The 57,320-nt window shown below is 58.4% G+C and carries 52 protein-coding genes and 2 pseudogenes (2 of these 54 only partly in view); 22 read left to right on the top strand and 32 right to left on the bottom strand.

Annotated elements, in window-relative coordinates; genetic code table 11:
- Window positions 1-678: the 3' portion of a fumarate hydratase gene (locus tag EV700_RS10595; RefSeq protein ID WP_130413513.1), read on the top strand. 834 nt of this gene lie to the left of the window's left edge; only the last 678 of its 1,512 coding nucleotides appear in the window; its start codon lies beyond the left edge, outside the window; its stop codon occupies window positions 676-678.
- A gap of 32 nt (window positions 679-710) precedes the next feature.
- Here EV700_RS10595 and EV700_RS10590 read toward each other — a convergent pair whose 3' ends face one another.
- Together EV700_RS10590 and EV700_RS10585 are read right to left on the bottom strand one after the other, a co-directional pair.
- Window positions 711-1,052, bottom strand: a complete 342-nt coding sequence (locus tag EV700_RS10590) for a hypothetical protein (RefSeq protein WP_130413511.1) — start codon at window positions 1,050-1,052, stop codon at window positions 711-713.
- Window positions 1,053-1,237: 185 nt separating this feature from the next.
- Window positions 1,238-2,218: a malate dehydrogenase gene (locus EV700_RS10585; RefSeq protein ID WP_130413509.1), complete on the bottom strand. Its 981-nt coding sequence runs from the start codon at window positions 2,216-2,218 to the stop codon at window positions 1,238-1,240.
- Between the two features lie 192 nt (window positions 2,219-2,410).
- Between EV700_RS10585 and EV700_RS10580 the strand changes: the two genes are divergently transcribed.
- Entirely contained in the window at window positions 2,411-3,007 is a 597-nt protein-coding gene (locus EV700_RS10580) for a 6-pyruvoyl trahydropterin synthase family protein (protein WP_130413507.1), read from the top strand.
- Between the two features lie 6 nt (window positions 3,008-3,013).
- Here the strand turns inward: EV700_RS10580 and EV700_RS10575 are convergent, their stop codons facing one another.
- From EV700_RS10575 to EV700_RS10550, 6 genes are all read right to left on the bottom strand, one after another.
- Window positions 3,014-4,471 carry a protein adenylyltransferase SelO gene (locus tag EV700_RS10575; RefSeq protein WP_130413505.1) on the bottom strand — a complete coding sequence of 486 codons (1,458 nt, stop codon included), beginning with the start codon at window positions 4,469-4,471 and terminating at the stop codon, window positions 3,014-3,016.
- Window positions 4,472-4,590: 119 nt separating this feature from the next.
- Window positions 4,591-5,769 (bottom strand): fatty acid desaturase, encoded by a 1,179-nt coding sequence (locus EV700_RS10570; RefSeq protein ID WP_130413503.1) that lies wholly within the window; start codon window positions 5,767-5,769, stop codon window positions 4,591-4,593.
- 37 nt (window positions 5,770-5,806) lie between these two features.
- Entirely contained in the window at window positions 5,807-7,090 is a 1,284-nt protein-coding gene (locus EV700_RS10565) for a serine hydrolase domain-containing protein (RefSeq protein WP_130413501.1), read from the bottom strand.
- A gap of 18 nt (window positions 7,091-7,108) precedes the next feature.
- A complete protein-coding gene (locus EV700_RS10560; protein WP_165391425.1) occupies window positions 7,109-7,555 on the bottom strand; it encodes a DUF4282 domain-containing protein in 447 nt (148 codons plus the stop codon).
- An 82-nt stretch (window positions 7,556-7,637) separates the two neighbouring features.
- Window positions 7,638-8,156, bottom strand: coding sequence for a peroxiredoxin (locus tag EV700_RS10555; RefSeq protein WP_165391424.1), 519 nt, complete (start codon window positions 8,154-8,156; stop codon window positions 7,638-7,640).
- A 4-nt stretch (window positions 8,157-8,160) separates the two neighbouring features.
- Complete coding sequence (locus EV700_RS10550) at window positions 8,161-9,201, bottom strand: DUF2804 domain-containing protein (protein WP_165391423.1); 1,041 nt, start codon at window positions 9,199-9,201, stop codon at window positions 8,161-8,163.
- 166 nt (window positions 9,202-9,367) lie between these two features.
- Between EV700_RS10550 and EV700_RS10545 the strand changes: the two genes are divergently transcribed.
- Window positions 9,368-9,964 carry a TetR/AcrR family transcriptional regulator gene (locus EV700_RS10545; protein WP_130413493.1) on the top strand — a complete coding sequence of 199 codons (597 nt, stop codon included), beginning with the start codon at window positions 9,368-9,370 and terminating at the stop codon, window positions 9,962-9,964.
- Window positions 9,965-9,999: 35 nt separating this feature from the next.
- On the opposite strand, the gene EV700_RS10540 is transcribed toward EV700_RS10545, so the two are convergent.
- The 12 genes and pseudogenes from EV700_RS10540 to trxB all read right to left on the bottom strand — a co-directional run bounded on the left by EV700_RS10540 (window position 10,000) and on the right by trxB (window position 22,281).
- Window positions 10,000-10,296 carry a PA4642 family protein gene (locus EV700_RS10540; protein WP_130413491.1) on the bottom strand — a complete coding sequence of 99 codons (297 nt, stop codon included), beginning with the start codon at window positions 10,294-10,296 and terminating at the stop codon, window positions 10,000-10,002.
- Between the two features lie 81 nt (window positions 10,297-10,377).
- Window positions 10,378-10,659 (bottom strand): cell division topological specificity factor MinE, encoded by a 282-nt coding sequence (gene minE, locus EV700_RS10535; RefSeq protein ID WP_130413489.1) that lies wholly within the window; start codon window positions 10,657-10,659, stop codon window positions 10,378-10,380.
- Window positions 10,660-10,662: 3 nt separating this feature from the next.
- Window positions 10,663-11,496, bottom strand: a complete 834-nt coding sequence (gene minD / locus EV700_RS10530) for a septum site-determining protein MinD (RefSeq protein ID WP_130413487.1) — start codon at window positions 11,494-11,496, stop codon at window positions 10,663-10,665.
- 30 nt (window positions 11,497-11,526) lie between these two features.
- Window positions 11,527-12,219, bottom strand: coding sequence for a septum site-determining protein MinC (gene minC / locus EV700_RS10525; RefSeq protein WP_130413485.1), 693 nt, complete (start codon window positions 12,217-12,219; stop codon window positions 11,527-11,529).
- Window positions 12,220-12,325: 106 nt separating this feature from the next.
- Window positions 12,326-13,333: a hypothetical protein gene (locus tag EV700_RS10520; protein WP_130413483.1), complete on the bottom strand. Its 1,008-nt coding sequence runs from the start codon at window positions 13,331-13,333 to the stop codon at window positions 12,326-12,328.
- Window positions 13,334-13,404: 71 nt separating this feature from the next.
- On the bottom strand, window positions 13,405-16,224 hold the full coding sequence (locus EV700_RS10515) for a DUF349 domain-containing protein (RefSeq protein WP_130413481.1): 2,820 nt from the start codon (window positions 16,222-16,224) through the stop codon (window positions 13,405-13,407).
- Between the two features lie 30 nt (window positions 16,225-16,254).
- On the bottom strand, window positions 16,255-17,145 hold the full coding sequence (locus EV700_RS10510) for an acyltransferase (RefSeq protein ID WP_130413479.1): 891 nt from the start codon (window positions 17,143-17,145) through the stop codon (window positions 16,255-16,257).
- 190 nt (window positions 17,146-17,335) lie between these two features.
- A pseudogene (locus EV700_RS10505) lies at window positions 17,336-18,430 on the bottom strand (CaiB/BaiF CoA transferase family protein); the annotation flags it as partial.
- Window positions 18,431-18,553: 123 nt separating this feature from the next.
- Window positions 18,554-19,792 carry an MgtC/SapB family protein gene (locus tag EV700_RS10500; RefSeq protein ID WP_130413475.1) on the bottom strand — a complete coding sequence of 413 codons (1,239 nt, stop codon included), beginning with the start codon at window positions 19,790-19,792 and terminating at the stop codon, window positions 18,554-18,556.
- Window positions 19,793-19,804: 12 nt separating this feature from the next.
- On the bottom strand, window positions 19,805-20,521 hold the full coding sequence (locus EV700_RS10495; RefSeq protein WP_130413473.1) for an arginyltransferase: 717 nt from the start codon (window positions 20,519-20,521) through the stop codon (window positions 19,805-19,807).
- Between the two features lie 43 nt (window positions 20,522-20,564).
- Window positions 20,565-21,272 (bottom strand): leucyl/phenylalanyl-tRNA--protein transferase, encoded by a 708-nt coding sequence (gene aat, locus EV700_RS10490; protein ID WP_130413471.1) that lies wholly within the window; start codon window positions 21,270-21,272, stop codon window positions 20,565-20,567.
- 58 nt (window positions 21,273-21,330) lie between these two features.
- On the bottom strand, window positions 21,331-22,281 hold the full coding sequence (trxB, locus tag EV700_RS10485; protein ID WP_130413469.1) for a thioredoxin-disulfide reductase: 951 nt from the start codon (window positions 22,279-22,281) through the stop codon (window positions 21,331-21,333).
- 102 nt (window positions 22,282-22,383) lie between these two features.
- Here trxB and EV700_RS10480 point away from each other — a divergent pair, with 102 nt between their 5' ends.
- From EV700_RS10480 to serS, 4 genes are all read left to right on the top strand, one after another.
- Window positions 22,384-23,439: an alanine dehydrogenase gene (locus tag EV700_RS10480; RefSeq protein WP_165391422.1), complete on the top strand. Its 1,056-nt coding sequence runs from the start codon at window positions 22,384-22,386 to the stop codon at window positions 23,437-23,439.
- Window positions 23,440-23,557: 118 nt separating this feature from the next.
- Window positions 23,558-26,704, top strand: coding sequence for a DNA translocase FtsK (locus EV700_RS10475; RefSeq protein WP_130413465.1), 3,147 nt, complete (start codon window positions 23,558-23,560; stop codon window positions 26,702-26,704).
- A gap of 100 nt (window positions 26,705-26,804) precedes the next feature.
- Window positions 26,805-27,440: an outer membrane lipoprotein periplasmic chaperone LolA gene (lolA, locus tag EV700_RS10470; protein WP_130413463.1), complete on the top strand. Its 636-nt coding sequence runs from the start codon at window positions 26,805-26,807 to the stop codon at window positions 27,438-27,440.
- 11 nt (window positions 27,441-27,451) lie between these two features.
- Entirely contained in the window at window positions 27,452-28,720 is a 1,269-nt protein-coding gene (gene serS, locus EV700_RS10465; protein WP_130413461.1) for a serine--tRNA ligase, read from the top strand.
- 11 nt (window positions 28,721-28,731) lie between these two features.
- On the opposite strand, the gene EV700_RS10460 is transcribed toward serS, so the two are convergent.
- From EV700_RS10460 to rsxA, 9 genes and pseudogenes are all read right to left on the bottom strand, one after another.
- Window positions 28,732-29,571, bottom strand: coding sequence for a DNA-binding protein (locus EV700_RS10460; protein ID WP_130413459.1), 840 nt, complete (start codon window positions 29,569-29,571; stop codon window positions 28,732-28,734).
- A 71-nt stretch (window positions 29,572-29,642) separates the two neighbouring features.
- Complete coding sequence (locus EV700_RS10455) at window positions 29,643-29,873, bottom strand: cysteine-rich CWC family protein (RefSeq protein ID WP_130413457.1); 231 nt, start codon at window positions 29,871-29,873, stop codon at window positions 29,643-29,645.
- Complete coding sequence (gene nth, locus EV700_RS10450; protein WP_130413455.1) at window positions 29,870-30,505, bottom strand: endonuclease III; 636 nt, start codon at window positions 30,503-30,505, stop codon at window positions 29,870-29,872. The genes EV700_RS10455 and nth overlap by 4 nt, the downstream gene beginning before the upstream one ends.
- On the bottom strand, window positions 30,502-31,212 hold the full coding sequence (locus tag EV700_RS10445) for an electron transport complex subunit E (protein WP_130413453.1): 711 nt from the start codon (window positions 31,210-31,212) through the stop codon (window positions 30,502-30,504). The genes nth and EV700_RS10445 overlap by 4 nt, the downstream gene beginning before the upstream one ends.
- Entirely contained in the window at window positions 31,209-31,853 is a 645-nt protein-coding gene (rsxG, locus tag EV700_RS10440) for an electron transport complex subunit RsxG (protein ID WP_130413451.1), read from the bottom strand. Before rsxG ends, EV700_RS10445 begins: the two co-directional genes overlap by 4 nt.
- On the bottom strand, window positions 31,850-32,875 hold the full coding sequence (locus tag EV700_RS10435; protein ID WP_130413449.1) for an RnfABCDGE type electron transport complex subunit D: 1,026 nt from the start codon (window positions 32,873-32,875) through the stop codon (window positions 31,850-31,852). Before EV700_RS10435 ends, rsxG begins: the two co-directional genes overlap by 4 nt.
- A gap of 10 nt (window positions 32,876-32,885) precedes the next feature.
- Window positions 32,886-34,571 carry an electron transport complex subunit RsxC gene (gene rsxC, locus EV700_RS10430; protein WP_130413447.1) on the bottom strand — a complete coding sequence of 562 codons (1,686 nt, stop codon included), beginning with the start codon at window positions 34,569-34,571 and terminating at the stop codon, window positions 32,886-32,888.
- 108 nt (window positions 34,572-34,679) lie between these two features.
- Window positions 34,680-35,183: pseudogene (gene rsxB / locus EV700_RS10425) on the bottom strand (electron transport complex subunit RsxB); the annotation flags it as partial.
- A gap of 36 nt (window positions 35,184-35,219) precedes the next feature.
- The gene (rsxA, locus tag EV700_RS10420; RefSeq protein WP_130413443.1) at window positions 35,220-35,804 is read right to left on the bottom strand and encodes an electron transport complex subunit RsxA; all 585 of its coding nucleotides are present in this window, start codon (window positions 35,802-35,804) and stop codon (window positions 35,220-35,222) included.
- Window positions 35,805-35,996: 192 nt separating this feature from the next.
- Between rsxA and EV700_RS10415 the strand changes: the two genes are divergently transcribed.
- Both EV700_RS10415 and EV700_RS10410 read left to right on the top strand, forming a co-directional pair.
- Window positions 35,997-36,902: an alpha/beta fold hydrolase gene (locus EV700_RS10415; protein ID WP_130413441.1), complete on the top strand. Its 906-nt coding sequence runs from the start codon at window positions 35,997-35,999 to the stop codon at window positions 36,900-36,902.
- A 68-nt stretch (window positions 36,903-36,970) separates the two neighbouring features.
- A complete protein-coding gene (locus EV700_RS10410) occupies window positions 36,971-37,741 on the top strand; it encodes an alpha/beta hydrolase (protein WP_130413439.1) in 771 nt (256 codons plus the stop codon).
- A gap of 53 nt (window positions 37,742-37,794) precedes the next feature.
- On the opposite strand, the gene EV700_RS10405 is transcribed toward EV700_RS10410, so the two are convergent.
- The gene (locus tag EV700_RS10405; RefSeq protein WP_130413437.1) at window positions 37,795-38,877 is read right to left on the bottom strand and encodes a 3-deoxy-7-phosphoheptulonate synthase; all 1,083 of its coding nucleotides are present in this window, start codon (window positions 38,875-38,877) and stop codon (window positions 37,795-37,797) included.
- Window positions 38,878-39,074: 197 nt separating this feature from the next.
- On the opposite strand from EV700_RS10405, the gene EV700_RS10400 reads away from it, so the two are divergent.
- Window positions 39,075-39,716 carry a YiaD family glycine zipper/OmpA-like lipoprotein gene (locus EV700_RS10400; RefSeq protein ID WP_130413435.1) on the top strand — a complete coding sequence of 214 codons (642 nt, stop codon included), beginning with the start codon at window positions 39,075-39,077 and terminating at the stop codon, window positions 39,714-39,716.
- Between the two features lie 39 nt (window positions 39,717-39,755).
- On the opposite strand, the gene EV700_RS10395 is transcribed toward EV700_RS10400, so the two are convergent.
- Window positions 39,756-40,613 (bottom strand): arginase, encoded by an 858-nt coding sequence (locus EV700_RS10395; RefSeq protein ID WP_130413433.1) that lies wholly within the window; start codon window positions 40,611-40,613, stop codon window positions 39,756-39,758.
- Between the two features lie 138 nt (window positions 40,614-40,751).
- Between EV700_RS10395 and EV700_RS10390 the strand changes: the two genes are divergently transcribed.
- Window positions 40,752-41,498 carry a DUF2846 domain-containing protein gene (locus tag EV700_RS10390; RefSeq protein WP_130413431.1) on the top strand — a complete coding sequence of 249 codons (747 nt, stop codon included), beginning with the start codon at window positions 40,752-40,754 and terminating at the stop codon, window positions 41,496-41,498.
- A 288-nt stretch (window positions 41,499-41,786) separates the two neighbouring features.
- Here the strand turns inward: EV700_RS10390 and EV700_RS10385 are convergent, their stop codons facing one another.
- Complete coding sequence (locus tag EV700_RS10385; RefSeq protein WP_130413429.1) at window positions 41,787-44,507, bottom strand: response regulator; 2,721 nt, start codon at window positions 44,505-44,507, stop codon at window positions 41,787-41,789.
- 102 nt (window positions 44,508-44,609) lie between these two features.
- Between EV700_RS10385 and cysM the strand changes: the two genes are divergently transcribed.
- The 11 genes from cysM to EV700_RS10330 form a co-directional block, all read left to right on the top strand.
- On the top strand, window positions 44,610-45,503 hold the full coding sequence (cysM, locus tag EV700_RS10380) for a cysteine synthase CysM (RefSeq protein WP_130413427.1): 894 nt from the start codon (window positions 44,610-44,612) through the stop codon (window positions 45,501-45,503).
- 66 nt (window positions 45,504-45,569) lie between these two features.
- Window positions 45,570-46,373: a 3'-5' exonuclease gene (locus tag EV700_RS10375; protein WP_130413425.1), complete on the top strand. Its 804-nt coding sequence runs from the start codon at window positions 45,570-45,572 to the stop codon at window positions 46,371-46,373.
- Window positions 46,373-47,707: a 23S rRNA (uracil(1939)-C(5))-methyltransferase RlmD gene (rlmD, locus tag EV700_RS10370; protein ID WP_130413423.1), complete on the top strand. Its 1,335-nt coding sequence runs from the start codon at window positions 46,373-46,375 to the stop codon at window positions 47,705-47,707. The genes EV700_RS10375 and rlmD overlap by 1 nt, the downstream gene beginning before the upstream one ends.
- 3 nt (window positions 47,708-47,710) lie before the next feature.
- Window positions 47,711-49,975 (top strand): GTP diphosphokinase, encoded by a 2,265-nt coding sequence (gene relA / locus EV700_RS10365; protein WP_130413421.1) that lies wholly within the window; start codon window positions 47,711-47,713, stop codon window positions 49,973-49,975.
- A gap of 3 nt (window positions 49,976-49,978) precedes the next feature.
- A complete protein-coding gene (mazG, locus tag EV700_RS10360; protein WP_130413419.1) occupies window positions 49,979-50,782 on the top strand; it encodes a nucleoside triphosphate pyrophosphohydrolase in 804 nt (267 codons plus the stop codon).
- 59 nt (window positions 50,783-50,841) lie between these two features.
- Window positions 50,842-51,837, top strand: coding sequence for a GTP 3',8-cyclase MoaA (moaA, locus tag EV700_RS10355; protein WP_130413417.1), 996 nt, complete (start codon window positions 50,842-50,844; stop codon window positions 51,835-51,837).
- 48 nt (window positions 51,838-51,885) lie between these two features.
- Window positions 51,886-52,428: a molybdenum cofactor biosynthesis protein B gene (gene moaB, locus EV700_RS10350; protein WP_130413415.1), complete on the top strand. Its 543-nt coding sequence runs from the start codon at window positions 51,886-51,888 to the stop codon at window positions 52,426-52,428.
- Window positions 52,429-52,431: 3 nt separating this feature from the next.
- A complete protein-coding gene (locus tag EV700_RS10345) occupies window positions 52,432-53,691 on the top strand; it encodes a molybdopterin molybdotransferase MoeA (protein WP_130413413.1) in 1,260 nt (419 codons plus the stop codon).
- Between the two features lie 262 nt (window positions 53,692-53,953).
- On the top strand, window positions 53,954-55,024 hold the full coding sequence (locus tag EV700_RS10340; RefSeq protein ID WP_130413411.1) for a porin: 1,071 nt from the start codon (window positions 53,954-53,956) through the stop codon (window positions 55,022-55,024).
- A gap of 306 nt (window positions 55,025-55,330) precedes the next feature.
- Entirely contained in the window at window positions 55,331-56,356 is a 1,026-nt protein-coding gene (locus tag EV700_RS10335) for a porin (RefSeq protein ID WP_130413409.1), read from the top strand.
- 189 nt (window positions 56,357-56,545) lie between these two features.
- A protein-coding gene (locus EV700_RS10330; RefSeq protein WP_130413407.1) for a CTP synthase crosses the window boundary here: on the top strand, window positions 56,546-57,320 show its 5' portion. 854 nt of this gene lie beyond the right edge of the window; the window shows 775 of its 1,629 coding nt (coding positions 1-775); it begins with the start codon at window positions 56,546-56,548; its stop codon lies off the right edge, out of view.

Below are 57,320 nucleotides of genomic sequence, written 5' to 3'. Positions count from 1 at the left end.
ACCCGTCATGTGCATTTCGAACTGGACGGCTCCGGTCCCGCCGAACTGGCCGTGCCAAAGCTGGAAGACTGGCCGCGCGTCACCTGGGATGCTTCCAAGGCCCGCCGTGTCAACCTCGACACCATCACCCATGACGAAATCAAGTCGTGGAAGACCGGCGAGACGTTGCTGCTGAACGGCACCATCCTGACCGGCCGCGATGCCGCCCACAAGCGCATGGTGGACATGATCGCCAAGGGTGAAGAGCTACCGGTCGACCTGAAGGGCAAGTTCATTTACTACGTCGGTCCGGTTGATCCGGTGCGTGATGAAGTGGTGGGCCCGGCCGGTCCGACAACCGCCACGCGCATGGACAAGTTTACCGAGACGGTGCTGGCCAAGACCGGCCTGTTCGGCATGATCGGCAAGTCGGAGCGCGGCCCGGTCGCCATCGAAGCCATTCGCAAGCACGAAGCTGCTTATCTGATGGCGGTGGGCGGGGCGGCTTATCTGGTATCGAAGGCCATTCGCAAGGCCAAGGTGGTGGCGTTCGCTGACCTGGGCATGGAGGCCATTTACGAGTTTGTCGTGGAAGACATGCCGGTGACCGTGGCTGTCGATGTGCTGGGTGAGTCGGTACACGATACCGCGCCGAAGATCTGGCAGGCCAAGATCGGAAAGATTCCCGTTAAGGGATGAGATCATGCGGGGAGCTTCGGCTCCCCGTTTGCTTAGTGCCGTGGCAGCAGCAGGACTCCGGCCATAATCAGCAACAGTAACCCACCTATCATCTGCACCCACCGGTTCTGATGCCAGGCCAACGGCCGAGGCTCCTCACGGATCATGCCCTGCGCCGCCAGTACTTTCAGTTGCTGGTTCAGATACTGGCTGACCGTGGCATCCATCTTCGCCAGGTCTTCCTCACTGAGCTTGCCTTCCTTGTCCAGGTTCAATGCCTCCTTGAGCGCTCCGCGTAATTCTTCCGTCGGCAACTCCAACCCGTGACGAGGCGGCTTGCCGGCCTCGCCAGGATGCAAGGAATCAATAATGTCTTCCGGGGTCAATACGGCCATTTCCCATACCCGCCTTATTGCTCTTATTGTGATAAAAAAATGGCAGTTGGCGCATGTAATGTCAACAATAAATGTGTGTGTATTTTTAAGGCAATACCGAAAGAAACATTTGATGTTGGATAGGCTGGCTAGTCGCATAAAAAACCCGCCGAAGCGGGTTTTTTTATGCGAAGCCTGAAACCGGATTACGGCAGCAGGTGCTTCACGGCATCACGCTCTTCCTGCAGTTCCTTCTCGGTGGCCTGCATGCGGGCACGAGAGAACTCGGACACTTCGAGGCCTTGGACGATTTCCCAGTCGCCATTCTTGCAAACGCAAGGGAAGGAGTAGATCAGGCCCTTGTCGATGCCATAGGAACCGTCAGAGTAGACGCCCATGGAAACCCAGTCGCCTTCGGCGGTGCCCAGCGCCCAGGAGCGCATGTGGTCAACGGCGGCGTTGGCGGCGGAAGCAGCGGAGGAAGCGCCACGAGCCTTGATGATGGCCGCACCGCGCTGTTGCACGTTCGGGATGTACTCGTTCACGTACCAGTCGTTGTCGATCAGGCTTTCAGCAGCCTTGCCATCAACAGTGGTCTTGGAGACATCGGGGTATTGGGTAGAAGAGTGGTTGCCCCAGATCGTCATGTTCTTGACGTCGTTGATGGTCTTGCCGGTCTTCTGGGCCAGCTGGGCCATGGCGCGGTTGTGATCGAGGCGGGTCATGGCGGTGAACTGGCGCGGGCTGATGTCCGGCGCGTTGCGCTGGGCGATCAGCGAGTTGGTGTTGGCGGGGTTGCCGACAACCAGCACTTTGATACCGCGGCTGGCGACGGCGTTGATGGCCTTGCCCTGCACGGAGAAGATGGCGGCGTTGGCTTCCAGCAGATCCTTGCGCTCCATGCCGGGGCCGCGCGGACGGGCGCCAACCAGCAGGGCGTAGTCGGCGTCCTTGAAGGCAACCATGGGGTCATCGGTCATGACGATGCCGGCCAGCAGCGGGAACGCGCAGTCGTCCAGCTCCATCGCCACGCCTTCCAGAGCCTTCAGGGCCGGGGTGATTTCCAGCAGTTGCAGAATGACGGGTTGGTCTTTGCCGAGCATGTCGCCGGAAGCGATGCGGAACAGCAGGGAGTAGCTGATCTGGCCAGCTGCGCCGGTAACGGCGACGCGTACGGGTTGTTTCATTCTGGAACTCCTGAGGAAAAGGGCGGGATCACCGGCCCGGGAAGCGGCAAGGCCGTTTGCGGCGGTGCCAAAAGTCGCAGCATTGTACCTAAGCACAGGGCTGCGCTCAATTGAAAGACGTCGCCCCGACGATTGGAATACGGAAAATGCCGTCAGGATTTTGCTAGAATGCGCGGAATCGCCGGAGGCCGCATGTTAATCCGCAAACTGTTCCGTTTTGAAAACGCCCATATCGTCCGTAATTGCAGCAGCGACCGTTGCAGCCGCTCGCTGCACGGCCACAGCTACCAGGTTGAGTTTCTGCTGGAGGCGCACGCGCTGGATAACGGACAGATGGTCTATGATTTCGGTTTGATGAAGGGCGCGGTTCGTACGCTGACCGACAGTTTCGACCATGCTGTCGCGTTCTGGGACAAGGATAACGCCGACTACATCACCGCCTGCAAAACCTTCAGCGCCCGCTGGATCTCGCTGCCGGTTTCCCCCTCCGCTGAACAATTTTCCCGCCTGATGTTTGTCCTGGCGGATGCCGTGCTGAAGCAGACCGAGATGAAAAACGGCGAAGCGGATGTGCGCCTGTATTCCGTGATCGTGCATGAGACACAGACCGGTTACGCCCAGTGCTTCCGCGAAGACATCGACAACCCGCGCATGGGCCTGATCCGGCTGGAAGATATTATCTTCTCCGATCAGGTGCGGGCAGAGTGGCCGGACCCAGAGATGTACGAAAAGCTCAAGCGCGGTGAGCGTTTCATCAATCCTGAGGTCGTGCCGCAAGTTCGCCTGTGATCTGCATCAGGACGAACAGCTGATTTCCATTTTCCGCCCCCAGTCCGGGGGCAGCGCAGCATAGGACTCAAACGCCGGCCACTCCTCGAACGGCGATTGCAACACCGTCATCAAGCGGTCCACTTCACTGAAATCCCCGGCCTCCGCCTTCTGAATGGCTGTCTGCGCCAGATAATTGCGCAGGATATATTTGGGATTGGCCTGGCGCATGGCCTCTTGCCGATCAGTATCATCGCGTCCTTCCTGGCGCAGGCGGGCGACATAGCGCTCAAACCAGGCGTCAAAGGCTTCCCGATCCGGGAAGTCATCCCGCAGGACGCTTCGGATATCCTCGCGCCGGGCCTCACAGAGGCTGCGGAACGTGCGGGTGTAATCCATGCCTTGCTTCATCATCAGGTCCAGCAATCCCATGGCGAGTTCGGTGTCCTCCAGCCGACGCTCAACCAGACCCAACTTGCGGCCCATGCCTTCGTAGTAATGCTCCAGCAGGATCGGCTCATAGCTTTGCAAGGCGGCAACAATGGCGTCCCGTTCGATCAACGGCGACAAGGCATAGGCGAGGGCGTTGAGGTTCCACAGCCCGATGCTGGGCTGCTGGTTCCAGGCATAGCGGCCGGTATGGTCGGAATGATTGCAGACGTAACCGGGCTCGTAGGCGTCCATGAAGCCGAAGGGACCATAATCAAAGGTCGCGCCGGTAATGGAGAAGTTATCGGTATTCATGACGCCGTGCGCAAACCCGGCCAGCTGCCATTCGGCCATCAAACGAGCGGTTCGCGCCACCACGGACTGCAGGAAGGCTTCAACCGGCCTGGCGGCTTCGCGGCATTCCGGGTAATGCCGGTCAATCACGTAATCGACAAATCGGGGCAGCAAATCGGGCCGGTTGTTGAACAGCCATTCAAAATGACCGAAACGGATGTGGCTGTCCGCGACGCGGAGCAGGGTGGCTCCCGGCTCCCGCGTTTCACGTTGCACGGGTTCACGGGAACCGACAATGCACAGCGCGCGCGTGGTGGGAATGCCCAACCCATGCATGGCCTCGCTGCACAGGTATTCGCGGATGCTGGAGCGCAGCACCGCCCGACCGTCGCCAAACCGGGAATAGGGGGTGCGTCCGGCTCCCTTCAGGTGCAAGTCCCAACGTTCGCCCCGGGCATTCAGAACTTCGCCCAGCAGCAAGCCGCGCCCGTCGCCCAATTGCGGGTTGTACTGCCCGAACTGATGGCCGCTATAGGTCATTGCCAACGGCTCGCTGCCCGGGAGCAGGGCATGTCCGCCAAAGTACCTGGCCAGTTCCTCGGCGCGATGTTGCTGCAAATCCAGATCGAGCAGTTCGGCAACCGCCGGATTGGCATGGACCAGATAGGGATCACGCAATGGGGTAGGCGTTAACCGGGTGTAAAGCTCGGGAGAGAGACGGGCAAAGCTGTTGTCAAAGGCGAGCTGTTCGAGCGAAGGCATGGTGGAGATGGCGAAAGTGGTAAACAGGAATCATTATGAATTGATTCTGCGGAAAAGCCACTGCACGCGTCAGATAAAAAAAGGGCCGCAGAAGCGACCCTTTTCTGGTGCAGACACACTCAAACAGCGCTGGGGAAGCTCTTGCGCATCATCATTTCCAGACGACGGCTTTGTTCCTTCAGGCGGTCTTCCATTTCCTTGAAGCGGTTGGTGAAGCTGGCTTCTTCCCACTTCTGGGTCAGTTCCTGCTTCTTGTCCGCCAGCGCCTGCTTCTTCTCGGCGTACCATTCTTCCTTCAGCTTGCCCCAGTCGTTGAGGGTGGCCATGAAAGTGTCGTATTCCTGCTGCATGCGTTGTTTCAGCGCTTCGACATCCACGGTCGGCAGGCGCATCGCTGACTTTTCCAGCTGCAGCTGGGCGCGCTTGAACTGCATCTGCACCTGCGCCTTGCGGATGGTGAAGTCGGGCACACGCTTCAGGTTCTTGGTCAGGCCCACCCACGAGCAGGCGGCGATCAGCCACTTGGTGGGGTCGTACTGCCACCACTTCACGCCGTTCCGGTAGTCATACTGGAAGATGTGGTGGTAGTTGTGATAGCCCTCGCCGTAGGTGAAGAAGGCCAGCACGAAGTTATCGCGGGCGGTATTTTCATCCGTATAGGGCTGGCTGCCCCACATGTGCGCCAGCGAATTGATGAAGAAGGTGGTGTGGTGGCTAAGCACCAGGCGCAGCAGCCCCATCAGCAGCACGACGCCCCAGAAGTCACCGACCAGCCAGCCGAACAGCATCGGCACACCGAAGTTCATCAGCAGCACCAGCTTGATGTAGTGGTTGTGCTGGAACATCACGATCGGGTCTTTCAGCAGATCCTGGGCGTTGCTGAAGTCGGCATAGCCGGTCGGGTAATCCCGGATCATCCAGCCCATGTGCGAGAACCAGAAGCCGCGCTTGGCGGAGTAGGGATCCTTGTCGATCTCATCGACATGACGGTGGTGGACGCGGTGACCCGAGCCCCACATCAGGATGCTGTTCTGGATGGCGGCGGTGCCGAACAACATCAGCGGGATCTTGACCAGCCAATGTGCTTCAAAGGCGCGATGCGACCACAGGCGGTGATAGCCCATGGTGATGCCCAAGCCGTTGGCATACAGATAGCCGACCATCAGCGCCCAGGCCGCCATGCTGAAATCGGCATACATCGCGTACAGCGGAATGGCGATCAGAGCTGCGATCGGCGTCGAAAAGAGGATGATGAAGGCCGGCCAGTTGATAGGGGGCTTGACTTCGGCTTGGCTCATGAAGCACTCCAAAACATGTGTATATTAATTATAGCGTTTATTGCAACACGAAGCGATGACGTTCCGATGAAGGCAAGCGCTTGCAGTTCAGGCTGATGCCCGCTACCAGCTTGATCATGGCCGGCATGCCGGGGCCGATCAGGCTTTTGCCGGAGGTCAGGATGCTGGCCGACAATGCCCGGTCCGGATCCGCCCAGCAGAAAATCGAAATATACCCCAGATGACCGAAGGCATTCTTGCAATTGAGACCGTAGAGGCCGATCGGGCTGTCGCCCAGCATCGGGCCCATGGCGTAGCGCATTGGCAGCAGCAGCATCTTGTCGATTTCCGGCCGTGAAACTTCGATGGTGGCGCGACGGATGGTCATCGGATCAAAAATCTGCTTGCCCTGGTACACGCCGCCGTCGAGCAGCATCTGGAAGAAACGGCCGGCTTCTTCAGCCGTGGAGTAGATGTTGCCGGCCGGGCAGATGGTATCCATGAAGCGTTCGTCGTTGGTGTATTGCTCGACTTCTTCCATGGAGGCGCCAAGGATCTGTTTCAGATACCAGGCCGGGGCCAGCGTCGGCTTGATGCCGGTGCTGTAATTCAGCGCGACCTTGTCGCGCCATTCGGGCGCCAGGCCGTAATTGAAGGTTTCCATGCCCATTGGGTCGCAGACGTTTTCCTGCAGGAACTGCCGTGGCGATTTGCCGGTCACGCGCTCGATGATCTCGCCCAGAATGTAGCCGCCGGTCAGCGCATGGTAGGCGGCGCGATGGCCGCTGGGTGCGATCGGCTTGGCGTTGAAGAGCAGGTCGGCGGCATCCTTGGGGCGGAACAGGAACTCGGGATCGGTGCCGGGCGGCAGGCTGGGCACGCCGCCGCGATGGGCCAGCAGATGATAGATGGTGGCGTCCTGCTTGCCGTTCTTGCCATATTCGGGAATGTAGTGGCTGATCGGGTCCAGCAGATCGATTTCACCGCGTTCATCCAGCAGATGCACCAGCATGGCGGTTACAACCTTGGAGGCTGAAAACAGGCAGATGCGGGTGTCAGGCGTGGCCGGAACCTTGGGGGTATCGGGGGTGTCTTCCGGGCCATTGCCACGGGCGTGGCCAATAGCGCGGTTGAGGATGATCTGGCCATGCCGCCGCAGGCAGATGGTAATGGCGGGGGAGAAACCCGTCCTGTAGGCCCTTTCGACATCGCGCCAGATGCGCTCAACCTGTTTGCGGGTCATGCCGACCGATTCGGGATCGACCTCCTGACCGGGATCGTAGGAGGTCACCTCGGCCAGATTGGCGGGCACCGGACAGCGGTTGAGCGACAGCAATTTCATACAGCGGGATCCTCGGGCTTAGCGCCGTGACCCCGGTCCAGAAGGGGGAGGCCGGTCACGATCGCGCACGGAAGCGGGTTTGAGAAAACGGGTCAGGGGACGGGTGAAGACGGTGACTTCGCTGAGGGTGGACAACTTGTCCACGGATTCACGCATCACGGCCACCTCATCAAGTTGGTCAGTTATCCTGAAGACTACTATTAACAGTTCCAGTACGACTCGACAACAGGAAACCCAAGCCAAAAAGACAAAGGGGGCCAGAAAAACGGCAGCCAGTCCGGTCGCGGTGCCAAAACCGAAAGCCAGCCACACCAGCCAGGCAATAGCGGGAGGAGAGACCACCAAGACGAGCAGATAAACCAACGGAATAATCTGCAAACTGATGTAGTGGTCAAAGCCAACATCAAACAACAGTGTTCGCAGGTAGATGCGCACGGAGGCAATCAGGGCGCCGATGCGATTCATGATGAATCCGGTATGCAAAAGAAAAGCAGCATACCCGCCCATGAGGGTTGCCCGGCAAAAAGTTGCCGGACAAGATTCGCACTTACTTGACGGCTTTGCCGAGACGGGCAACGTCGGCCAGTACCTGGGAAGCGTGCTGGCTGGTATCGACCGATTTATAGCGGGTAACGATTTCTCCTTTCGGATCAATCAGGAAGGTTTCACGTCGGGTATAGCTGACGGGGCCAAAGCCGCCCAAGACGTCCAACTTTGTTGATAGCTGGCGCTGACTGTCCGAAAGGAGGGCAAACGGCAGCTTCAGGTCGTCCGCAAAGCGCTTGTGGGACTCCACGGAATCCAGGCTGACCCCAAGCACCACGATGCCCTGCTTGCTGAAGCTGGCGAACTGGTCGCGAAAGCGCTTGGCCTCCTCGGTGCAACCCGGCGTTGCATCCTTGGGATAAAAGTAGAGCACCACCCAGCGTCCCTTGAACTCGTCCAGGGTACGGACTTTTCCACTCTGGTCCGGCAAGGAAAAGGCGGGTGCTTTCATGCCAACCCAGTCAGCCAGGGCGGGCAGGGCAACGATAGCGGCAAGCAAGGCGGCAGCGAAACGTTTCATGGCGTCACCATTTGATGTACTGGTCTTCAACAAAACCTGTAAGCCCATTCAAGCTGATTTCTTCGTTATCCACCAGCATACAACCACTGAACTCACCGAAGACCTGACGGAAATGACTGGTAACCAGCCCGGCTCGCACTACCTCCCGATGCATGCCCATGGGCTGGAAGCGAAGCCGCAACGTATTGTTATCCGCGGTAACTTCCCAGGTTTCCAAGGGGTTCTCGGGATCAAAGTCAAAACGCGTGAAATGCAGGGGGATCAATTTACCGTTGAGCCAGAAGCAGTTTTCACTGAAGCCGGTTTCGTTGACTCCCGCGGAAACATTCAGGCCGATTCGCTGGCCTTTACGCGGGCCCTCCTGTATCACGCCGGAAAAGCAGGCCCAGTTCCACCAGGTTTCGCGCCGCATGTAGCCGCAGGAAAAATCATGATGGCCATAGGCTCCGATCTCGGCCAAATCATGCCGTTTGCCGTTCAGTTCCAGGAAACCATAAAGAGGTTGACCGGCAACCTTGCAGGCATAGGTAAAGCCGCTGTAGCCAGTACGGGTGCATAACGACATCGGCTCAAAGTCTTGCTCGTCGAGCCGGGCTTCCAACGTCAGCTCCTTGCAATGGATCACCAGTGTCTTTTCCCGGGGCTGATTGCGGTAATTCAGCCGGATGTCGACCAGTCCGGGGAGGTGAAAGCGGGATTCGCCCTCACGTGGATTGGAGGCGAGTGTCAGCCCCAGCCCGACCGGGCTGCGCCACGAACGGGACCACAGCTGGCGGGTGTTGACGTCATAGACATAAACAAAGGCCACAGCCATGTAGCGCAAATGAGCCAGCGCACATCCAAAAATCAGGGTGCCGCTCATGCCGCCCAGATATTGAAAGTCCTTGTTCCCGACCCATGAGGCCAGCTTGCTGCGAACCTCGCCGAACGCATTCCGGTAAATGAAGTCATCACGATTGATATGACGAAGGGAATCTCGAAAATGGCCAAAGCGGGGTTTGCCATTCACGATCAGGGGGCTTTCGGCGTCAAGGGGCTGGTACATGGTCGGGACTGCTGCAGGTGGCAAGATCAGAAAGAGTATAGTCGCAAAAAAAGCGAAAATTGCCTTTATGCGCCATCCGGCCGACACCCGGCGCGACTTGACATTTCTCACTAAAAACGGCGCAATACATGAATGAATATTCATTCATGAACTGGAAATTGACGTCATGAACACAGGCGCATCGCCTTTACCTGCCAAGCAGCAACAGAAACAAGATGCCATTCTCCTGGCCGCATTGACGCTCTTTGCGCAAAAGGGCTTTCACGGCGCCGCCGTACCGGATGTCGCCAAACTGGCGGATGTCGGCACCGGAACGATCTACCGGTATTTCGCCAGCAAGGAAGAGCTGGTCAATGCTGTGTTCCGTCGCGCCAAATCCATTTTGCGTGACACCCTGATGGAAGGCGGTTTTGATTTTGCCTTACCGGCGCGCACGCTGTTCCATCAGTTCTGGGAGCGACTGACGCGTTTTGCGGATATATATCCCCAGGAGTTCCATTTTTTGGAGATGCAGGATCATTTGCCCTATCTTGATGACGAGAGCCGTCAAATTGAATTACAGGTGTTGCTGCCAATTTGGCACTTTTGTGTGGAGGCGAGGGCGAAAGGTACGGCGCGGGCCATCGAACCGGGCGTGCTGATGGCCCTGATCTGGGGGGCGTTCGTGGGGGTGCGAAAGGCGGCCTATAACGGCTATCTGAGCTTGAGCCGGGAGTCATTGGAACAGGCTGAAGAAGCCTGCTGGGCGATGTTCGCCCGATAGTGACGCAGGCCGGAGGGATTTCCCCGGCCTGTTGATTACGCGGCCTTTTGAGTCGCGTCTTCCAGAATATGCACGAAGTCCAGGGAAATGGGATGCTGCCTGACGAGATCAAGCAGGGTCTTTCCGTCCTCGTTAACGGCGTTGATGTCCCGGCCTTCCTCAAGGAAGAAACAGATAAAACGCTCGAAATCATAGGCGCGCATGTGCTTGTAAGCGGTATTCAGGACATGAAAATCGGCATTGACGCCAGCGGGCGGCTGACGATTAAGGTAGCCGCGAACGCGATCGTCGCTCCAATCTTCACCGAAACGGGCGGGTTGTGACAGGGCCATGAGTGGGCTTCCGGATTAAACGAGGCGGGAATTCTGCGATAAAAAACGAAGGCCCGTCAATGATGACGGGCCTTGAAGCATTCAGAGCTTGGGCTGAATGCCGTTTTCGTCGGGGAGGGTGATGTCCATTTCCAGGACTTCCATGCCATCCTTTTTCTGCTGCTTGATATCCACGGCGCTGTCAGGCACCTGAATATACTTGCGCACAACGGCAAGGATTTCCTCGCGCAGCTTCGGCAGGTACGACGCGCCTGAACTGTCACGGTCTCCACGCTGGGTGGCGACCACGACCATCAGGCGCTCCTTGGCTTTGGAGGCCGTATTTTTTTTGTCGGTGCCAAAAAGGCTATCAAACCAAGCCATGACTTAACTCCCCAGCAACCAGGCGAGCAATCCCTTCTTCTCTACGTTCATGAAACGATGCGGGCGGTCCTCGCCCAGGAAACGGGCGACCAAGTCGTCGTAAGCCTTGCCGGCGTCGCTTTCCTGATCGTTAATGACTGGCGAACCGTCGTTGGAGGAGGTCAGCACGGCCGGAGATTCCGGAATGGCGCCCAACAGTTCAATGGACAGGATTTCCTTGACATCATCCACAGACATCATCTCACCCTGCTCGACACGCTTGGGATTGTAGCGGGTCAGCACCAGATGTTCCTTCAGACGGCCTTGGCCTGACTCGACCTTCTGCGTTTTGCTGGCCAGCAGGCCCAGCACGCGGTCAGAGTCACGCACCGATGATACTTCGGGGTTGGTGACAATCAGGGCCTCATCAGCAAAATACATGGCCAGATGCGCACCCTTTTCGATACCGGCGGGAGAGTCGCAGATAATGAAGTCGAAGTCATTCTTCAGTTCATTCAGGACACGTTCAACGCCGTCCTGGGTGAGAGCGTCCTTGTCACGAGTCTGGGAAGCGGCCAGGACATACAGGTTTTCAAGATTCTTGTCCTTGATCAGCGCTTGCTGGATGCGGGCTTCATTGTGGATCACGTTCACGAAGTCGAACACCACCCGGCGCTCGCAACCCATGATCAGGTCGAGGTTACGAAGACCCACGTCAAAATCAATGACGACGGTCTTGTAACCACGGCGCGCCAGCCCGGTAGCGAACGAGGCGCTGGTAGTGGTTTTGCCGACGCCGCCCTTACCCGAGGTAACGACGATGACTTTGGCTTTGGCTTTGGCTTTATCTTTGGCCACGGTTCCATTTCCCCCAACATAAAGGTGGTGTTAATAATCGAGCGATTCTATCTCTAAATGACTGTCTTCCGACAGCCAGCACTGCACACCCTTGCCGTGCAATTGTGTCGGAATTTGTTCCGACACCATGTAGACGCCGGCAATGGCCAGCAATTCCGCTTCCATTTTCTTGCAGAAGATGCGGGCACCCGGATTTCCCGCTGCGCCTGCGATGGCGCGCCCACGCAAGGTGTTGTAAACATGGATGCAACCGTCGGCAATCAGTTCGGCTCCCGGGCTGACCGGCGCCATGACGATAAGGTCACTGCGTTCAGCGTAAATCTGCTGGCCGGAGCGGACAGGGTCCGTAATGATGCGCGCAGGCAGGGATACAGGGGCGGGCGTATTGGGTTTCGCCGCCGGAGTGGCAGGCTTGACGTTGCGCGGCTGCGTATGGTCCGGAGGCAGGATCGGCAGTTCCAGCGCCGAGGCCTGGGCAGTCAGGATGCCGTCCGAAACGCCCAGCACCTGCAAACCGGTCTTGCGCAGTATTTTAACCAGCCACGACAGATCAAGATCAATCTGCGATTCGATGATGACGGGAAGACCCTGTTTGAGATTGGGGTTTTCAACGGTCAGCTGGGTCAGGTCTTCAATAATGGCCTGGGTGTCAGCGGATTGTACTCTAAGCCGGGAAAGGGTCAGTATGCGACCCATCAAGCGCAAGGCCCGTTGTTCTTCCATAGGTATAGTCGTCTTGGTATATGCGCCCCTGTAGCCGGGGCATTCGAATCGAAAGGCGCAAGATACTGCGAGTTGCCTGCCAAAACAAGCATTCCGGAACACCCTTTTACGATTTTGCTGACGCTTCGTCACGCTTCCATTGCTGGACGCTTACCTGCGCCTTGACCAGGTCAATGGCTTCGAGGGCGATTTGCTCGATAGCCTGCGTCACCTCGGGATCGGGGCGGGTGAAATTATCGTAAAGCGACCCCGCCATGACTTCCAGGGCAGGGTTATCAGGCTGTCCCAGATCGCTGATGATGCGGGAGGCAATGCCGTTGACCAGACTTCCGGCCATTTCCTGAATTTCGAGTTCGAGACGGCCGCCAATCAGCGGCAAGCGGCGTCGAAGCGCCTGCCATTCGGGGTTTTCCCGTATGGCTTCAGCGGTGACGTCTTCAAGATATACGGCCAGCGCCTGTTCGTGTTTGGCATAGCTGTGCGCGGCAACATGACTGAGCTGACGCGAAACCCACTGCACCAGCACCTCGCGATGAGGGTCAAGAATGCGCTCGCGCACCTGGCCGGAAACCGGGCCTCCCGAGCGGATTTCCCGTTGCACGCCATCCAGTACATTGACCACGATGCGGTCGGAAATCTCTTCCAGGATGACACTGTAGTATTTTTGGACGGTCTCGATCAGTCCGGTGCCGATGACCAGCAGGCCCATGCGATTGAGACGATAGAAAATGGAAACCAGCCGCAGCAATCGCAAGCCCTGAAGGCCGGGAATAATGCCCAGAACATCATACCAATGGATGAAAGGGTAGAAAAACCAGCGATGATAACTACGCCGGATAACAGCAATTCCCCAACGAAGCAGCAGTTCGGTGATCAGGAAACCGGTCAGCAGCGTGTCGTATAGCAAGGCAAGGTGATGCCAGTTGGCCCGGTAATCCGGGATGATATCGGGGCGATACCAATGAACCATCATCCCTGCGCCGGAGTTGAGCAACAGCGTATCGAGCAACAGCCAGAGTAAATTGATGGCAATCAGCAGGAGAACAAAGAAATCAAGCGCTAACCAGGGAGCTTCGGCGCGGTGTTGTCTGAGCGCTTGCCAGCGGATAGGCATGCGTATAATCCGGGAATGATGAGAGTGAGCTGGAATGGGGTTCCGGTACTAGGTACCGGAACCCCATACCGTTAAAACAGGCTAAGGAAGGCTTCGCTGGCGAGGATGCGGTCGAAACGCTCCATGGCGTAGACTTTTTCGGTTGCCGGGAGGCAGGGACAGACAATGGCGGCTCGCAAGGTCTTGCGCACCAGCTTCTGCTTTTCTTCAGCCGTCTTCGGATAGCGCTGCAGTTTGAACAAGGCCATCTGGCGGGAAACACGCAAGTCCTGTTCTTCCGCCGGGCTGGGCAAGTCCAGCAGGATTTCCAGCAACAGGCAATGCTGGTTGAACAGCGTCAACTGCTGGCCTGGCTCCAGGTCCTGGGTGCGGGGCAGGTGGGCCCAGCGCTTTTCCAGCTCTTCGGCAAATGACGTCGGCAGACTCTCTGCATCCCAACCTTGTTGTTGTTCGGCAGGTTCACCGGCAAACACCGCCTCTTCAGCTGCTTGGCAAAACTCCATCAGCTTGCCAAGCAACTGGATATCGGTGCGGAAACCGGCTTTCTGAGCGGATTTCTGCTGTACATCAAGATGCTGGCGGATGCTGCTCAGACGCGCGCGCAACTGCTGCTGCTGCTCACGGGGCACATTCAGGCTCAAGGACTCAAAGGCATCCACCAGGGCGGCGGCAACTTCGCTGCCGTCGTCAGAACCCATTACCTCTTCAATCTGATCAAGCAAACGGGATGCCTGATCAACCATGTCCTGCTCTTCGACCTTGTGTTGGGTCTTGGCCTCTTCGCGACGGGCAAAGAGCGAGTCACAATGCTGACGAAACTCCTCCCACAGCTTCTGATCGCGGGCATGACCGCAAGATCCGGTTTCCTTCCAGGCCTGTTGCAATTGCTTGGCGGTTTCGCAAGCGGTGCGGATATCCTCCTGATCCAGCAAAGCCGACGCCTGCTGCACCAGTGCTAGCTTACGGGCTTCCTGCTGCTGGTATTCAGCCTGCAGTTTATCTTCCAATGCATTGATAATGCTGGAGAAGCGGGCCTGAAGCGGCTTATGCGCCTTGGCGCTGACCGGGTGGTGACGCTGCCATTCTTCACGGGCTGTGCGCAGAATGGCGACATGACGCTGCCAGTTCACTTCCGGCGGCATGTTGTCCAAATACTGCTGCAATTCATCACAGAGCGCTGTTCTGGCAACCGCATTGGCATCCTCGCGAGCCTTCTGTTCATCAAGATGCTGTTTGACCGGTTCCCAAGCCTTCTGGCCAATATCCTGGAACTGCTTCCACAAGGCGCGCTCGGCTTCGGTATTCATCTTGCCCAGCGCATTCCATTCGGCCTGCAACTGCTTGATTGCCTCCTGATGCGCGGAAAGGTCGCCGGAAGGCGCATCAACCAGCGCCGTCATCTTCTGCACCAGTTCTTCCTTCTTGGGCATAATGGCGAATTTGGCCCAGTCCTTCAGCTTGTATACCTCGTCGCCCAGTTCCTGGAGGAGAGCACTTTTAATCTTTTCATTCTTGGCCAGTTGCCGGGCTTCCTTGAGGACCTTTTCGGCCTCCTGCACATGCCCGTCCTGAACCTGGGCGGCCAAGCGCTCAAGCAACGCCTGCAATTCCGGAGAGGGATCGCGGGGCGCCTTCTGGGCCTTTTCGGCACGGGCCGGCGCTTTCTTGCGCGGGGCGTGCAATTGCGCCTGTTCGACCAGGGCAGCGGCAGTCTTCAGCAAGCGCGGCACGCGCGATTGCCGGTTCAGGGACAACGGCTTCAGCAGGTCGGCCAAACGACTCAGGTTGCCTTGGTCATCCGGTTGCGAGGCCAACGCAGCAACCAGAACGGCTATCTCGCCCTGCACGGCATCGGCCTGATCCAGCAGCTTATCCAGCTGGCGGGCATCTTTGGTCAGCGCTTCGTAACGATGGCGAAGACCACTTTCAGGAGCCGCCACCGGCAGGGTTCCAGCCCAGCGCCCTTCAAGTTGGGCAAAGACGCCGTGGAATTCAGCGTGGGATATCCAGGTCTCGGATTCGGCAAGGACATCCAGCCGGGCCTGCAACGCATCGACGATGTCATGCTGCTCCTGACGGGCATTGACTTCGGCCTCCGAAGCACGGGTTGCCTCCGCCAGGGCAAAACGGGCGGATTGCAATGCCGTCTCAAATCGGGTTTGCAGTTCCGGGGTAATTCCGGAATCGGCCTTGGACGCGGCTTCCTTCCATTGCTTTTCAAGGCTGATCAGTTTGGCGGCATAAAGCGGAGAAACCGCCATACGGCTCTGTGCTTCGGCATCGTGACAGAGTTTTTCCAGATGCCGGGTTTGCTGTTCGCGAGCCTTGCTTTCGGCATGCACGGAATCAAGACGGTGGCGAATCTGCTTGTACAGACCCTTGTCCTTGTGGCGGATGGCGTCAGCGGCGAAACCCAGCAGGGTTTCATCAGTAATCTGGGCGGCAGCCAGCTGGCGGATGCGTGAACTGGGGTGCTCGCTGACAATCGAGGCGAGCACATTCTGATCGTCAATATGCGACAGGGCTTTTTCGCGGATTTCAGGCGTGGCGCCGAACAGGGCGAAGGCCTGTAAGCGGTCAATATCCTGAAGCTTGAAAAAATCCGGATTGCCGTTATCGACGACCAGCAGTTCGCCCAAGCGCTGTTCAATCGTTTTACGGGCGGCCGCGCCGCTCATTCGATGCTTCTGGATCAGCTGACCGACATTGGCCGTCGACTGAAGCGCATTCTGACGCTGCTGGGCTTCCTTGGTCTTGGCCAACTCTTTGAGATCAGGGCGGGGCGCACTTTTGGGAGGAGGCGGGGTGCGGCCGGACGGCTTGACGGGTGTTGGTTGCGGTTTAGCGTCGGACAGCCCCAGCCAGCGCTTGAAAATATCTGCAATACCCATAGTAACGCCTTGATTATTCGTTAGTTATTGTCAGGTCCGCTGATTAAGGTCGCTCATCAGCAAGTCTTTTTCCTGCCAGATGCGGGATATCCATCCCTGAAACTCTTCGCGGAATATCGGATCGTTTTCGTAATCGCCTTGTGTATAGGCAACCGGAATCGACCTGATCTTGGTGGATACAATAACCCGCCTGACACGTCCTGACCAGAAGTCGACGAAACTTGGACGGCCTTCGGGGTAAAGAATGGTCACATCGAGCAGATTTTTCATTTCCGGACCCAGAGCGGCGAAAGCGAAAGCGACGCCGGCTGACTTGGGTTTGAGCAAATGAATATAGGGCGAGTCCTGCCGACGGTGTTTTTCAGGGGTGTACCGTGTTCCTTCAAGGAAATTGAGAATGGCGAAAGGGTGGCGGCTGATCCGGGTGCAGGAGTTGCGCGTGGTTTCAATATCCTTACCGCGCAGATGCGGCTTTCTGGCCAGAAAGTCCTTGGAATAGCGCTTCATGAAGGGGAAATCCATCGCCACCAGCGCCATGCCCAACAGGGGAATCCACAGTAATTCCTGCTTGGTGAAAAAACGGATGAAGGGAATGCGCTTGCTGAATACCGAAAACAGGACAATCACGTCAATCCAGCTTTGGTGGTTACTGACCAGAAAATAGTTGCTGCGATAATCAAGTTCTTCCGGAATATCCACGTGCCATTCGATGGGAGGCAGCAGTTGCATCAGCTTCTTGTTCAGGACAGCCCAGTTTTCCGCCACCAGGATGAAAAATCGGGTCAGCGGCTTGTTCCAATGGGGAAGAAACACCTTCAGCGGCATGCCGACGGTGATCAGTCCGGCATGTATGGCTGTATTGATAATCAGCAGTGTTAGCGTTACTAGCCCCAGAATCGGCGCAGGCAGGAATCCCAGCATGACGTCCCCGTTTGGCACTCCGGCAGTGCGTGCAAAGAACAGTATGGTATGGGGTTGCGGATGGGGCCGCAACCCTCGCACTGCCAGAGGTCATAACCGTCTGGCGTCAGGCGATTACACCGCGCTTTTTCAGATCAGCCACCTGATCGGTCGAATAGCCCTGACCTTGCAAAACGATATCGCTTTCGGCGCCCAAATGTCCGCCGGACAGGATGTACTGAACGGGAGTGGCGCTGAAAACGACCGGGCAGCCGATCTGCCGCTGCGTTTCGCCATTGGCCATGGGGACATCCACTACCATATTGCGCGCCTTGATCTGCGGATGTTCGCAGGCTTCGGCAAAGGTCAGTACGGGCTCAACACAGACATCCATGGCCGAGAACAGGGTATTCCATTCCGCCAGCGTCTTTTGCAGGATGATATCGCGAATGGCGGTCTTGACCTGATGCACCGTGGCCGGATCCTTGCTGATACCGAGCGGAATCAGTTCCGGCTGGCCGATCGCCATGCAGAAACCCGAGAAGAATTGGGGCTCCAATCCGGCAATGCTGAGGAAACGGCTGTCCGAGGTGCGGTAGCAGTCATAGAACGAGCCGCCATTCAGGCCATCCGTTTCCGGCTTGGGCTGGTCATTGCCGACCAGGGCGGGCGGGGCTGTCAGGGCCTGCAGGCTGAACGCAGCGTCCGTCAATGAAACATCCACAAACTGACCCTCGCCGGTTTTCATGCGATGAATGACTGCCGCCAGAATACCGTTGACCGCATAAAGCCCGCCAGTGATATCGGCGGCCTGAATCGGCAAGGGCAGAGGGCCTGCATCCTGACGACCGGTGTAATCCATGATGCCCGCAATGGCCAGATAGTTCAGATCGTGACCCGCGCGGTTCTTGTAGATGCCGTTCTGGCCATAGCCGGTAATGGCGCAGTAAATCAGTTTCGGATTGATGACTTTCAATTCCTCGTAGCCGATCCCTAGCCGCGACATGACGCCGGGACGGAATTGCTCCACCACAATGTCGTATTCCTTCACCAGATTGCGCACGATCTCGATGCCTTCCGCTGTCTTCAGGTCAATCGCGATACCGCTTTTATTCCGGTTCAGGCTGGCATGGCAGGATGACAGGCCGTTACTGTCGAACGGAGGCATGATCCGGACCATGTCCGGCCGGGTCGGGGCTTCCACACGCAACACCATTGCGCCCATATCCGCCAGCACGCGGGTGCCGAAAGGACCGGGCAGCAGGCCCGTAAAATCCAGAACTTTCAATCCAGCCAGTGCAGTCATCGTCATGCCTCGTCAGTTTGTTGTACAAGCGTCCAAAATGTTTGGCATACGATAAAAGAGTTAGCGCGAAAAAGCTATCGCTTGCTCGGTATTTTTAGCGGAGAGGGAAATGCAGCTTTTGAATCAGGCAGGCCAGGCCAGGATCAGGGCCAGGCCGCCGACAGAAGCCATTCCGAAGGCGACGCCGATACGCTTGAAGAGGCTGCGATCGCCAAGGATGGCCGTGGCGGCAGCTTTGAAGGCCAGGTTGGAAATGGCGGCCGTCAGCACCAGTCGCCAGCCGGTTTCAGGCTCCAGCAGGGTCTGACTTACCAGACGGCCGGTGGAGAGGGTGATGGCATCTACATCCGTCAATCCGGAGATCGTGGCGATCAGGTACAAACCGCTTTCGCCCAGATAATCACGGGTAGCGGCCACCGCCAGCAGAATCCCGGCATACAGCGCCCCGAAGAAAATAGCGCTGCCAAGTTCAGTCGGATTTTCCTGCTCAGGCATTTCGGTCGCTTCGCCGCTGCGTTGAAAATACATCAGGGCGGAAATGACCGACATCAGCAGGAACATCACCAGTAAGGGCGGGGTGAGGGCGACAGCCTGTTTGGGGGCGATGACGGTGAACACGAGCGTGATTCGCAAAAAAGCCACGGTAGACGCCAGCATGATGGCAAGCGCCGCCAGCGAACTGGCTTCGGGAGCCCCTTTGGTGCGACGGGCATAGGACACGGTGGTTGCCGTACTGGAAATAAGACCGCCAATCAGTCCGGCCAAGAGCGTGCCGGCCGTTTCCCGGAAAAGCTTGTAAGCGGCGTAACCAAACAGGCTGATTCCGACAATGATGACCACCATTCGCCAGATATCAAAAGGATTGAGCACGCTGTACGGGCCAAAGTTCTCATCGGGCAACAGCGGCAGGATCACCAGGGCAATGGCGGTGAAACGCATGATGGCGTGGATATCATGATCGCCCATCTTGCGCACGGACTCATGAAGGTAGTCTTTCAACTGCAACAAAACAGCGACCAGACCGCCCAATACCACGGCGATCCCCATGCTACCGATGCAAAGATAGGCACCCAGGCAATACATGACCAGACCGGCAACCTCCGTCGTCAGGCCGGGGTCGTAGGACTTGCGCTGCTTGATGATGCTGGCGCTGATCACCAGCGCCGTCATGGAAGCGATGCCCGCGCCCAGGATCCAGCCGCCGAAATGTTCGGCCAACAATCCGCTCAGGGTTCCGGAAACCGTAATCAGGGGAAAAGTGCGGATCCCGGCAACTTCCGCCGCGGCCCGCTCACGCTGAAGGCCGACCAGCAGGCCAAGGCCGATGGCTACCGCTAGGATCTGAAAGGTATGAATATCCATGCGCTCACTTCGTCAGGCGTCGGGAGGCAGCTCCTGCCAGCGCTGATACATGAAAGCCTCCAACGGCTGGAAGCGGGTCTTGTAAGCCATCTTGGGGCTTTCCTGCACCCAGTAGCCCAAGTACACATAGGGCAAGCCCAGCCGGATTGCTTCACCGATTTGCCAGAGAACCGCCAGCGTACCGAGACTCCGCTTTTCTTCCTCGGGGTCGTAGAAAGTGTACACCGCTGAAAGCCCGTTGCGCAGGAAATCACAGACCGCGACCGCCAGCAGTTTCCCGTCATGCCGGAACTCCACCAGCCGCGTATTGCACCAATCGGAAAAAAGGAAAGAAACATACTGGGCAATGGACGGAGGGAACATATCACCGTCCGCATGCCTTATATGAATATATTTTGCATATAAATCATAATGTTCCTGAACGAAGTTCGCGTTAACTGAAGTGATTTCAACATCAGCATTACGCATTCTCGTCTTGCGTTGCTGGCGGTTGGGCTCAAAAGCATCAACCGGAATGCGTACAGGGATACAGGCCTGACAATCCTGGCATTGCGGTCGATAGATATAGTTGCCGCTGCGGCGGAACCCGTACAGCGAGAGCTGACCATAAAGCGTGCTATTCATGGGCGCCTGAGGATCGGCAAACAACGTGATTGCCTTGCGGTCGTCCAGATAACTGCACGCATGCGGCGGCGTGCTGAAAAATTTGATGCCCGATGAAGCCGTCATCGCGGTATTCCTGATTCTTGTTTTGAGGAAGAATAGCCTGCTTTCAGAAAGGAGTGCAGTGATTTATCGCCTGCACCGGCCGCCAGTCGGGTGATTCACGATAACGCTCGGTCGCCAGCACCGTCATGAACTGCTCACGGGGGATGGTGAATGCCCCAAGACTCATCAGATGCTCGTTAGGTAACTGGCAGTCCACCAGTGGAAAGCCCCAACCGGCGCACAGGTGCATCAAAAAAGCAAAAGCCGTCTTGGAGGCATCGGTTTCCCGACTGAACATCGACTCGCCGAAAAACAGGCGCCCAAGGTTCATGCCGTAAAGTCCGCCCACCAGCTCTCCCGAGGCGTTCCAGACTTCGACGGAGTGCGCCAGGCCCTGAAGATGGAGTTCCGTGTAGCTACGAATCATCTCTTCGTTGATCCAGGTCGAATTGGCATAGCTTCGGGGAGCGGCGCACAGGCGCATGACCTGGGTGAAGCATTTGTCGACCGTGATGGTAAATACGCCGGATTTCAGTCGCTTTCTCAGGGAGCGGCTGGGCGTAAAGCGGGAGGGATCAATAACGCAGCGGGGATCAGGCGACCACCACAGGATCGGCCACCCGGGGTTGTACCACGGGAAAATGCCGTGCGTGTATGCCAGGCGGAGTGTCTGAGGAAGCAGGTCGCCGCCGATCGCCAGCAAACCGTCCTCATCCGCCTGATCAACAGCCGGAAAGGCGCGGGGACGTGGCGTTAGCGGGACCGGCGGCATGATGGCGTTCCGCTAATTGATTCACAACATCTTGTTATGAATCAATTAGTAAAGTGACTTACTTAAGGTTATCCAGATACTTCTCTGCATCCAGGGCAGCCATGCAACCGCTGCCGGCAGAAGTAATCGCCTGGCGATACACATGGTCCGCCACATCGCCGGCGGCAAAAACACCCTCGACGCTGGTTGCGGTGGCATTGCCCTCGGACCCGCTCCGGACCTTGAGATAGCCGTTATTCATCTCAAGCTGGCCGGCAAAAATGTCGGTATTGGGCTTGTGGCCAATCGCGATGAACACACCGGCGACATCCAGGTTACGGGTGGAACCGTCAACCACGCTCTTCAGGCGGACACCGGTAACGCCGCTGTCGTCCCCCAGCACCTCATCCAATGTATGGTTCCAGACAATCGAGATTTTACCTTCCTTTTCACGGGCAAAAAGATGATCCTGAAGGATTTTCTCTGACTTTACCTTGTCGCGGCGGTGAACCAGTGTCACGTGGTCGGCGATATTGGAAAGATAAAGCGCTTCTTCAACCGCCGTATTGCCACCGCCGACCACCAACACTTTCTGGCCGCGATAGAAGAAACCGTCACAGGTTGCGCAGGCGCTGACGCCGCGGCCGCTGAAGGCTTGTTCGGAATCCAGACCCAGATACTGCGCCGAGGCGCCGGTTGCAATAATGACGGCGTCAGCGGTGTAGTGACCGCTATCGCCCTGAAGCACAAAGGGGCGTTGCTTGAAGTCTACGGTATGGATGTGATCGAAAATCACCTCGGTGCCGAAGCGCTCCGCATGTTGCTGCATGCGCACCATCAGATCCGGGCCGGTCAGCCCATGAACGTCGCCGGGCCAGTTATCGACTTCAGTGGTGGTGGTCAGCTGGCCGCCGGCCTGCATGCCGGTAATCACCACCGGCTTCAGGTTGGCGCGGGCGGCATAGACTGCGGCGGTGTAACCGGCGGGGCCGGAACCAAGGATCAGCAGGCGAAGGTGGCGGGATTCCATACAACAAGCTCCAGGGACAAATACAGGGTCAAGGATTGGGATTATACTGACATCAATCTCCTGATGATGGGGATGCGACAAACAAAAACCAAGGGGCCATTCATGAAGATAGGGATTCCGCGCGAACGCAAGCCGCTGGAGGGACGTGTCGCCCTGACACCCGCCGCAGTCCGGGAGCTGATTGCCGACGGGAATGAAGTTCGGGTTGAAACCGGCGCAGGGGTCAAAGCAGGATTTGCCGATGCGGATTTCCGGCAGTCAGGCGCCATCATTGCGGATAGCTTGGCGGAGATCTATGCCTGTGATCTGGTGGTCAAGGTGAAGGAGCCGCAGCCGGAAGAATTTCCGTTGCTGCGTCCGGGCCTGATGCTGTTCTGCTACCTGCATCTGGCGGCTTGTCCCGATGTCCTGGCCCAATTACTGGAGAAGCGTGTCACCGCTTTCGCCTTCGAAACGGTGACGGTGGGCGGCCGCTTGCCGTTGCTGGCCCCGATGAGCGCCATTGCCGGACGGATTGCCGTCCAGATAGGCATGCACTACCTGCAACAGCCCGAGGGCGGGGCCGGACTCTTGTTGGGCGGAGTGATGAATACTCCACCGGGCAAGGTTGTGGTGCTGGGGGCGGGCGTCGCCGGCAGCCATGCGGCGATCATGGCGTCAGCTCTGGGCGCGGATGTCTGGGTGCTCGATCAGTCCGAGGCCGCGCTGGAAGCCCTGCACAGTCAGCATCGCAGCATTAATTGCCTGCGTTATGACGAACGCGCGCTCACCATGCTGGCCCCGGATACCGACTTGTTGATCGGCGCGGTCCTGTTGCCCGGAGCCGAGGCTCCGCGGCTGGTTTCACGCGCCTTGCTGGCCAAGCTGCCGAGGGGCAGGGTTGTCGTGGATATTGCCATTGATCAGGGGGGATGCATCGAGGGAATACGGCCGACAGACTGGCGCGCTCCGTTGTACTGGGAAGACGGCCTGGGCTTCGCCGCCGTCACGAACATGCCCGGCGCGGTACCCCGCACATCTGCTCAGGCCCTCAGCCGGGCGATTTTGCCGCACGTGCGCTTTCTGGGTACCGGCGACTGGAAAAAAGACCAGGTTTTCCATACCGCGCTGGCGACCGAAAACGGCGTCATCCGCCACCCGGCGCTGCTGCCGGCCTGACCCGCAAAGCCTGACGCCGTCAGGCTTTGCAACGATTTGCGAATGCCTCTGGCTTTATCGGCGCGGGTAGCATACTCTTGCCGTTTTTGTCGGCCTCGATGCAGATACGGACTCCGTTGTGACAGCCTTTTTTACCCGAACACCCGAAAACAAGAAGCCTTCCCTGAACCGCCCGCCGGTTCCCGTTCCCGAGCGTCCGGTGCATCACAAAGGTGTCCGCGAAGTCCAGTCGGCGCTTTGGCTGGGGATCGGCCTGTACCTTTTCGTCGCGCTGCTGACATATTCCCCCCTGGATCCCGGCTGGTCGCGCGTCAGCAGCGATACGCTTGAAGTGACCAATGCCGCCGGTATTGCCGGCGCCTGGCTTGCTGACATCTTCCATAGCTTTCTCGGTTCCGCTTCGCTGCTGATCCCGGTTTTTTGCCTTTTCGAGATCATGACCATATGGCGGCCGAAGGCCGTGCCGGTCAACATGGTGATCCGCGCCATGTCCAATGCGCTCAGCCTGATCGCCTGCAGTGCGCTTTTTGCGCTGCATTCCTATGTGGCCGATGAAAACATCATCAATGCCGCCGGCGGCATCATCGGGCTGGAAGTGGCGCAGGGGCTTTACGGCAACTTTGGCCTGTTCGGCCCCACCGTCCTGCTTGTGGTTGTGCTGACCTTCAACCTCAGCCTCGTCTCGGGATTCCCCTGGAAACTGGCCCTTGAAGCGACGGGTTATCCATTGTATGCCTTTCTGCTTAATATCCAGCAAGGCTTCCGCCGCAAGGTGGCGGAATACCGGGAACACAAAATCCGTAGTGCGGAATTGCAGCGCGCCATTTCCCAGTCCGAGCAGCAATTCCAGATCAATATCACCAACCCCAAGGTGCAGGCGCAATTGGGAGATGAGGGCCGGGTTGACCCGGTCGTGCCGGTTGCCGTTGCGGCGGCCGCTGTGGTCGCGGCGGATGCAGCCCAGGCGGCTGAGCATCTGGATCAGGCGGTTGTTGAGTCCGCCCACCCCGAAGAAGTGCCGCAACTGATGGCCGAGTTGAACGAGGTGATCGCCGGATTTGACCACGCTTCTGAACCGGTCGTTTCGAGCCCCGACCTTGCGGACGATGATTTCCCGGTAATCTCCGATGCCTTGCCCGTATTGACCGCGGACCGTGATCCAGCCGAAGCGCTCATGGCGGATCTTGACGCGATGGTGCGTGATCTGCCCGATGAAACTCTCGCCGCACCGTTGCTTCCGGATGACTTGCCGGTTCTGGAGACAACCGCCAGCGAGGCCGAGGTGGTGCATCAGGTTACCGAGCAATGGCTGGGAGAGGGCGCTGAGCGTGATGCCGACCTGTCCGCCAAACTTGATGAGGCCGTTGTACACGGTGCGGTCGAAACCGCGCTCCATCCGGCAATTCCCGCCGATCCCGTTGCCGTGATTGCACCTGAGACGCAGGAACCAGCGCCGCTGGACGATCTGCCGGTCGATATAACGCCCGAGCTGGCATCGGCTCCGGAATCCACGGATATTCTGGATACGCTGGTGGATGACGATGGCGATCTGGACTTCATCAGCGCGGCCGAACAGGAAGCGATTGATGAACTCGTCACCACCATGACCGAGCATCCTGACGAGGTCAGCGGCTTCCTGGTCGATGAAGACTCGATTATCGAGCCGCGCCAGCCCGCACCCGCGGAACTGCCCGCGACCCCTCCGGCCGTAGCCACGCTGGCTGTCCGCGACGATGCTCCGTCCCGTCGTCGCTGGTATGAAATCCCGTCCCTGGATCTGCTGGAAAAGCCGGATGTGAACCGCAAACCCGGTTTTACGCCGGAACAACTTGAACGGCTTTCCAAACTGCTGGAAATCAAGCTCAAGGAATTCAACATTGACGCCCGCGTTGTCGATGCGCATCCCGGCCCGGTGATTACCCGCTTTGAAATTGATCCGGCTCCCGGCACCAAGGTCGCCAAGATCACCAATATCGCCAAGGACCTGGCGCGCTCCATGGCCATGATTTCGGTGCGCGTGGTGGAAGTCATCCCCGGCAAGTCAACGGTCGGCATTGAAATCCCCAACGCCCATCGCGAAGTGGTTCGTTTACTGGAAATCCTGTCAGCGCCGCATTACCAGGAAAAGGAATCGCCGGTCAGCCTGGCGCTGGGCAAGGATATCAGCGGTAAACCCGTCGTGGCTGATCTGGCCCGCATGCCGCACCTGCTGGTGGCGGGTACAACCGGCTCCGGCAAGTCGGTCGGCGTCAACGCCATGCTGATCAGTATCCTGTACAAGGCGACGCCCGAAGAAGTCCGCCTGATCCTGATCGACCCGAAAATGCTGGAACTGTCGATCTACGACAAGATTCCGCACCTGCTGACGCCGGTCGTGACCGACATGAAGGATGCCGGCAATGCGCTGCGCTGGTCGGTGGGCGAAATGGAGCGCCGCTACAAGCTGATGGCGGCTGTCGGTGTGCGTAATCTGGCCGGCTTCAACAAGAAGCTGGATGAAGCCGAAGCCCGTGGCGAGAACATTCTGGACCCGATCTGGAAGAAGGAAGATTCCGGCTTGCAGGATGTCCCGCCCAAGCTGAAGAAAATGCCGTTCATTGTCATCGTGATCGACGAATTTGCCGACATGATGATGACTACCGGCAAGAAAGCGGAGGAACTGATCGCCCGTATCGCCCAGAAGGCGCGGGCGGCGGGGATCCACCTGATTCTGGCCACGCAGCGTCCGTCCGTTGATGTCATCACCGGCTTGATCAAAGCCAACGTACCGTCACGCATCGCCTTCCAGGTATCCAGCAAGATCGACTCCCGCACCATTCTCGACCAGCCCGGCGCTGATCAGTTGCTGGGCCACGGCGACATGCTGTTCCAGCCGGTTGGCACCAATATTCCCGAGCGCGTGCACGGCGCTTTTGTCAGCGATGATGAAGTCCACCGTGTTTGTGACGCCTGGCGGATCTTGGGCGAACCGGATTACATTGACGAAATCCTCGAAGGCGACTTCAACGAAGACGGCACACCCAGCAAGGGCGTTTCCGGCGGCATGGGGGATGAAGATGCCGATGCCGAGCAGGATCCCCTGTACGATGAAGCCGTGGCTTTCGTGCTGGAAACCCGTCGCGCTTCGATCTCGTTTGTTCAACGTAAATTCAAGATCGGCTATAACCGCGCCGCGCGTCTCATTGAGGCGATGGAAATGGCCGGACTGGTCAGCTCGATGCAGAGCAATGGCCAACGCGAAGTGATTTCCCCGCAACACGATTGAGCCGGAACTTACAGAAGCCACACCAAGCCCCTGTTGAGAGGGGCTGGAAGCAGGGCAGCCGACAGGCAAAACTGCCCGCATTCCCCCTGAGACAGGAAGCATGATGAGATATACCGCCCTTTGTCTGGGTCTGCTACTGAGCGCTGGCCCGGTACTGGCCGCCGAAACGCCGGCCAAGCAGCTGAACTCTTTGCTGAATAAAATGGACAGCATGCAGGCTGCGTTCATCCAGAATACTCTCGATCCACAAGGCAAACCCCTGCAAACCCTGAGCGGACAGATGCTGGTACGTCGTCCCGGCTATTTCCGCTGGGATACGGAAAAACCCTTTACCCAGCAGATCATTGCCAATGGAGAAGTCGTCTGGGTATATGACCCCGAATTGCAGCAGGCCACCCGGCAACTGCTCGACAAGCAGGTCGGCAATACTCCGGCGCTGCTGCTTTCCGGTGACTCCGCGAAAATGTCCGAGTCCTTTACGATTAGTGAAGACAAGGAAAAAGTTGCCGGGAAAAGCCGAAAAACCTTTGTGTTGAAGCCCAAGGACAAGGACGCCCTGTTCGAAACCCTGCGCGTCAGCTTCAGCGGCAGCCAGCTGACCGGCATGCAACTGCGCGACTCCCTGGGCCAGAAGACCGATATCACTTTCAGCCAGATCAAGGTTAATGGCAAAATCGCCGATTCCGTATTCCAGTTCACCCCGCCAAAGGGTGTGGACGTCATCAACGAGTTATAAAAGAGACAGCAATGCTTGACCCCCGCCTGTTACGCAGCCAGCCCGAAGAAGTCGCCGCACGCCTCGCGCTTCGCAATGTCACGCTTGATATTCCGAAAGTACAGGCTTTTGAAGAGCGTCGCCGCAGCCTGCAATCCGAGACCGAACACCTGCAGGCCGAACGCAATGCCGGGGCGAAACAGATTGGCATGGCCAAGAAATCCGGCGAAGACACCGCGCCGCTGATGGCGCGCATGCAGGAAGTGAATGCCCGTCTGGAAACGGTCAAAGTGGAGCTGGAGGCGCTGCAAGCCGAACTGAATGCTTTCCTGTTGACCATCCCCAACACGCCGCATGCTTCCGTTCCCGCCGGTGAAGACGAGCACGGCAACGTTGAAGTGCGCCGCTGGGGCACACCCCGCGCGCTGGATTTCGAGCCGAAGGATCACGCCGATCTGGGCGAGGCACTGGGCTATCTCGATTTCGCCACCGCCACCAAGATTACCGGTTCGCGTTTCTCGCTGCTGAAAGGCCCGTTGGCGCGCCTGCAACGCGCGTTGACGCAGTTCATGCTGGACATCCATACCCAGCAGCATGGTTATGAAGAGGTCTATGTGCCGTACATGGTCAACGCCGACAGCCTGCAGGGCACCGGCCAGTTGCCCAAGTTCGAGGAAGACCTGTTCAAGCTGCGCGGCGAGAAGGAGTATTACCTGATCCCTACCGCGGAAGTGCCGGTGACGAATATCCTGCGCGACGAGATTGTCAGCGGCGACCAGTTGCCGCTGAAGTTCGTGGCGCATACGCCGTGCTTCCGTAGCGAGGCCGGGTCCTACGGCCGTGATACCCGCGGCCTGATCCGCCAGCATCAGTTCGAAAAGGTCGAGCTGGTGCAGTTCGTGCACCCGGAGCAGTCTGATGCGGTGCTGGAGGAGTTGACGGGCCACGCCGAGAAGGTCCTGCAAATGCTGGGGCTGCCGTACCGCGTCATGCTGCTTTGCGGCGGCGATATGGGTTTTTCCTCGGCCAAGACCTACGATCTGGAAGTGTGGCTGCCCGCGCAGGGCAAGTACCGCGAGATTTCGTCCTGCTCCAATTTCGAAGCCTTCCAGGCCCGCCGCATGCAGGCGCGTTTCCGCAACAAGGACGGCAAGCCGGAATTGCTGCATACCCTGAACGGCTCCGGCCTGGCCGTGGGCCGCACGCTGGTGGCGATCATGGAAAACTACCAGCAGGCCGATGGCTCGATCTCCGTGCCGGAAGCCCTGCAGCCCTATCTGGGCGGTCTGAAGTCCCTCTAAGTCCGATAGCCTCAGGTGCGCCGCAGGCGCGCCTTGAGGGTTTCGCGGCGGTTTTGCGGCGCATGGGCTTGCTGGCGCAGAACTGCATTCTCCTGTTGCAGACCGTCCAGCCGTTGCAACAGCAGCCGTATCTCGGTCTGTGCTTCCAGCAGTTTCATTTCCGTTTGCAGCAGTTGCGCCTCCTGGGACTGCAATAGCTGTTCGGTATTTTGCAGCCGGTTGGTCATCAGCGTGGACTCACGCTCGTGGCGCTGGTTCAGGGCTTCCCGCTCGGTTTGCCATTGCTGCTCGGCGCTCTGGTACTGGGCCGCCAGCAAGGCCAATTCCTTTTCCACCTGCGTGCGCAAAACCTCTTGCTCGTTGCGGGCCGCCACCGCCTGCTGCAACTGGCTTTCCGCCTCCTGACGGCGCGCCTGCTCGGCGGCCAGTCCGGACAACAACTCTTTTTCAGCCGTCTGCAAATGCTCCGTGCGAGCCTGCAAGTCTTCCAGGCGGTGACGCTGCTGCTCCAAAGCCTGAACCGCCAGTTGGCGCTCATCTTCCGCCTTGCGGGCCTGTTCCAGACTTTCCACGCGCAGCGTCTTGAAGGCTTCTTCACCGTGCTTGAGGGACATTTCCCAAAGCTGCCGGGTCATGTCGATCACAGGCTCCGGCACATCAGGCTGGGGAATACGATTGCTGAGCCGCTCGGCCAGATCCTGCCACCAGTCTTTCAGCGCATCATTGATGGTGCCGGCGCTGCCGCGACGGGTGACTTCCCGGACATTGGCCACGGTCGGGCGGACGCCCTGGGCCATCAGCTGGTCGGCGGCTTTCCAGACAGCCTGCTGGATAGAAGGAATGGGATTCATGACGGAACGGTTTTGTAATGGATATTACAGCGCAATATAACCCGTTATGACCCGCTAAAGAAACGGCCGGTTCACGCTTCCTTGGCGGGAAATCCGGCATTTATTCCAGCTGCGCAGCGTGGGCAAAGGCAGGCCTTATTGATCAGTTCGGGAGGAACCCGGGCGAGGGCTTCCGGGCTGATGGGGGCGGTTGTGCACCAGCAGGCATCGTGCAGTCGACCGGTGGAGGCGGGCGCACAGTCGTTGGCGCCGCCGCACAGCGGGCAGCGGGTATTGGGCAGGGCAGTCAGGGTTTCCGTCATGACTCCTTGTCCTTGGAAGGGCACAAATCAGCCAGGATACAGTTGCCGCATTCCGGTTTGCGCGCCTTGCAGACATAGCGCCCGTGCAGGATCAGCCAGTGATGGGCGTCCATCATGAACTCGGCGGGGATGGTCTTCAGTAATTGTTGTTCGGTGGCCTCAACGGTTTTGGCCTTGGCCAGTCCCAGCCGGTTGCTGACGCGGAAAATGTGCGTGTCTACCGCCATTGTCGGCTCGCCAAAGGCCGTGTTCAGCACCACGTTCGCGGTTTTGCGGCCGACGCCGGGTAGCGCTTCCAGATGTTCGCGCAGGCGCGGCACTTCGCCGTGATGGAGTTGCACCAGCATCTCGCAGGTTTTGATCACATTCACGGCCTTGCTGTTGTAGAGGCCGATTGTCTTGATGTACTCCTTCAGGCCGTCGAGTCCCAGCGCCAGGATCGCGGCCGGGGTATTGGCCACTGGGTAAAGTTTGGCGGTGGCCTTGTTGACGCCGACATCGGTTGCCTGTGCGGACAGGATGACGGCGATCAGCAATTCAAACGGGGTGGAATAAACCAGCTCTGTAGTGGGGTGCGGATTCTGCGCCCGCAGCCGGGTGAAGATTTCCCGTACTCGTTCCGCCTTCTTCATGCGATATGTCCCGTGGTGCGCACGCGCTTGCCGCCGGCGGGTGTGACCGCCACCTCGACTTGGGCGCGGGCCTTCAACCTTTCATCAATGACATTCTTGCCCGCAATCACCAGCCCCAGGCAAAGGAAGGCGCCCGGCGGCAGGATGAAGAACAGGAATTTGTGATAACCCGGCAGGGTCACTGTCCAGTTGCGTGCCGTCTCGCCCAGCAGCAAGTGCATGTTGGCGAACAGCGTGCCGTTACCCAGCAGTTCGCGCATGCTGCCCAGCAGCACCAGCACCAGCGTGAAACCGGCACCGATCATCAGGCCGTCAAAGGCGGAAGGCAGCGGCGGATGCTTGCTGGCGAAGGCTTCGGCCCGGCCCAGCAGCGCGCAGTTGGTCACGATCAAGGGAATGAAAATACCGAGGATCTGGTACAACTGGTAAGTGTAGGCGTGCATCACCAGTTCGATGCAGGAAACAATGGCGGCGATGATCATCACCAGAATCGGGATGCGCAGCGTGTCAGGCACCTGACGGCGGATGACCGAGACCGCCGCATTCGAGGCGGCGAGCGCCAGCGTCGTCGCCAGCCCCAGTCCCAAACCGTTGACCACGGAATTGGAGCAGGCCAGCAACGGGCACAGCCCCAGCAACTGCACGGTGGAGGTATTGTTCTTCCACAGGCCGTCAATGGCGATCTTGCGGTAGGAAATCTCGCTCATGGTTGCTCCTTCGCGCCAGGCGCGGGGGTGAACAGCAAGTCCCGGTGTCCCTGATAGTAGACCAGGGCGCGATGCACCGCCTTCACGACCGCGCGCGGGGTGATGGTGGCGCCGGTGAACTGGTCGAAGCGGCCGCCGTCCTTGCGCACGGCCCAACCGGCTTCGTTGGGATCACTCAAGGATTTGCCGGTGAAGACATCAATCCAGGACGATTTCGCGCGGTCAACGGCATCGCCCAGACCGGGCGTTTCCTTGTGGGACAACACCCGCACGCCCGCCAGCTCACCGGAGTAGCGCACCGCCACCAGCAGGCGCACACGACCGTTATAACCGTCCGGGGCAATCACCGGAAACAGCACCGCGACCGGCCGGCCAGCCTGGGTGGCGCGCCAGACCGTTTCCGGCCCGCTATGGCCCAGGAGGGCTGAATCCTGAATGGTCAGGGGATCCGCCAGCAGGTCATTATCGTAAAGGCCGGGCGGAACCAGTTCATTCAGGCTGCGCATCAATTCCCCCTGGCGGCTGGCCTCGATGCGGGCCTCGGTCAGGTAATTCATGCCCGCGATCATGCCGGTGGTGACGGCGGCGAAGGCGCTGAGGATCAGGGCGTTTTTCAGCATCGACCGGCTGATGGTCGTCATGACTTGCCTCCCTTCCATTTCACCGGCTTGACGTCATGACCGAAGGTGCGCGGCTTCACCAGCAAGTCGATGGTCGGCGCAGCCAGGTTCATCAACAACACGGCAAAGGCGACCGCATCCGGATAGCCACCCCAACTGCGGATGACGAAAATCAGCGCGCCTATACCCGCACCGTAGACCAGCTGTGCTGGTCGGGAAGTCGCGGCGGTTACCGGGTCGGTGGCGATGAAGAAAGCGCCAAGCATGGTCGCGCCGCTCAGCAGATGAAACAGCGGCGAACCATAATGCCCGGCATCGAACAGGTAGAAAACCGTGGACAAGCCGCCGAGCGCCAGCAGCAGCGACACCGGAATATGCCAGCTGATGATCCGCTGCGACAGCAGGTATGCGCCGCCCAGCAGGAAGGCCAGGTTCACGGCAGCCCAGCCCTGCAGTTGCACCCCTTCGTTGAACCAGGCGTTTTCCGACACCCCCGTGCGCGCCTTCTGGCGGAAGACATCCAGCGGTGTTGCGCCGCTCAGCGCGTCGGGCAATACCGGCTGACCGGCAAAGGCTTTCAACGCCGCCACCGGATCAAAAGTGAACCCGGTGGGATTCCAGCGCGTCATTTCCGCCGGGAATGAAACCAGCAGCAGGGCATAGGCAATCATGGCCGGATTGAAGGGGTTGCTGCCCAGTCCGCCGTAAAGATGCTTGGCAATGGGCACGGCGAACAGCATGCCGATCAGGCCGATCCACCACGGCGAGGACGGCGGTATGGCCAGTCCCAGCAACAAGCCGGTCACCACCACCGAGAAATCCTGAAGGAAAAACCGCACCGGCCGCCCGCGCGCCTTCAGGCAGGCCGCTTCCAGCAGAACTCCGGCCAATACGCACCACAGCACGTTAAGAATAACGCCCGCGCCAAAGGCATACGCCAGCGCCAGCATGCCCGGCACGGTAGCCAAAACGACATGGCGCATCACCTGACCGGTTGAACGGCGGCCGGTGGCGTGGGGCGAGGTAACGGTCATCAGCGCCATATTCGGTTCTCTAGGTCGTGGCCGTCTGGGCTTGTTGCAGGGCGGATTCAGCGGCAGCGACCGCAGCGCTCAGGGTCTGGATTTCGGCTTCAAGGGCGGCGATGTCTTCACCGGCGTCGCGGGCAACCGCCAGCCGCTTTTCCGCCTTTTTCAGGTTGCTGCGCGCCAGTGCGGCGGCAATGGTCAGCGCCTTGGCGTCCGGCGGGGGGACGACAACCGTTGCCCCGGGCTCGGCCGTTACCGGAGCCGACCGCGTGGCGGCGGCTTCCGCCTTGGCCTTGCGACGGGCTTCCTTCTCGGCTTCTTCCCGCGCCATCCGCTCCTTGCGGCGTTCAAAGCGTTGGCGGGCCAGCTCCGCCTTTTCGGCTTCGCGACGGTTTTCCGTGATGGCTCCCTTGGCGAAGCGGTAATACTGCACCAGCGGGATATGGCTGGGACAGGCATAGGCGCAAGCACCGCATTCAATGCAGTCATCCAGGTGGTGTGCTTCCGCCTTGTCCCATTCTTCCGATTTGGCGAACCACAGCAACTGCTGCGGCAGCAGGTTGACCGGACAGACATCCTCGCACGCCCCGCAACGGATGCAGGGCATTTCCGGCGGCGGCGGCGGGAAGTCGACCGGGGTCGCGGCGATCAGGCAATTGGTGGTCTTGACCACCGGCACGCGCAGGTCGGGCAGGGTATAACCCATCATCGGACCGCCGACAATCAGGCGGTTGACACGGCTGTGTTCGACTCCAGCCTGCTGCAAAAGGAACTCCGCCGGGGTGCCGAAACGCACCTCGAAATTGCCGGGGGAGCCGACCCCCAGCCCGGTCACCGTGGTAATGCGGGAAATGGACGGCTCGCCATGCTCGATGGCGCGGTGGATGGCATAAGCCGTGCCGACGTTCAGGCAGAAAACCCCGACATCGGTGGTGCGGCCGTCGGCGGGAGCCTCGCGTCCGGTCAGGATATACACGGTCTGCCGCGCCGCGCCGGAAGGATAGCGCGCCGGCGTCGCCAGGATGTCGATCTGCGGTTGGTCCTTCGCCGCCACCTGCAAGGCCAGTATTGCTTCCGGCTTGTTGTCTTCAATGCCGACAATCAGCCGCTGCGCACCCAGCATGTGCCGCACGATTTCACCACCCGCCAGCACCCCGTCGGCGCGCTCACGCAGCAGCGCGTCATCGGCGGTAATGTAAGGTTCGCATTCCATGGCGTTGATCACCACGGTATCCACCACCGTCCCCGGTTTCAGGCTCAGCTTCGCGCCGGTGGGAAATCCCGCGCCGCCCATCCCGGCAATGCCGGCCTCACGAATCAGGGCTTGCAGGGTTGACGCCGATGCCTGCCGGTAATCATCCAGCCCGGCCAACGACGTCCATTCATCATGGCCGTCCGGCTCAATCACCACGCAGCGCGCCAGCAATTCCGACGGGTGATCCACCGGATACATCCCGATATCGACCACCGTTCCCGAGCTGCTGGCATGGACTGGCGCGGAGACAAAGGCGCGGACTTCGCCGACTTTCTGCCCCTTCAGCACCTTGTCGCCCACCGCGACAATCGGCCGGGCCTCTTCACCCACATGCTGGATCATCGGGATGATCAAGCGCGGCGGCAGACCGGCAAAGCGGATGGGAGCCGTCACCGATTCCGTCTTGTGTTCCGGCGGGTGGATGCCGCCGGGCATGCGCCAGGGTGCGTATTTCATGGCTTAATCCACCTGCCGGACCGGAATGAGTTGAGGCAGACGGGCCGGACTGGCGCCAACGCCGGGCGGGGGCGACCAGTGCCAGGTCTGGCGGGTAACCGGCACCGGCACCATGTCAATGCAATCGACGGGGCAGGGCTCGACACAGAGGTCGCAGCCGGTGCATTCGCTGGTAATCACGGTATGCGTATGCTTGGCCGCACCGATGATGGCATCCACCGGACAGGCCTGAATGCACTTGGTGCAGCCGATGCATTCTGCTTCCCGGATGAAGGCGACCTTGCGCACCTCCTGTTCCACACCGTATTCGGCATCCAGCGGAATCGAATCGACCCCCAGCAGTTCGGCCAGCTTGTCGATGGTGTCCTGACCGCCGGGTACGCAATGATTGATGGCCTCACCGGCGGCGATGGCTTCGGCATAGGGATGGCAGCCGGGATGACCGCACTGGCCGCACTGTGTTTGCGGCAGCAGGGCGTCAATGCGGTCAACAATCGGATCGGCCTCGATGCGGAATTTTTCCGCCGCAAAGCCCAGCAGGCCGCCGGAAAACAGCGACAGCAGAAGCACGGCAAACAGGGCGACCGCAAGGGCAAGGACAAAGGCGGTCATGGGCTACCCGGGCAAAGGGACAGGTTCGTCATCAGGCTAGAACCGGATCAGGCCGGAAAAGCCCATGAAGGACAACGACATCAGCCCGGCGGTCACCAGCGCGATGGCGCTGCCCCGGAAAGGGCGCGGCACATCTGCCACGTTGATGCGCTCGCGCAGGCCCGCGAACAGCACCAGCACCAGCGCAAAGCCCAGCCCTGAACCCAGCCCGGTCAACAGCGCCTTGATGAAGCTGGGGTTGTCCTGGCGCACGTTCAGCAACGCCACACCCAGCACGATGCAGTTGGTGGTGATCAGCGGCAGGTAGATGCCCAAAACGCGGTACAGCGCCGGACTGGTCTTGTGCATCACCATTTCCGTGAACTGCACTGTCACCGCGATCACCAGGATGAAGGTCAAGGTGTTCAGGTATTCCAGATGCAGCGGCTTAAGCAGCAGCACCGATGAGGCATAGGCCAGCACCGAGGACACCGTCAGCACGAACGTCGTCGCCAGCGCCAGCCCGGCAGCGGTTTCCAGCTTGCGCGAGGTGCCCATGAACGGGCACAGGCCCAGAAACTGGACCAGCACGAAGTTGTTCACCAGAATGGTGCCCACCAGCAGCAACAGATACTCGCTCATGGCCGTTCGCAGGAAGATGATCAGGATTGATAACGGGATTATCGTTGATGCATCCCGGGGTCACAAGCCGCTTGCCGGTCTGACGGGGAAAATCGGCGCGTGGGACACTGGAACGGCAGTACAACATCGGGTATGTTCGAGGGCTGGGACAGTTTCGCGCCCGCAACTCCTTTAATTTACACAGGAAATGACATGAACCGTACCCAGGGTGTGGCCCGCGTGGGTGAAATCGAATTGTGCTATGAATCCTGGGGCAAGGAATCGGACCCGGCGGTGCTGCTGATCATGGGGCTGGGCGCGCAAATGCTGCTGTGGCCGGACAGTTTCTGCGAAAATCTCGTTAACAACGGCTACCGCGTCATCCGCTTCGACAACCGGGATATCGGCCTGTCCAGCAAGATCCGCATCCGCAGCCAGAAACAGAACTTCCTGGTGGCGATGGCGCGCTTCCAGCTCGGGCTGCGCAACCCGTCGCCCTATACCCTGTACGACATGGCTTCCGACGCGATCGGCCTGCTGGACTTCCTGAAAATCGACAAGGCGCATGTGGTAGGCGCATCCATGGGCGGCATGATCGCCCAGATTGTCGCCGCCAAATATCCCGATCGTTTGCGCAGCCTGAATATCCTGTTCTCCAGCAACAACCAGGCGCTGCTGCCGCCGCCGCACCCCGGCGCGCTGTTGCCGCTGATCAAGGGGCCGGGCGCCAAGGCCCCGCGTGAAGTGCTGCTGGATCACAGCGTCAAGGTTTTCACCCGCATCGGCAGCCCCGGCTATCCCGGCGATCCCGCGGAAATCCGCCGCTTCGCCAATGAACTGATGGACCGCAGCTTCCATCCCGCCGGTGTGAAGCGTCATTTCCTGGCGGTGATGGGCTCGGGCAGCCTGCGTTCACTGGCGCCGCAGATCAAGGCGCCGACGCTGGTGGTGCACGGCAAGGAAGACAAGCTGGTGCGGCCCGCGGGGGGCAAGGCCATCGCCAGCAGCATTGCCGGTGCTCGGCTGGAGCTGGTCGACGGCATGGGACACGATATCCCCAAGGCGCTGGTGCCGCATCTCGCCGGGCTGTTTGTCAGCAATTTCCGCCGCGCCGCCTGAGTTTTTCAGCTATACCTGAGCCGGGGCCGTCACAGTGCGTTTCCCGCCGTCGATTTGAGGAGCCTGCCATGAGCCGCACGATTGTCATGATTCACGGGATGTGGGGCACCCACGCCAACTGGCGGAAGTATCGCGATTTCTTCGAAGGCCGGGGGTATACCTGCGTGGTTCCCGACCTGCGTCACCATGATGTGCCGCCGGATGCGCCGCCGCCCGCCGGGCTGGGCGACACCGGCATAGAGGATTATGTCGATGATCTGGAGGCGCTGATCCGCGCCATGCCGGAGCCGCCGGTGATCATGGGGCACAGCATGGGTGGGCTGATCGCGCAGCTGTTGGCCGAACGCGGTCTGGGCAAGGCGATTGTGCTGATGACGCCGGCTTCCCCGGCGGGCATCAACGCCCTCAAGCTGTCCGTCATCCGCAGCACGATGAGCATCCAGTCTTCCTGGGGATTCTGGAAAAAACCGATGCGGATTACCTTTCAGGAAGCCTGCTACGGCATTCTCAACCTGCTGCCACCCGCAGAGCAGCAACAAGCCTACGCCGCCTTTGTGCATGAATCCGGCCGCGCGGCTTTTGAAATCGGCTACTGGCCGTTTGACATCAACCGTTCCACTTCCATCAACGCCGCCAAGGTCAAGCAGCCGATGCTGGTCGTCGCCGCCACCGAGGATCGGATGACACCGGCGGTCGTGGTACACAAGGTCGCCGAAAAATACGGCAAGAATGCCACCTACATGGAGTTTGCCGGGCACTCGCACTGGATTCTGGAGGAGCAGGGCTGGGAAGCCGTGGCCGGAGCCGTGGAAAGCTGGGTCAGCCGCCATGCGGATTGACCGCGTCCAATAATGAAAAAGGGAGCCGAGGCTCCCTTTTCATTTCGCCATCCTCAGACCGACTGGCGGCGCTTCGGCAGCACATCCTTCAGCTTGTCGCGCATTTTCAGCACGGCTTCTTCCGTGGTGGCCCAGTCAATGCAGCCGTCGGTCACGGACTTGCCGTATTCCAGCTGCGACAGATCCTTCGGAATGTCCTGACGGCCGAACTTCAGGTGGCTTTCCACCATCAGGCCGACAATGGACTTGTTGCCTTCCAGAATCTGGTTGCTGACGTTGTCCATCACCAGCGGTTGCAGCGCCGGGTCCTTGTTGGAGTTGGCGTGGCTGGCGTCGATCATGATGTTGTGCGGCACCTTGGCCTTATCCAGCTCGCGCTCGGCCAGCGCCACCGACACGGAGTCGTAATTGGGCTTGCCGTCGCCGCCGCGCAACACCACATGGCCGTAGGCATTGCCCTTGGTATTGATGATCGCCACCTGGCCTTCCTGGTTGATGCCCAGGAAACTGTGCGGGTTGGCCACGGACAGCAGTGCGTTGATCGCCACTTTCAGGCCGCCGTCAGTACCGTTCTTGAAGCCGACCGGCGACGACAGGCCGCTGGACATTTCCCGGTGCGTCTGCGATTCGGTGGTGCGCGCGCCGATGGCGGACCAGGCGATCAGGTCGTGCATGTACTGCGGCGACATCGGATCCAGCGCTTCGGTGGCGCAGGGCAGACCCATTTCGTTCAGTTCCAGCAACAGCTTGCGACCGATATGCAGCCCCTTCTGGATATCGAAGGAGTCGTTCATGTCCGGATCGTTGATCAGGCCTTTCCAGCCAACCGTGGTGCGCGGCTTCTCGAAATAGACGCGCATCACCAGATACAAGGTGTCTTCCACCTTGGCAGCCAGTTCTTTCAGGCGGTCAGCATACTCCTTGGCGGCTTTCAGGTCATGAATGGAGCAGGGGCCCAGCACGATGAACAGGCGGTGATCCTTGCCGTCAAGGATATTGCGGATGGTCTGGCGACCGGACAGCACGACCTTGCGGGCGCTTTCGCTGAGGGGCAACTCATCCTTCAGCGCGGCGGGCGTGATCAGGACATCCGTCGAACGGACGTTGATATCTTCAATCAGGGAGTCGATGGTCATGATAATGAACAGGTTTGGTAAAGCATTCGATTGTAGGGGGAAACCGGGGAAAGTGTCACCCCTCAACAGGAGAGGGCGTAACGATAAATGCCCCTGTAAATCGCAAACCATGTCAAATTGTAACAATAAATCATTACATGACCATGCGTGCTTCTGTTTAATATGGCAAACCAGATTTATCAACAAGGGAGATTCCCATGCGTTCCGTTCTTATTGCTGCCGTTGCCGGAAGCCTGATGCTGGGGGGTTGCACCACCAATCCTTACACCGGTGAGAAACAAGTGAGCAAGACAGCCATCGGCGCGTTGACCGGCGCCGCCGTGGGCGCACTGGCTGGTGGCAAGGGCCACCGCAACGAGGGTGCTGCAATCGGCGCAGCCTTGGGCGGCGGTGTCGGCCTGTACATGGACAATCAGGAAAAGAAACTGCGTGCGCAGCTGCAAGGTACCGGTGTCGGTGTCCAGAAGGACAAGCAGACCGGCGCCCTGACCCTGATCATGCCGGGCAACATCACTTTCCCGACCGCTCAGAGCGCCATCAAGCCTGACTTCTACGACACGCTGAATAGTGTCGCGAAGACCCTGAAAGAGTTCAACAAGACCACCATCACCGTGTCAGGCCATACTGACAACGTGGGTCGTGATGATTACAACATGAAGCTGTCCCAGGATCGCGCTTCTTCCGTAGCCGCTTACCTGAGCAGCCAGGGCGTTTCCTCCAGCCGGATCAATGCGGTCGGTTTCGGCAAGACCAAGCCAATTGCCGACAACAGCACCGAGGTTGGGCGCGCGCAGAATCGTCGCGTCGAGATCTCGATCAATCCGCCCGAATCGGTCTGATTGTCGCGATAATAGAAATGCCGGCCAGTCCGGCATTTTTTATGGGCGGCAGTTACCCCGAAGAGCATTCACCAAACGGGTCAGGGTCCGCTGGGTTCGCTCGTCCCGATCCAGCAGCGGATTAAACTCGACGACCTCGATGGCCCGCAGTCGCTGCCTGGGAAGACCTCGAAGCGATTGCAATAAATGGGGCAGGGACAATCCGCCCGGCTCAGGTACGCTTACGCCGGGAGCAAATCGGGGATCGATGGCGTCCAGGTCAAGACTGACGCCAAACCCGTGTCTTGCCCTGGAAACGCGATGCCAGGCCTCCTGCACACAGACGCGCAGTCCGCGCCGTCTGATTTCATCCATGGTGTAAAAGCGCACCCCCAGCCGGTTCAGCCGCTCGGGTTCTCCCGCCTCGAAACTGCGGACACCCAGCACAGCGCAGCACCGTGGATCCACAACCCCGGACCCGGACAACAACAGGCGGCTATCACCTTCACCCAGCAACAGCGCAAGCGGCATGCCGTGAATATGGCGACTGGGCGATGTAAACGGCGTATGGCTGTCCAGATGGGCATCTATCCACAAAAGGCCGACCGGATACCGTCCAAAACCGGTCACGCCGTTCCAGGTGCCCAGCGCGCAACTGTGATCGCCGCCGATAATGACCGGGAGGCCGCGATGGCGTTGCCGCTCGACACGACGGGCCAGCTGAATGCAGGAACGGCGAAGTTCCGGCACGCTGTCTGGCCAGGGAAGGGGGGTAGCGGGGCACTGCCAGACCAGGCCGCCATCCAGCGTCCCCAACCGGCTGCTGAAGCGGCTGCGGGCCAGCACCACAGGCGCGGCGCGATTACCGGCGTCAGCTCCACCCACGGCGAAACCTGCGCCGATTGCGACGGATTTCATTGTCCATTTTCCGAAATTGTGTTCTCATTCAACATATCACAATCAAAAATAAAGACATGGGCATTCCCATGCCAATGGAATCAAAGGTAACATCCGCTCAACCGAGCGTTACCGGAAATTAGAGTGAGGATTTCTCATATGCGTCGCCTTGGACCAGGATTGGCTTGCGCCGGCCTTTTTGCATTGACCGCCTGCTCAAACCCGCAGGTTGCCTTGCACCCCGTCAGCAATCCGCAACTGACCGAATTGCGCGGCAAGATTGACCATGTCCTCGACAATTATCGTCCCCGCGAGTTCACCTTGGGTTCGTATATTGCCTCAACCAAAGGTTCCCTGTTCCAGCCCGTACCCGCCACTGACGCCCGTAACGCCATTGTCTATATCTACCGGCCAAACAGTGTCTGGAACTCTGAAGAAATTATCGCCCCGAGTATTTTCCTGAATGGCCGCCGCCTGCATGGCCTCCGCAACAACGCCTATTTCTGGATGGAGTTGCCGGCAGGTGAGTACGAATTTGCGGGTCGTCGCCCGGTAGGGCCGGTGTATCTGGGCTTCATCTTCAAGACCAAGCTGAAGGTTGAAGGCGGCAAGCGTTATTACTTCCGTTACGACGAAGAGGACTTCCGCTTCAAGCCCGATCAGTCAGCAGGCCTGATCAAGGCCGGCCCGATGAATCAGATGCCGGAAGCGATGGCGCTGAAAGAAATCCGTGAAACCCAGCTGGACCGTCCGGGCTATGCCTTCGCGACGCTGGCGCAACAGCGCTGGAAGCCTTTTGATTTGTATAACACCGGCGAGCATCCGGTTCCTCCCGAACGCATTCAATCCCAAAAGGATGTTTCCATCGCCCGCAAAGCCATCTGGTGGAACCCCCTGAGTTGGTAAACCCTTCCCGTCCGCCCAATCATATTTCGATCGGGTGGGTGCTGCTGGACATGGTGGGCATGGCTATGGCCGGGTTAGGGTTTGCCGTAATTCTCGGCAAGCTGGCCCCCGGAACCACCATACCGGCCCCGATGCTCGGATGGGGGCTTGTTGTTACGGGGGTTTGCTGCATGGCCCCTTTGCTCTGGAATGTCCGCCGTGCCGTCAGGCACTACGCCAAAACTGATCGTGCCTTTATTGAACGCATGGAAAAGCAGCGTTCCACCGACTCGAACTCCTGACGATGCGCTAGAGCGGCAAATGATCCTGCTGATTCAGGCTGGCCAATTCGGTCATGATCCGTTTCAGACTTTCAAATTTGTCAGCAATAAGACCGGCAACCTGATCCGGGGAATCCTTCAGCGCCTGCTTGAGGCCGGTTTCCAGTGCCCCGGCGGCATTCCTCAGCGATGGAACCCCGCAATAACGTGTTGCGCCATGCAGGTAATGCGTGTGCGCCAGCAAGGCCGGAAACAAGCCTTGTTCAAATGACGCTTCCATTTTCTCACGTTGCGCATCCAGATTATCCAGAAGCATGGTGAGCATATCCCGGGCAAGATCCGCTTTTCCGGCAGCCAGCTGCAGGCATTCCTGCCAGTCGATCAGCGTGTTACCGGCCAGCGGTCCATCCACGGCTCCATGCCAGGGTGACTCCTGCACCACGACGCCGGTCCAACGCTCGATGATGTGTATCAGTTGTTCTTCCTGTAACGGCTTGGTCAAATAATCATTCATGCCTTCTTGCAACATGTATTCGCGTTCGTCGGCCAAGGCATGCGCGGTTAAGGCGACGATCGGAACACGCTTTCCATCGGACTCATGCGCCCGAATGGCGCGCGTGGCATCGATACCAGACATGCCCGGCATCTGGATATCCATGAAAATCAGGTCAAAACCTCCCCGACGCGCCAGCTCGACCGCTTCGGCGCCCGAGCTGGCGGCAACAGTCTCAATCCCCATGTCTTGCAAGAGCGTACATACCAGTTTGAGATTGGCGGGATGGTCATCCACCGCCAGAATGCGCAAGTCAAGCTGACGGCTTTGTTCAGGAATCTCGGGCGCCGGGGTTTCCGGACGGAGAAAACGAACCAGGCTCAAGCCTTGGGCCAGCACGGCCAACAACTGCCGCGGCCGGACCGGTTTGGGGAGGCATTGCAGGCGGTAACCCTCGACATGACGGCTTTCCAGCTGATTGTCATAGCCTCGCGTCAGCACGACAACCGGCCCGCTGAAGCGCGAGCGGATCTGTTGCAGGAATGACTCCGGAGATGCGCCGAAATATCCCGCGCCGATAACGACAGCATCACAGCCTTCATCCAGGACCGAAACCAGTCCGGCGGTGGTGGATTGTGCCTGCACCTGCGCCTCGGCGCGCATCAAGACTCCGGTAATCAGCTGTGAAGTCTTGTCATGAGGCTCCAGGACGACAATACGCTTTTGCTTCAACGAAACGTTGTGCGCCGTTTTGTTATCGGCAATTCCAGCCTTGAAATCAAACCAGAAAGTTGACCCCTTTTCCTGATTTTCATCAAAACCGATTTGGCCATCCATCAACTCAACCAGATTCTTGGCGATCACCAAACCCAGCCCCGTACCGCCAAATTGCCGGCTGACCGAGGGGTCGCCTTGCTGAAAGGCCTGAAACAAATCCGCTTTGGCCGTGCGGCTGAGGCCAATACCGGTATCACTGACGCTGATCCGGATGACATGATGATGGGCGCGGGTATCCTCAAGCATGACGCGCACAACAACCTCACCTTGGCTGGTGAATTTGATAGCGTTACTGACCAAATTGGTCAAAACCTGTTTCAGGCGGAGCGCGTCACCCTCAACCACCTGCGGAACATCATCGTAAATGTAGGCAATCTGCTCCAAGCCCTTGTCATCCGCCTGCGGCGACAACATGTTGAGTACATCAAAGACAGCGTCTTCCAGCATAAAGGGCTGTTTTTCCAGCTGCAGCTTTCCTGCTTCGATCTTGGAGAAATCCAGAACATCATTAATGATCGCCAACAAATTGTTCGCGGACTTCTGGATGGTTTCGACAAAGTCCGCCTGACGGGGCAGCAACTGCGACTTCAGCAGCAGCCGGCTGAATCCATTGATGCTGTTCAGCGGAGTCCGTAATTCATGACTGATATTGGCCAGGAAAGCCGATTTGATGCGATTGCCTTCAATCGCCTGCGCGCGCGAAAGACGAAGCTCGATATTCTGGGCTTCAATCGTTTGATAATTTTCCTCCAGGTCGGCCCGCGTCTGTTCAATATCCTGACGCAGTTCCGCGACACTGTGTTCTACCTTGGCAAGCAGGCTGTTGATGTCATCCTGCAGTTCGGCCAGATCTCCCTCTGCCTTGCAGACAATACGCTGATCAAGACTGTCCGGGGTCAAGCGGCTGATTTGCCGGCTCATATGACCGATAGGCTCCAGCCAGCGGCGCAAGGCGGATGTCAGCAGCAAGGCTAGGACAAACAGGAAAATAAAGGCCGTAATGGAGTTGATGATCGCGGACTGATAGCGCGCGATGATGAACGGCGCTGGTCGCAACTCCAGCGCAATCCAGTATTTGCTCCCCTGATATTCAAAAGGGGCAATAGCTTGCAGGTAAACCTCTCCCAGCGGAGACTCGGTCGACCGCAGCGTCATCGTCGACGGCAGCACGGCGACGGGAACCTGCAACATCGGCCCCGCGTGGGCTACCGTATCCTTTGAGGAGGCCATCACGCGGATGGAACGGACGTAGCGGCTCTCCAGCGCCGCCTGCAGCACACCGGGCCATTGCGCCGCGGACGATGTCGCCATGACCTCCAGTCGGTATTTCTCCACCAGCAGCCCGGCATTACGGGTTTGCAGATCATCAATATCCTGAAACCGGAACATGACCGTCAGTATGCCGTGAATCATCACAAACAGGGTGACGGGAACCAGGGTGGCAAGCAGGAGGCGGGTATGCAGGCTGACCGTTTTCATGGGAAGTCATTCGGAGGCAATCCGGCTACTTTAGCGAAAGAGCATGTCACTGGCAGCACTTTTTCTTTACAATCGCGCCCCAGATTCCCGGAGGCTTCCGACATGACATACCAGACACTCGAACACTGCGTTGGCAACACACCGCTGGTTCGGCTGCAACGACTGGGAGCCCATACCGGCAATACCCTGCTGGTGAAGCTGGAAGGCAATAATCCTGCCGGTTCGGTCAAGGATCGTCCGGCGTTGAACATGATCCTGCGCGCCGAACAGAAGGGCGTTATCCGTCCTGGCGACACCCTGATCGAGGCGACCAGCGGCAATACCGGCATCGCACTGGCGATGGTGGCGGCCATGAAGGGCTACCGCATGATCCTGATCATGCCGGACCACATGAGTCAGGAGCGCAAGGACGCCATGATCGCCTATGGCGCCACCCTGATCGAAGTACCTCACGCTTCCGGCATGGAGGGTGCGCGTGACCTGGCGCTGCGCATGCAGGCGGAAGGACAGGGTATCGTGCTGAACCAGTTCGGTAATCCGGACAACCCCTTGGCGCATTATGAAAGCACGGGGCCTGAAATCTGGCGGGATACCCACGGATCGGTTACGCACTTCATCAGCTCCATGGGCACGACCGGAACCATCATGGGCGTTTCCCGCTTTCTCAAGGAACAAAATCCCGACGTCAGGATTGTCGGCCTCCAGCCGGGGGATGGCGCCCAGATCGCCGGTATCCGCCGCTGGCCGGAAGCCTATTTGCCGACTATTTTTGAACGTGAACGTGTTGACCTGATCATGGATATCCCGCAAACGGCGGCCGAGGACACCATGCGCCGACTGGCCCGGGAAGAGGGGATCTGTGCCGGCGTGTCTTCCGGCGGAGCCGTGTGGGCCATGCTGCAGCTGGCCGAGCAGGTGCGCGATGCGGTCATGGTCGCTATCATTTGCGATCGCGGGGATCGATACCTGTCCACCGGACTGTTTTCCGCCAAATAAGGATAAGCCGGGATCGGAATGACGCCGGTCCGGCCATGAAACCGGAACATAAAGGAAGTTGCAGCCATGCCCAGAGAAAAAGGAACGCTGGTTTTCGATATTGAAACCATTCCCGATATTCCCCGCGCCAAGCGTTTGTACGGACTGACCAATCTGGACGATGCCGAAGCATTTGAAGCCCTTAAGAACATCCGGCGGCAAGAGAGCGGCGGTTCGGATTTCTTCCGGCACCATCTGCACCGGATTGTCTGTATCTCGGTGGTGCTGCGCATCGGTGACACAATCCGCGTCTGGTCCTTGGGTGAAGAAGATGGCGATGAGGCCGATATCATCCGGCGATTCTTTTCCGCGATCGACAAGTATGACCTGACGCTGGTGTCCTGGAACGGCAGCGGCTTTGATCTGCCGGTGCTGCATTACCGGGCGATGCTGCACCAGATCAGCGCGCCGATGTACTGGGAAATGGGCGACCACTACAAGGATTTCCGCTACAACAACTACATCAATCGTTTCCATCTGCGGCATGTCGACCTGATGGATGTTCTGTCGATGTATCAGGCCCGCGCCGCCCAACCACTGGACCAGATTGCTTCTTTCCTGGGATTTCCCGGAAAAATGGGCATGGATGGCAGCCAGGTTTATGACCAGTTCCTGAGCGGGCAACTGCCCGCCATCCGCCACTATTGCGAAACTGATGTGCTGAACACCTGGCTGGTGTATCTGCGCTTCCAGCTGCTGAGGGGTGAGATGTTCCGTCCGGATCACGAGCGTGAAATCGAATTGGTTCGTGAACTGCTGACCACCAGCCCCAAACCGCATTTGCAGGAATTCCTCAGCGCATGGAATGCGGCTCAAGAGACCCACGACTGATGAACAGAAAACAGCGCCAGCGCCTGAAAGACCAGGCTCCGGATACCCTGACCATTACCCGTCTCAGCCATGAAGGCCGCGGCATTGCGCATCATGAGGGCAAAACCGTTTTTGTGCGCGGCGCTTTGACCGGGGAAACCGTCACCGCGCGCACCACGCTGATCCGTGGCAAGTACAACGAAGCCGATACCGTCGAAGTACTTCAGGCTTCAGCCGAGCGCATCGCGCCGCCATGCCCGCACTTTGGCATTTGCGGAGGCTGCGAGTTGCAGCACATGGCGCCATCGGCCCAGATCGCTTTCAAACAAAAAGTTCTGGAAGAACAATTCCGCCATTTTGGCAATCTGGAACCTGAAGCCTGGCTGCCGCCGCTGGTGCACACCACCCCGGACTACCGCCGCAAGGCTCGCCTGGGCGTCAAATTCGTCATCAAGAAAGACAGCTTGCTGGTCGGTTTCCGCGAAAAGGGATCGCCGTATCTGGCGGAATTGTCTTCCTGCGCCGTGCTCGACCAGCGCATTGGCGGACGCATCACGGCTTTGCGTGAACTGATTGGCGGCATGGATGCAAAAGATACGCTGCCGCAAATCGAGTTCGCCGCCGGGGATACCGGGGTAGCTTTGGTGTTCCGGCACATGGAGCCGCTGTCCGTAGCCGATCAGGACAAGCTGGTGGGCTTCTGCCGCGATCTCGATTGGCAGTGTTACCTGCAACCGGGTAATTACAGCACGGTTCATCGCGTCTGGCCGGTGGAAGGGGAAGACCGGCTGACCTATGCTTTCCCGGATTTCGACCTGACCATGCGCTTTCATCCGCTGGACTTTACCCAGGTCAACGCTGGCATCAACCGCCAGATGGTGAAACTGGCCATCGAGATGTTGAATCCGCAACCGCACGAACGTGTGCTGGACCTGTTTTGCGGCTTGGGCAACTTCACCTTGCCGCTGGCGAAACACGCCGGCCATGTGATTGGCGTGGAAGGGGATGCCGCCATGACCGAGCGCGGGTATGAGAACGCCAAGTACAACGGCATCAGTAATGTCGACTTCTACGCGCAGGATCTGACCGCCGATTTTTCCGGACAGCCTTGGGCAAAAGAGGGCTTCGACGCGCTGTTGATTGACCCGCCGCGCTCCGGTGCGCTTGAAGTGGTACGATATTTGCCTCATTTCGGGGCAAAACGGATCGTCTATGTCTCTTGCAACCCGGCGACACTGGCCCGTGATGCAGGCGAACTGGTCAAGGCCGGCTATAAACTGAAAAAAGCGGGTGTGATGGATATGTTCACCCATACCGCCCATGTCGAGTCGATTGCCTTGTTCGAAAAAGGTTGAGCGATGGTCAAGGTTCGCGAAGATTATCCGCTGCGTGAAGACGGTCAGGTCAATCTGGAGGCCTGGATTGACCGCATCGGCGCGCAGGTCGAGTTGCATGAGCCCGATGTGTTGCGGCGCGCCTGTCTATTCGCCCATGAAGCGGACGAAAGCTACGCCAAGGAACACCCCTGGAGCACGCGAACCAACAGTTATCTGACCGGCCTCGCCATGGCCGACATTCTTGCGGACTTGAAGCTCGACCAGGAGTCCATTGTCGCCGCCGTGCTTTACCGCGCCGTCCGGGAAGGCAAGACCACGCTGGATATCGTCCGCAAGGAATTCGGCGTGGATACCGCCCTGCTGATTGAAGGCGTGTTGCGCATGGCGACCATCAGCCAGATCATCAATCCCAACTCCGGCAACAGCAAATTCTCGCAGAGCCAGTTGCAGCTGGACAACATGCGCAAGATGCTCGTCGCCATGATCGACGATGTCCGCGTAGCCCTGATCAAGTTGGCGGAACGTACCTTCGCCATCCGTGAACTGAAAGATGCTTCCGACGAACGTAAACGCCGTGTGGCCCGCGAAATCTTCGATATTTACGCCCCGCTGGCGCATCGTCTTGGCATAGGCCAGATCAAATGGGAGCTGGAAGACCTGTCCTTCCGCTATCTGGAGCCCGAAGCCTACAAGCACATTGCCCGCTTGCTTGACGAGAAGCGACTGCAACGCGACGAATACATCCAGAACGTCATCAAGCAACTGAAGTCCGCTCTGACAGCGGCCGATATCCAGGCTGAAATCAGCGGTCGCGCCAAACATATTTATTCAATCTGGCGAAAAATGCAGCGCAAGAAGCTCAGCTTCCATGAGCTGTATGACATCCGCGCCGTGCGCATCATGGTGCGCGAAGTTCGTGATTGTTACGCCGTGCTCGGCATTGTGCATTCCCTGTGGAAACATATTCCCAAGGAGTTTGATGATTACATCGCGACTCCCAAGGAAAACGGCTACCGCTCATTGCACACGGCCGTGATCGGCCCCGACGGGAAAGCGCTGGAAGTGCAGATCCGCACCCAGAACATGCACGAAGAAGCCGAACTGGGCGTTTGCGCGCATTGGGTCTACAAGGAAGGCACCAAGGGCAACAGCAAGGATGCCGGTTACGAAAGCAAGATCGCCTGGCTGCGGCAGGTGCTGGAATGGCAGGAGGATATGGGGGAAGGGCAGATCGATGTCCTCGCCGACCAGATCCGTCAGTCCATCCGTTATGAGCGGGTCTATGTCTTCACCCGCGACGGCCATGTCATCGACATGGAGGCCGGCGCCACCCCGCTCGATTTTGCCTATACCATCCATACCCAGCTGGGCCATTCCTGTCGCGGCGCCAAGGTCAACGGGCGGATTGTGCCCATGAACACCCGCCTGCAAACCGGCGACCAGGTGGAAATCCTGACCCAGAAAGGGGGTACCCCCAGCCGGGACTGGCTGTCGGGCAGTCTGGGATATCTGGGCACCACGCGCGCCCAGGCCAAGGTGCGGCAATGGTTCAAGCTTCAGGATCGCGAAAACAACATCAGTGTCGGGCGTGATTATCTGGAAAAGGATCTGGCGCGTCTGGCCCTGACGCTGCGTCATGTCAATCTGGCCGATTACGCGGCGCGCCTGAACGTCAAAACAGCCGACGATGTGCTGGCCGGGATTGGTGCGGGTGATATCCGGGCGTCGAATGTGGTGGCGATGATCGCTGAAAGCCTGCCGCAGGACGCCGCCGCACCGGCTCCGGAGATCCAGCTGAACAAGGGGCGTAAAGCCTCGCGCAGCGGTGTCATCGTTGAAGGCATGGACAATATGCTGACTCATGTCGCCGGATGCTGCCGTCCGATTCCGGGTGAACCTGTCATCGGTTACATCACCCATAACCGCGGCATCAGCGTTCACGCGCGCGGCTGCAGTGAGCTTCTCAAACTCCAGGAAGAAGAGCCGGATCGTATTATCGAGGTCAGCTGGCAACAAGCCGTGGGCTCGGTCCAACCCGTCAACATCCATATTCACGCTTGGGATCGTACCGGCCTGCTGCGCGACATCACCGCCGTATTGGCCAACGAACACGTCAACGTTACCGGCGTTCATACTGAATCGAACAAGCAGGATGGCACCGCCTCCATGGAGATTGTGGTGGAAGTGGAAAGCCTGGGACAGCTGGGGCGGTTGCTGGCCCGCATCGAGCAGCAACCCAATGTCATCGCCGCCCGCCGCCTGACCACCAGCCAGCCAAGACCCTGAGCCATGACGGACAAGAACTACACACTCGGCGACCTGCTCGAGATCATGGCTACGCTGCGAAGTGACAACGGATGCAGTTGGGATCGCAAGCAAAGCTTTGACAGCCTCGCAAAATATGTTATTGAAGAAGCCCATGAAGTCACCGAAGCGATCTCCTCGCGTGACTACCGGCATCTGTGCGAGGAATTGGGCGACCTGTTGCTTCAGGTTGTCTTCCAGTCACAAATCGCCCGCGAGCAGGGACTGTTCGACTTTTCCGACGTTGTTCAAGGCATCAGCGCCAAGCTGGTCCGAAGGCATCCCCATGTGTTTGCCGACCAGACCGGCCTGACCCCTGAAGAAGTAAGTTCCCAATGGGAACTTATAAAGGCGGAAGAGAGGGTGGAAAAGGGGAAGGGCGGTCATTTTATGGAACAGGTATCGTCCGGGCTGCCCGCTTTGGCGCGCGCCGAGAAATTGCAGAGGCAGGCGTCAAAAGTCGGTTTCGACTGGCACGACCCGCGCGCGGTATTGACCAAGATGCGGGAAGAACTGGATGAGATTGACCAGGCATTCCGGCACAACCCGGAAGATGTGCCCGGGGAAGTGGGCGACCTGTTGTTCTGCGCCGTCAATCTTGCCCGTCATCTGGATGTTGACAGCGAACTGGCCCTGAAGCAGACCAACGAAAAATTCGTCCGGCGCTTCAACCATATCGAGGACCGCGTGCGGGCCATGGGCAAAACCCTTGATTCCAGCACGCTCAGCGAAATGGAAGCGCTGTGGCAGGAAGCCAAAGGGCTGGAAGGAAGCCCGCCAATCGACTAGTACCCGGAGGTGCCATGGCCGGGACTATAATGAACACAGGCTATTGGGAACCACCGGTCATGACCTCTCGTCTTGTTGACGGCTTCGGACGTGAAATCACCTATGTACGGCTATCCGTCACGGACCGTTGTGATTTCCGCTGCGTCTATTGCATGAGCGAAGACATGCAGTTCCTGCCGCGCCATCAGGTGCTCAGCCTTGAGGAAATCCATCGGGTTGGCAAGGCGTTCGTGGAAATGGGCGTGACAAAATTGCGGCTCACCGGCGGTGAGCCGCTGGTTCGCCCGAATATCCTCTGGCTGGTCGAAAAACTGGCTGCCTTGCCGGGACTGCGCGAGCTGACGCTCACCACCAACGGCTCCCAACTGGCCAAGTTGGCCCGCCCCCTTTTCGATGCCGGACTCAGCCGCATCAATATCAGTCTGGACAGCCTGGATCCGGCCCGGTTCCGCGCCATCACCCGAACCGGCAATCTGGGGGAAGTGCTATCCGGAATCGATGCGGTGCAATCCGCCGGCTTCGAGCGGACCAAGCTCAACGCCGTTATCCTGCGCGGCCGTAATGATGATGAAATCCTGCCGTTGACCGACTTCGCCCGAAACCGGGGTCTTGACCTTTCCTTTATAGAAGAAATGCCGTTGGGGGCCATCAGCGAACACGACCGCGCCCGCACCTACATCAGCAGCGAGGAAATCCGCCGGATCATCCAGCAACGCCATCCCTTGCTGGCAGCCACCGATCAGACCGGCGGCCCCTCACGCTATTACCGCATGGCGGACTCCGCAAGCCGGCTCGGCTTCATTTCGCCCCATAGTCATAATTTCTGTGGAACCTGCAACCGCGTGCGCGTGACGGTGGAAGGGCGTTTGCTGCTCTGTCTCGGTAACGAACATTCCGCCGATCTGAAGCAAGTCCTGCGCGAGCATCCCGACAACGATATTCCCCTGCGCAACGCCATCATCAATGCCTTGCCCTTGAAGCCCGAACGTCATTATTTCAATCTCGACGAGGATGAACCCCGGATTGTCCGTTTCATGAACATGACAGGAGGCTGACCGTGCCCGGAACCGCCCTCAGATGCCCATTAAATCAGGAACACTCTCATGAGCCATAACAAAGCTGACAAACCCTTCATTCCACTGCAAATAGCCGTCCTGACCGTCTCCGATACCCGCTCACTGGAAACCGACACTTCAGGACAGTTTCTGGTAGACGCATTGGCCGAAGCAGGTCATCTGCTGGCGGATCGCCGCATCGTGAAAGATGATATCTATCAGATCCGCGCCGTCATCTCGGCCTGGATTGCCGACCCGTTGACCCAGGCGGTCATTATCACCGGTGGCACCGGCTTTTCCGGGCGCGACAGCACGCCGGAAGCCGTCACCGTGCTTTTCGACAAGTCTGTGGACGGCTTTGGTGAACTGTTCCGCCATTTTTCGCTGCAGGAGATCGGCACCAGCACGCTGCAATCACGCGCCGTGTCAGGCATCGCCAACAATACCGTGATTTTCTGTCTGCCGGGATCCACCAACGCCTGTCGTACCGCCTGGCAAAATATCCTTCTGCAACAACTGGATAACCGTAACCGCCCCTGCAATTTCGTACCGCACCTGAAACAGGCGGCCTATTGCGAATCGCGGGGATAAATCATGAGTGATTGCGGATGCGGCGACCTTCCGGCCTCAACCTCCTTAATGCCGGTTTCCCAAGCCATTGAACGCCTGCGTCAGGCCGGTTTGGCCAAGACGCCGGAGATTGAAACGGTCCCCCTGGAATCGGCGTTGAACCGGGTACTGGCGCAGGACATCCTTGCTCCGGTCAATGTGCCTCCCCGCGACAACAGCGCCATGGATGGCTACGCCCTGCATACGGATAGTCTTGGCGAAGTTCCCTTGTCCTTGCACATCAGCCAGCGCATTCCGGCCGGAGCCAACCCGTTACCGCTGGAGCCGGGCACCGCCGCCCGTATTTTTACCGGCGCGGTCATTCCCGAGGGTGCCAATGCGGTTGTCATGCAAGAGAATTGCTGTGTGGAAGCAAACAACCGGGTCATCATCCGCCAGGCTTTCCGCACCGGGGAAAATATCCGGAGGGCAGGGCAGGACATCACCGTCGGAACACCCATCCTGACACAGGGAGAGCGCTTGGGCCCGGCAGCCATCGGCATGCTGGCCTCGCTGGGCATCGCGCGGGTTCCGGTTTACCGGCGACTCCGGGTTGCCATTCTCAGTACCGGCGATGAATTGGTGGAGCCCGGCAATCCACTGCAGCACAGCGGGCAAATTTACAACAGCAATCGTTATTTGCTACAGGCGCTGCTAAAGCGTCTGGATGTCGAAATCGTTGATCTGGGCGTCATTGCCGATAACCTCCCGGATACCCTGTCTGCTTTGCAACGCGCTCAGACACTGGCGGATGTGGTTATCAGCACCGGCGGCGTATCCGTCGGCGAAGAAGATCACGTGAAGACCGCCGTTGAACAAACCGGGAAGCTGGATTTCTGGAAAATCGCCATCAAGCCCGGCAAGCCGCTGGCCTTCGGCAGCCTGGGTGAAACCGCCTTTATCGGTCTGCCGGGAAACCCGCAATCCGTGTGGATTACATTTTTAATACTTGGCCGTCAATTCCTGCTGGCGCGTCAGGGCCAGAGTCAAGGTTACGCGCCGCTGGAATACCGGATGCCGATCGCCTTCGAGGTCTCCAAGCCTTTGAAAAGAGAGGAATATTTCCGGGTTAGAATCGTGAATGACGGAACAGGCCAAACGCTGGAAAAACATGGCAACCAGAGTAGTGGTGTTCTGTCTTCCAGCTTGCGGGCTGATGGCGTGGCCCGGGTTCCAGCAGGCGTAACCTTGAAGCCGGGTGATTTTGTTCACTTTTTGCCCTTTTCCGGGTTCGGGGTTGCTTGACGCTGAAATGAATGTTTTGTTACAAGTCGATCCAGATTGGTGCAAATACACCAACCGGGCATGGGCTGTTAGTCGGTAAATTTTGCAAAAACAAGTAAAAAAACCTGAAATGTTTTGCAAAATGTTGTTGACAGCCCGCTTAAGTTGTTACAAGTTATGTCACATGTAGCGCGGTACTTCAGGAATGCATCCGGTGAGATGCACCAGAATGTACCAGGCAGTGTGATGCTGCATAACTTCAAACCGAAAGGGGATTCTGAGAATGAAACGTAATCTGCTTGCTCTGGCCGTGGGTGCCGCTGTTCTTCTGCCGCTGACCGCACAGGCCACTCCGACCGTTTACGGTCGTCTGAATCTGTCTGTCGACTACACCAAGATGAATGACAAGACAGTTTCTCCGTCTGTCAAAAGCTCCAACTGGGAAGTCAACAGCAACGCCTCCCGCGTCGGTATCAAGGGTAGCGAAAAGCTGTCCGACGATTTCACTGCGGTTTACAAGGCTGAATGGGAAGTTTCCGGTGACACACAAGGTGTCGCCGACCTGACTGGCCGTGAACGCTATGTCGGTCTGAAGCACGGCAACCTGGGCACCATCCGCTTGGGCGCCATTGATTCTCCCCTGAAGACCTCTGAAGATCAGGTTGACGTTTTCAACGACCTGAACAATCTGGACATGAAGAACTTCATCTCCGGCCAGACCCGTCTGAACAACTCGATCAACTACGTGTCGCCGAAGATTCTGGACGTGTTTGGTGCCAACGTCACCCTGCAACCGGGTGAGAGCGGCAAGCTGCCTGCTAACAGCAAGAACCACCTGGCTGATGCTTACTCCGCAGCCTTCAGCTACGAAGATGACAGCCTGTATCTGTCTGCCGCCTTTGACAAGAAGGTCAGCAGCACCATCTCCGCCAATGCAGCTGCCAATCTGGGTATTGTTACAACAGCACCGCGCGATGCCACCCGTCTGGTTGCACGCTACAAGATGGGCGATTTTGTCGTGGCTGGCTTGATCCAGAAGTCCAAGCTGAACAAGTCCGCTGACAAGGCTGACGAGTCTGCGATCGTGCTGAGCGCTGCTTATACCATGGACAAGCTGACCTACAAGGGTGAAATCATTTCTGCCAGCGTCAAGGGTAACAACGCTGCCGCTATCGTGGCCGCTGCTCCCGAAGAGAAGGACAAGATCAGCCTGATCGGCGTGGGCGTCGACTATGCCTACACGCAAAACACCAAGGTGTTTGCCAACCTGGCTAGCGGCAAGGACAAGTACTCCAATGGCGGCGGTTCTGAAACCGGCATGCAACTGGGTACCGGCGTGGAAGTTCGCTTCTAAGCTTCCGGCTGTCATAAAAAAACCCGCCTCGGCGGGTTTTTTTATGACCTCAATTATTCAAAAATCGAATTAATTAAGAATTATTAAGTATTTTTAAGAATTAAAAAGACTGATTAAAGTGCCTCAGTGGCTTCCGGACCTTATTTGAACCGGTAGCAAACACGGCCAATCGTCAGTCAAATATTTCAGGTTTCACAATTCTGTCATCTGGGAGACACCGAACTGTCATTTTGGCCGCCAATACTACGCCCAAGTTGTAACGCCAGTGTTACAGCCTTTTATGACTCAGTGTTGAGGAGACCTTGAATGAAAAAGTCGCTTATCGCCATCAGCATCGCCGCCGCTGTTGCCGCCCCGATGGCGAATGCCGCCCCCAAAGTCTATGGCAAGCTGAACCTGTCCGTTGAGAGCTACAAGAAAGACTTTGAAAACCCCGTCACCAAGGATGAAGAATTTACCCGCTCCGTCAGCAACGCCTCCCGCTTCGGCGTGAAGGGTGAAGACGAACTGACCGCCGACCTGAGCGCTGTTTACGGTATCGAATGGGAAGTGGCTGCCGATGGCGAAGACGCCAGCGGCATTGCCGGCAGCAGCAAGCTGGATCTGACCCAGCGTAACCGTTTCCTGGGCATCAAGAGCCAGAAGCTGGGTACCGTCAAACTGGGCAAGTATGACACTTACACCAAGCTGGCTCAGGGCGAAATCGACCTGTTCAACGATTACCAGGGTGACATGAAGTTCATCATTGCCGGTGAAAACCGCATCAACAATGTGGTTGGCTATGAAAGCCCCAAGTTGCTGGATGCCATCACCATCAATGTTCAGCTTCAGACCCAGGACTCGGTCACCCCGGCTAACGGCAACTCCGCTTCGGTTGTCTACAACAACGAAGAAAACGGCATCTACGCCGCTTTGGCCTTCGACAACAACATTACCGGCGCCACCGCGCTCAGCGGCACCCGTGAAAGCGACAACATCCGTCTGGTTGGCTCGTACAAGATTCAGGATCTGACTCTGAACGCGATTTACGGCACCAGCGAACAGTCCAGTGTTGCCGCCGGCGGCAACAAGAACAAGGAAGCCAGCTGGCAGCTGGGCGCCGCCTACAAGCTGGGTGACGAAGTCCTGAAGCTGCAATACGGTGAAGCCAAGGCAGACAACAGCGCCGCCACCACCCAGAAGCACACGCAACTGTCGGTTGGCGTTGACCATAACTTCACGTCCAAGACCAAGGCTTTCGCCTGGTACACCACGCAGAAGGAAGACAAACTGGCTGTCAACGCAGATTACACCCTGACTGCACTGGCAGCCGGTGTGGAACACAAGTTCTAAGCACCGCTTCATTCTCGGCCACGGATGGCCATCCCCAGGACGCTGTACGATACGGATTTTCGACTGGCCCGCACCTTGCGGGCTTTTTCTTTGGCCGATCGGCCGGCTTCGCGTTGAGACAAAACGCCCTCCCTGTTAAAATCGCCGCGCATTCCTTCCTACTCCTGCTTAATCAGTCCAGGTTTCTTCATGACCAAGTACATTTTTGTTACCGGTGGCGTTGTTTCTTCATTGGGCAAAGGCATTTCCGCCGCCTCGCTGGCGTCGCTGCTTGAAGCCCGTGGTCTCAAGGTCATCATGACGAAAATGGATCCGTACATTAATGTCGATCCGGGCACCATGAGTCCTTACCAGCATGGTGAAGTGTTTGTGACCGAAGACGGTGCGGAAACCGACCTTGACCTGGGCTATTATGAGCGTTTCCTGCGCCATTCGCGCATGACCAAAAACAACAGCTTTTCCTCCGGCCGGATTTACATGGACGTCATTTCCCGTGAGCGTCGCGGTGACTATCTGGGCGCAACCGTCCAGGTGATTCCGCACATCACCGACATGATCAAGCAGCGTATCCGGGAAGGGGCCCGCGGCTACGATGTCGCCATCATCGAAATTGGCGGCACGGCGGGTGATATCGAGTCGCTGCCGTTCATGGAAGCAGTCCGCCAGATGCGGGTTGAGCTCGGCTTCTCGGGTTCGTTGATGGTGCACCTGACACTGGTGCCGTATATCGCCTCCGCCGGTGAAACCAAGACCAAGCCGACCCAGCATTCCGTCAAGGAGTTGCGCTCCATTGGCCTGCAGCCCGACGTGTTGATCTGCCGCTCCGACCACCAGATTTCCGAAGAGTCTCGCCGCAAGATTTCCCTCTTCACCAATGTGGAAGAGCGGGCGGTGATTCTGGCGGAAGATGTAGCCAGCATTTACATGATTCCGCGCACCCTGCACGAGCAGGGTCTGGATGACT

This window comes from Fluviicoccus keumensis, assembly GCF_004217445.1.
GTDB classification, from domain to species: Bacteria; Pseudomonadota; Gammaproteobacteria; order Pseudomonadales; family Moraxellaceae; genus Fluviicoccus; species Fluviicoccus keumensis.
Note: the sequence above shows the minus strand (reverse complement) of the source record. Positions and strands in the feature narration are given on the sequence as shown.

What these genes read in the sequence shown, in the direction of transcription:
- moaB (WP_130413415.1), top strand. Translation starts at nt 51,886, where the DNA reads ATGAGCCATAACAAAGCTGACAAACCCTTCATTCCACTGCAAATAGCC.
- aat (WP_130413471.1), bottom strand. Translation starts at nt 21,272, where the DNA reads ATGCCGCCGGTCCCGCTAACGCCACGTCCCCGCGCCTTTCCGGCTGTT.
- lolA (WP_130413463.1), top strand. Translation starts at nt 26,805, where the DNA reads ATGATGAGATATACCGCCCTTTGTCTGGGTCTGCTACTGAGCGCTGGC.
- EV700_RS10385 (WP_130413429.1), bottom strand. Translation starts at nt 44,507, where the DNA reads ATGAAAACGGTCAGCCTGCATACCCGCCTCCTGCTTGCCACCCTGGTT.
- EV700_RS10495 (WP_130413473.1), bottom strand. Translation starts at nt 20,521, where the DNA reads ATGACGGCTTCATCGGGCATCAAATTTTTCAGCACGCCGCCGCATGCG.
- relA (WP_130413421.1), top strand. Translation starts at nt 47,711, where the DNA reads ATGGTCAAGGTTCGCGAAGATTATCCGCTGCGTGAAGACGGTCAGGTC.
- EV700_RS10585 (WP_130413509.1), bottom strand. Translation starts at nt 2,218, where the DNA reads ATGAAACAACCCGTACGCGTCGCCGTTACCGGCGCAGCTGGCCAGATC.
- EV700_RS10570 (WP_130413503.1), bottom strand. Translation starts at nt 5,769, where the DNA reads ATGAGCCAAGCCGAAGTCAAGCCCCCTATCAACTGGCCGGCCTTCATC.
- trxB (WP_130413469.1), bottom strand. Translation starts at nt 22,281, where the DNA reads ATGGAATCCCGCCACCTTCGCCTGCTGATCCTTGGTTCCGGCCCCGCC.
- EV700_RS10555 (WP_165391424.1), bottom strand. Translation starts at nt 8,156, where the DNA reads ATGAAACGTTTCGCTGCCGCCTTGCTTGCCGCTATCGTTGCCCTGCCC.
- EV700_RS10520 (WP_130413483.1), bottom strand. Translation starts at nt 13,333, where the DNA reads ATGCCTATCCGCTGGCAAGCGCTCAGACAACACCGCGCCGAAGCTCCC.
- EV700_RS10565 (WP_130413501.1), bottom strand. Translation starts at nt 7,090, where the DNA reads ATGAAATTGCTGTCGCTCAACCGCTGTCCGGTGCCCGCCAATCTGGCC.
- EV700_RS10580 (WP_130413507.1), top strand. Translation starts at nt 2,411, where the DNA reads ATGTTAATCCGCAAACTGTTCCGTTTTGAAAACGCCCATATCGTCCGT.
- EV700_RS10375 (WP_130413425.1), top strand. Translation starts at nt 45,570, where the DNA reads ATGCCCAGAGAAAAAGGAACGCTGGTTTTCGATATTGAAACCATTCCC.
- EV700_RS10575 (WP_130413505.1), bottom strand. Translation starts at nt 4,471, where the DNA reads ATGCCTTCGCTCGAACAGCTCGCCTTTGACAACAGCTTTGCCCGTCTC.
- EV700_RS10400 (WP_130413435.1), top strand. Translation starts at nt 39,075, where the DNA reads ATGCGTTCCGTTCTTATTGCTGCCGTTGCCGGAAGCCTGATGCTGGGG.
- EV700_RS10335 (WP_130413409.1), top strand. Translation starts at nt 55,331, where the DNA reads ATGAAAAAGTCGCTTATCGCCATCAGCATCGCCGCCGCTGTTGCCGCC.
- EV700_RS10445 (WP_130413453.1), bottom strand. Translation starts at nt 31,212, where the DNA reads ATGAGCGAGATTTCCTACCGCAAGATCGCCATTGACGGCCTGTGGAAG.
- EV700_RS10345 (WP_130413413.1), top strand. Translation starts at nt 52,432, where the DNA reads ATGAGTGATTGCGGATGCGGCGACCTTCCGGCCTCAACCTCCTTAATG.
- EV700_RS10340 (WP_130413411.1), top strand. Translation starts at nt 53,954, where the DNA reads ATGAAACGTAATCTGCTTGCTCTGGCCGTGGGTGCCGCTGTTCTTCTG.
- EV700_RS10410 (WP_130413439.1), top strand. Translation starts at nt 36,971, where the DNA reads ATGAGCCGCACGATTGTCATGATTCACGGGATGTGGGGCACCCACGCC.
- rsxA (WP_130413443.1), bottom strand. Translation starts at nt 35,804, where the DNA reads ATGAGCGAGTATCTGTTGCTGCTGGTGGGCACCATTCTGGTGAACAAC.
- EV700_RS10455 (WP_130413457.1), bottom strand. Translation starts at nt 29,873, where the DNA reads ATGACGGAAACCCTGACTGCCCTGCCCAATACCCGCTGCCCGCTGTGC.
- EV700_RS10545 (WP_130413493.1), top strand. Translation starts at nt 9,368, where the DNA reads ATGAACACAGGCGCATCGCCTTTACCTGCCAAGCAGCAACAGAAACAA.
- minE (WP_130413489.1), bottom strand. Translation starts at nt 10,659, where the DNA reads ATGGCTTGGTTTGATAGCCTTTTTGGCACCGACAAAAAAAATACGGCC.
- nth (WP_130413455.1), bottom strand. Translation starts at nt 30,505, where the DNA reads ATGAAGAAGGCGGAACGAGTACGGGAAATCTTCACCCGGCTGCGGGCG.
- EV700_RS10405 (WP_130413437.1), bottom strand. Translation starts at nt 38,877, where the DNA reads ATGACCATCGACTCCCTGATTGAAGATATCAACGTCCGTTCGACGGAT.
- EV700_RS10560 (WP_165391425.1), bottom strand. Translation starts at nt 7,555, where the DNA reads ATGAATCGCATCGGCGCCCTGATTGCCTCCGTGCGCATCTACCTGCGA.
- EV700_RS10540 (WP_130413491.1), bottom strand. Translation starts at nt 10,296, where the DNA reads ATGGCCCTGTCACAACCCGCCCGTTTCGGTGAAGATTGGAGCGACGAT.
- EV700_RS10510 (WP_130413479.1), bottom strand. Translation starts at nt 17,145, where the DNA reads ATGCTGGGATTCCTGCCTGCGCCGATTCTGGGGCTAGTAACGCTAACA.
- EV700_RS10415 (WP_130413441.1), top strand. Translation starts at nt 35,997, where the DNA reads ATGAACCGTACCCAGGGTGTGGCCCGCGTGGGTGAAATCGAATTGTGC.
- EV700_RS10550 (WP_165391423.1), bottom strand. Translation starts at nt 9,201, where the DNA reads ATGTACCAGCCCCTTGACGCCGAAAGCCCCCTGATCGTGAATGGCAAA.
- EV700_RS10480 (WP_165391422.1), top strand. Translation starts at nt 22,384, where the DNA reads ATGAAGATAGGGATTCCGCGCGAACGCAAGCCGCTGGAGGGACGTGTC.
- EV700_RS10590 (WP_130413511.1), bottom strand. Translation starts at nt 1,052, where the DNA reads ATGGCCGTATTGACCCCGGAAGACATTATTGATTCCTTGCATCCTGGC.
- rlmD (WP_130413423.1), top strand. Translation starts at nt 46,373, where the DNA reads ATGAACAGAAAACAGCGCCAGCGCCTGAAAGACCAGGCTCCGGATACC.
- EV700_RS10390 (WP_130413431.1), top strand. Translation starts at nt 40,752, where the DNA reads ATGCGTCGCCTTGGACCAGGATTGGCTTGCGCCGGCCTTTTTGCATTG.
- rsxG (WP_130413451.1), bottom strand. Translation starts at nt 31,853, where the DNA reads ATGACGACCATCAGCCGGTCGATGCTGAAAAACGCCCTGATCCTCAGC.
- EV700_RS10435 (WP_130413449.1), bottom strand. Translation starts at nt 32,875, where the DNA reads ATGGCGCTGATGACCGTTACCTCGCCCCACGCCACCGGCCGCCGTTCA.
- minC (WP_130413485.1), bottom strand. Translation starts at nt 12,219, where the DNA reads ATGGAAGAACAACGGGCCTTGCGCTTGATGGGTCGCATACTGACCCTT.
- serS (WP_130413461.1), top strand. Translation starts at nt 27,452, where the DNA reads ATGCTTGACCCCCGCCTGTTACGCAGCCAGCCCGAAGAAGTCGCCGCA.
- moaA (WP_130413417.1), top strand. Translation starts at nt 50,842, where the DNA reads ATGACCTCTCGTCTTGTTGACGGCTTCGGACGTGAAATCACCTATGTA.
- EV700_RS10515 (WP_130413481.1), bottom strand. Translation starts at nt 16,224, where the DNA reads ATGGGTATTGCAGATATTTTCAAGCGCTGGCTGGGGCTGTCCGACGCT.
- rsxC (WP_130413447.1), bottom strand. Translation starts at nt 34,571, where the DNA reads ATGAAATACGCACCCTGGCGCATGCCCGGCGGCATCCACCCGCCGGAA.
- cysM (WP_130413427.1), top strand. Translation starts at nt 44,610, where the DNA reads ATGACATACCAGACACTCGAACACTGCGTTGGCAACACACCGCTGGTT.
- EV700_RS10460 (WP_130413459.1), bottom strand. Translation starts at nt 29,571, where the DNA reads ATGAATCCCATTCCTTCTATCCAGCAGGCTGTCTGGAAAGCCGCCGAC.
- EV700_RS10395 (WP_130413433.1), bottom strand. Translation starts at nt 40,613, where the DNA reads ATGAAATCCGTCGCAATCGGCGCAGGTTTCGCCGTGGGTGGAGCTGAC.
- mazG (WP_130413419.1), top strand. Translation starts at nt 49,979, where the DNA reads ATGACGGACAAGAACTACACACTCGGCGACCTGCTCGAGATCATGGCT.
- EV700_RS10500 (WP_130413475.1), bottom strand. Translation starts at nt 19,792, where the DNA reads ATGGATATTCATACCTTTCAGATCCTAGCGGTAGCCATCGGCCTTGGC.